The organism is Kitasatospora sp. NPDC048365 (assembly GCF_043200835.1).
Lineage (GTDB): Bacteria > Actinomycetota > Actinomycetes > Streptomycetales > Streptomycetaceae > Kitasatospora > Kitasatospora terrestris.
In genome coordinates this window covers 168,547-223,617 of record NZ_JBICYJ010000005.1, presented here as the reverse complement: position 1 = coordinate 223,617, position 55,071 = coordinate 168,547, and the positions used below count along the sequence as shown (strand labels likewise).

54 protein-coding genes, 4 pseudogenes and 1 riboswitch (2 of these 59 cut by a window edge) are annotated in these 55,071 nt (G+C 74.5%); of the genes and pseudogenes, 35 read left to right on the top strand and 23 right to left on the bottom strand.

Annotated features, from left to right (window positions below; genetic code table 11):
* Positions 1–1,027: the 5' portion of a sensor histidine kinase gene (locus tag ACGFX4_RS07305; RefSeq protein ID WP_393071075.1), read on the bottom strand. The gene continues 98 nt to the left of window position 1, outside the view; the window shows 1,027 of its 1,125 coding nt (coding positions 1–1,027); it begins with the start codon at positions 1,025–1,027; the stop codon falls past the left edge of the window.
* A gap of 455 nt (positions 1,028–1,482) precedes the next feature.
* Between ACGFX4_RS07305 and ACGFX4_RS07300 the strand changes: the two genes are divergently transcribed.
* Complete coding sequence (locus tag ACGFX4_RS07300) at positions 1,483–2,976, top strand: alpha/beta hydrolase family protein (RefSeq protein WP_393070994.1); 1,494 nt, start codon at positions 1,483–1,485, stop codon at positions 2,974–2,976.
* Positions 2,977–2,997: 21 nt separating this feature from the next.
* Here ACGFX4_RS07300 and ACGFX4_RS07295 read toward each other — a convergent pair whose 3' ends face one another.
* Positions 2,998–3,651, bottom strand: coding sequence for a hypothetical protein (locus ACGFX4_RS07295; RefSeq protein ID WP_393070993.1), 654 nt, complete (start codon positions 3,649–3,651; stop codon positions 2,998–3,000).
* Positions 3,652–3,727: 76 nt separating this feature from the next.
* Complete coding sequence (locus tag ACGFX4_RS07290) at positions 3,728–4,453, bottom strand: SDR family oxidoreductase (RefSeq protein ID WP_393070992.1); 726 nt, start codon at positions 4,451–4,453, stop codon at positions 3,728–3,730.
* Between the two features lie 132 nt (positions 4,454–4,585).
* Between ACGFX4_RS07290 and ACGFX4_RS07285 the strand changes: the two genes are divergently transcribed.
* A complete protein-coding gene (locus ACGFX4_RS07285; RefSeq protein ID WP_393070991.1) occupies positions 4,586–5,476 on the top strand; it encodes a LysR substrate-binding domain-containing protein in 891 nt (296 codons plus the stop codon).
* Between the two features lie 13 nt (positions 5,477–5,489).
* Here the strand turns inward: ACGFX4_RS07285 and ACGFX4_RS07280 are convergent, their stop codons facing one another.
* On the bottom strand, positions 5,490–6,068 hold the full coding sequence (locus ACGFX4_RS07280) for a YrhB domain-containing protein (protein WP_393070990.1): 579 nt from the start codon (positions 6,066–6,068) through the stop codon (positions 5,490–5,492).
* Positions 6,069–6,246: 178 nt separating this feature from the next.
* On the opposite strand from ACGFX4_RS07280, the pseudogene ACGFX4_RS07275 reads away from it, so the two are divergent.
* A pseudogene (locus tag ACGFX4_RS07275) lies at positions 6,247–6,561 on the top strand (transposase); the annotation flags it as partial.
* A 40-nt stretch (positions 6,562–6,601) separates the two neighbouring features.
* Here the strand turns inward: ACGFX4_RS07275 and ACGFX4_RS07270 are convergent.
* The 4 genes from ACGFX4_RS07270 to ACGFX4_RS07255 all read right to left on the bottom strand — a co-directional run bounded on the left by ACGFX4_RS07270 (position 6,602) and on the right by ACGFX4_RS07255 (position 8,723).
* Positions 6,602–7,171 (bottom strand): hypothetical protein, encoded by a 570-nt coding sequence (locus ACGFX4_RS07270; RefSeq protein ID WP_393070989.1) that lies wholly within the window; start codon positions 7,169–7,171, stop codon positions 6,602–6,604.
* Between the two features lie 208 nt (positions 7,172–7,379).
* On the bottom strand, positions 7,380–7,760 hold the full coding sequence (locus tag ACGFX4_RS07265) for a hypothetical protein (RefSeq protein WP_393070988.1): 381 nt from the start codon (positions 7,758–7,760) through the stop codon (positions 7,380–7,382).
* 145 nt (positions 7,761–7,905) lie between these two features.
* Positions 7,906–8,241, bottom strand: coding sequence for a hypothetical protein (locus ACGFX4_RS07260; protein ID WP_393070987.1), 336 nt, complete (start codon positions 8,239–8,241; stop codon positions 7,906–7,908).
* Positions 8,241–8,723 carry a hypothetical protein gene (locus ACGFX4_RS07255; protein WP_393070986.1) on the bottom strand — a complete coding sequence of 161 codons (483 nt, stop codon included), beginning with the start codon at positions 8,721–8,723 and terminating at the stop codon, positions 8,241–8,243. Before ACGFX4_RS07255 ends, ACGFX4_RS07260 begins: the two co-directional genes overlap by 1 nt.
* A 289-nt stretch (positions 8,724–9,012) precedes the next feature.
* Between ACGFX4_RS07255 and ACGFX4_RS07250 the strand changes: the two genes are divergently transcribed.
* From ACGFX4_RS07250 to ACGFX4_RS07225, 6 genes are all read left to right on the top strand, one after another.
* A complete protein-coding gene (locus ACGFX4_RS07250; RefSeq protein ID WP_393070985.1) occupies positions 9,013–10,383 on the top strand; it encodes a HEAT repeat domain-containing protein in 1,371 nt (456 codons plus the stop codon).
* Between the two features lie 98 nt (positions 10,384–10,481).
* Positions 10,482–12,227 (top strand): RNA ligase family protein, encoded by a 1,746-nt coding sequence (locus ACGFX4_RS07245; RefSeq protein ID WP_393070984.1) that lies wholly within the window; start codon positions 10,482–10,484, stop codon positions 12,225–12,227.
* Positions 12,227–15,103 (top strand): poly(A) polymerase, encoded by a 2,877-nt coding sequence (locus ACGFX4_RS07240; RefSeq protein WP_393070983.1) that lies wholly within the window; start codon positions 12,227–12,229, stop codon positions 15,101–15,103. The genes ACGFX4_RS07245 and ACGFX4_RS07240 overlap by 1 nt, the downstream gene beginning before the upstream one ends.
* A gap of 13 nt (positions 15,104–15,116) precedes the next feature.
* A complete protein-coding gene (locus tag ACGFX4_RS07235) occupies positions 15,117–15,284 on the top strand; it encodes a hypothetical protein (RefSeq protein ID WP_393070982.1) in 168 nt (55 codons plus the stop codon).
* Positions 15,285–15,437: 153 nt separating this feature from the next.
* A complete protein-coding gene (locus tag ACGFX4_RS07230; RefSeq protein ID WP_393070981.1) occupies positions 15,438–17,360 on the top strand; it encodes a lamin tail domain-containing protein in 1,923 nt (640 codons plus the stop codon).
* 121 nt (positions 17,361–17,481) lie between these two features.
* Entirely contained in the window at positions 17,482–18,318 is an 837-nt protein-coding gene (locus tag ACGFX4_RS07225; protein ID WP_393070980.1) for an NPP1 family protein, read from the top strand.
* Between the two features lie 44 nt (positions 18,319–18,362).
* Here ACGFX4_RS07225 and ACGFX4_RS07220 read toward each other — a convergent pair whose 3' ends face one another.
* A complete protein-coding gene (locus ACGFX4_RS07220) occupies positions 18,363–19,052 on the bottom strand; it encodes an alpha/beta fold hydrolase (protein ID WP_393070979.1) in 690 nt (229 codons plus the stop codon).
* 101 nt (positions 19,053–19,153) lie between these two features.
* Between ACGFX4_RS07220 and ACGFX4_RS07215 the strand changes: the two genes are divergently transcribed.
* Complete coding sequence (locus tag ACGFX4_RS07215) at positions 19,154–20,182, top strand: helix-turn-helix transcriptional regulator (protein ID WP_393070978.1); 1,029 nt, start codon at positions 19,154–19,156, stop codon at positions 20,180–20,182.
* Between the two features lie 5 nt (positions 20,183–20,187).
* Here the strand turns inward: ACGFX4_RS07215 and ACGFX4_RS07210 are convergent, their stop codons facing one another.
* The 4 genes and pseudogenes from ACGFX4_RS07210 to ACGFX4_RS07195 form a co-directional block, all read right to left on the bottom strand.
* Entirely contained in the window at positions 20,188–21,171 is a 984-nt protein-coding gene (locus ACGFX4_RS07210; RefSeq protein WP_393070977.1) for an aldo/keto reductase, read from the bottom strand.
* Between the two features lie 71 nt (positions 21,172–21,242).
* A complete protein-coding gene (locus tag ACGFX4_RS07205) occupies positions 21,243–22,850 on the bottom strand; it encodes a phospholipase (protein ID WP_393070976.1) in 1,608 nt (535 codons plus the stop codon).
* 166 nt (positions 22,851–23,016) lie between these two features.
* Positions 23,017–23,310: pseudogene (locus ACGFX4_RS07200) on the bottom strand (M23 family metallopeptidase); the annotation flags it as partial.
* A 105-nt stretch (positions 23,311–23,415) separates the two neighbouring features.
* Positions 23,416–23,649: pseudogene (locus tag ACGFX4_RS07195) on the bottom strand (peptidoglycan-binding protein); the annotation flags it as partial.
* Between the two features lie 212 nt (positions 23,650–23,861).
* Here ACGFX4_RS07195 and ACGFX4_RS07190 point away from each other — a divergent pair.
* Positions 23,862–24,308 carry a hypothetical protein gene (locus ACGFX4_RS07190; protein WP_393070975.1) on the top strand — a complete coding sequence of 149 codons (447 nt, stop codon included), beginning with the start codon at positions 23,862–23,864 and terminating at the stop codon, positions 24,306–24,308.
* A gap of 22 nt (positions 24,309–24,330) precedes the next feature.
* On the opposite strand, the gene ACGFX4_RS07185 is transcribed toward ACGFX4_RS07190, so the two are convergent.
* Positions 24,331–26,022, bottom strand: coding sequence for a discoidin domain-containing protein (locus ACGFX4_RS07185; protein WP_393070974.1), 1,692 nt, complete (start codon positions 26,020–26,022; stop codon positions 24,331–24,333).
* Positions 26,023–26,135: 113 nt separating this feature from the next.
* Between ACGFX4_RS07185 and ACGFX4_RS07180 the strand changes: the two are divergent.
* A pseudogene (locus ACGFX4_RS07180) lies at positions 26,136–27,128 on the top strand (GNAT family N-acetyltransferase); the annotation flags it as partial.
* A gap of 42 nt (positions 27,129–27,170) precedes the next feature.
* Complete coding sequence (locus ACGFX4_RS07175; RefSeq protein WP_393071074.1) at positions 27,171–27,620, top strand: VOC family protein; 450 nt, start codon at positions 27,171–27,173, stop codon at positions 27,618–27,620.
* A 9-nt stretch (positions 27,621–27,629) separates the two neighbouring features.
* On the opposite strand, the gene ACGFX4_RS07170 is transcribed toward ACGFX4_RS07175, so the two are convergent.
* Positions 27,630–28,472, bottom strand: coding sequence for a hypothetical protein (locus ACGFX4_RS07170; protein ID WP_393070973.1), 843 nt, complete (start codon positions 28,470–28,472; stop codon positions 27,630–27,632).
* Positions 28,473–28,594: 122 nt separating this feature from the next.
* Positions 28,595–28,897 carry a putative quinol monooxygenase gene (locus tag ACGFX4_RS07165; RefSeq protein ID WP_393070972.1) on the bottom strand — a complete coding sequence of 101 codons (303 nt, stop codon included), beginning with the start codon at positions 28,895–28,897 and terminating at the stop codon, positions 28,595–28,597.
* A 119-nt stretch (positions 28,898–29,016) separates the two neighbouring features.
* Between ACGFX4_RS07165 and ACGFX4_RS07160 the strand changes: the two genes are divergently transcribed.
* A complete protein-coding gene (locus ACGFX4_RS07160; RefSeq protein ID WP_393070971.1) occupies positions 29,017–30,375 on the top strand; it encodes a hypothetical protein in 1,359 nt (452 codons plus the stop codon).
* A gap of 31 nt (positions 30,376–30,406) precedes the next feature.
* Positions 30,407–30,847 carry a hypothetical protein gene (locus tag ACGFX4_RS07155; protein ID WP_393070970.1) on the top strand — a complete coding sequence of 147 codons (441 nt, stop codon included), beginning with the start codon at positions 30,407–30,409 and terminating at the stop codon, positions 30,845–30,847.
* Between the two features lie 9 nt (positions 30,848–30,856).
* On the opposite strand, the gene ACGFX4_RS07150 is transcribed toward ACGFX4_RS07155, so the two are convergent.
* Entirely contained in the window at positions 30,857–31,276 is a 420-nt protein-coding gene (locus ACGFX4_RS07150; protein WP_393070969.1) for a VOC family protein, read from the bottom strand.
* A 448-nt stretch (positions 31,277–31,724) separates the two neighbouring features.
* Between ACGFX4_RS07150 and ACGFX4_RS07145 the strand changes: the two genes are divergently transcribed.
* From ACGFX4_RS07145 to ACGFX4_RS07135, 3 genes are all read left to right on the top strand, one after another.
* Positions 31,725–32,882 (top strand): hypothetical protein, encoded by a 1,158-nt coding sequence (locus ACGFX4_RS07145; RefSeq protein ID WP_393070968.1) that lies wholly within the window; start codon positions 31,725–31,727, stop codon positions 32,880–32,882.
* Positions 32,879–33,898 carry a hypothetical protein gene (locus ACGFX4_RS07140; RefSeq protein WP_393070967.1) on the top strand — a complete coding sequence of 340 codons (1,020 nt, stop codon included), beginning with the start codon at positions 32,879–32,881 and terminating at the stop codon, positions 33,896–33,898. The genes ACGFX4_RS07145 and ACGFX4_RS07140 overlap by 4 nt, the downstream gene beginning before the upstream one ends.
* 167 nt (positions 33,899–34,065) lie before the next feature.
* Positions 34,066–34,509, top strand: a complete 444-nt coding sequence (locus ACGFX4_RS07135) for an NUDIX domain-containing protein (protein WP_393070966.1) — start codon at positions 34,066–34,068, stop codon at positions 34,507–34,509.
* 22 nt (positions 34,510–34,531) lie between these two features.
* Here ACGFX4_RS07135 and ACGFX4_RS07130 read toward each other — a convergent pair whose 3' ends face one another.
* The gene (locus ACGFX4_RS07130; RefSeq protein ID WP_393070965.1) at positions 34,532–35,284 is read right to left on the bottom strand and encodes a hypothetical protein; all 753 of its coding nucleotides are present in this window, start codon (positions 35,282–35,284) and stop codon (positions 34,532–34,534) included.
* Between the two features lie 232 nt (positions 35,285–35,516).
* Between ACGFX4_RS07130 and ACGFX4_RS07125 the strand changes: the two genes are divergently transcribed.
* The 5 genes from ACGFX4_RS07125 to ACGFX4_RS07105 all read left to right on the top strand — a co-directional run bounded on the left by ACGFX4_RS07125 (position 35,517) and on the right by ACGFX4_RS07105 (position 38,928).
* Positions 35,517–36,197: a hypothetical protein gene (locus ACGFX4_RS07125; protein WP_393070964.1), complete on the top strand. Its 681-nt coding sequence runs from the start codon at positions 35,517–35,519 to the stop codon at positions 36,195–36,197.
* Positions 36,187–36,864, top strand: a complete 678-nt coding sequence (locus tag ACGFX4_RS07120; protein ID WP_393070962.1) for a class F sortase — start codon at positions 36,187–36,189, stop codon at positions 36,862–36,864. Before ACGFX4_RS07125 ends, ACGFX4_RS07120 begins: the two co-directional genes overlap by 11 nt.
* A gap of 52 nt (positions 36,865–36,916) precedes the next feature.
* Positions 36,917–37,438, top strand: a complete 522-nt coding sequence (locus ACGFX4_RS07115) for a MarR family winged helix-turn-helix transcriptional regulator (protein WP_393070961.1) — start codon at positions 36,917–36,919, stop codon at positions 37,436–37,438.
* A gap of 93 nt (positions 37,439–37,531) precedes the next feature.
* Positions 37,532–38,065: a hypothetical protein gene (locus ACGFX4_RS07110; RefSeq protein WP_393070960.1), complete on the top strand. Its 534-nt coding sequence runs from the start codon at positions 37,532–37,534 to the stop codon at positions 38,063–38,065.
* Complete coding sequence (locus ACGFX4_RS07105; RefSeq protein ID WP_393070959.1) at positions 38,062–38,928, top strand: NmrA family NAD(P)-binding protein; 867 nt, start codon at positions 38,062–38,064, stop codon at positions 38,926–38,928. The genes ACGFX4_RS07110 and ACGFX4_RS07105 overlap by 4 nt, the downstream gene beginning before the upstream one ends.
* Before the next feature lie 69 nt (positions 38,929–38,997).
* On the opposite strand, the gene ACGFX4_RS07100 is transcribed toward ACGFX4_RS07105, so the two are convergent.
* Positions 38,998–39,651, bottom strand: a complete 654-nt coding sequence (locus ACGFX4_RS07100; RefSeq protein WP_393070958.1) for an HD domain-containing protein — start codon at positions 39,649–39,651, stop codon at positions 38,998–39,000.
* 70 nt (positions 39,652–39,721) lie between these two features.
* On the opposite strand from ACGFX4_RS07100, the gene ACGFX4_RS07095 reads away from it, so the two are divergent.
* From ACGFX4_RS07095 to ACGFX4_RS07060, 8 genes are all read left to right on the top strand, one after another.
* Complete coding sequence (locus ACGFX4_RS07095) at positions 39,722–40,705, top strand: GlxA family transcriptional regulator (protein ID WP_393070957.1); 984 nt, start codon at positions 39,722–39,724, stop codon at positions 40,703–40,705.
* A gap of 135 nt (positions 40,706–40,840) precedes the next feature.
* Positions 40,841–42,442, top strand: coding sequence for a PQQ-binding-like beta-propeller repeat protein (locus ACGFX4_RS07090; protein ID WP_393070956.1), 1,602 nt, complete (start codon positions 40,841–40,843; stop codon positions 42,440–42,442).
* Between the two features lie 176 nt (positions 42,443–42,618).
* Positions 42,619–42,792: a hypothetical protein gene (locus ACGFX4_RS07085; protein WP_393070955.1), complete on the top strand. Its 174-nt coding sequence runs from the start codon at positions 42,619–42,621 to the stop codon at positions 42,790–42,792.
* Positions 42,789–43,490, top strand: a complete 702-nt coding sequence (pqqC, locus tag ACGFX4_RS07080) for a pyrroloquinoline-quinone synthase PqqC (protein WP_393070954.1) — start codon at positions 42,789–42,791, stop codon at positions 43,488–43,490. Before ACGFX4_RS07085 ends, pqqC begins: the two co-directional genes overlap by 4 nt.
* Positions 43,487–44,893 carry a pyrroloquinoline quinone biosynthesis protein PqqE gene (pqqE, locus tag ACGFX4_RS07075; protein ID WP_393070953.1) on the top strand — a complete coding sequence of 469 codons (1,407 nt, stop codon included), beginning with the start codon at positions 43,487–43,489 and terminating at the stop codon, positions 44,891–44,893. Before pqqC ends, pqqE begins: the two co-directional genes overlap by 4 nt.
* Positions 44,890–45,789, top strand: a complete 900-nt coding sequence (pqqB, locus tag ACGFX4_RS07070) for a pyrroloquinoline quinone biosynthesis protein PqqB (protein WP_393070952.1) — start codon at positions 44,890–44,892, stop codon at positions 45,787–45,789. The genes pqqE and pqqB overlap by 4 nt, the downstream gene beginning before the upstream one ends.
* A gap of 76 nt (positions 45,790–45,865) precedes the next feature.
* The gene (locus ACGFX4_RS07065) at positions 45,866–47,470 is read left to right on the top strand and encodes a serine/threonine-protein kinase (RefSeq protein ID WP_393070951.1); all 1,605 of its coding nucleotides are present in this window, start codon (positions 45,866–45,868) and stop codon (positions 47,468–47,470) included.
* A 147-nt stretch (positions 47,471–47,617) separates the two neighbouring features.
* A complete protein-coding gene (locus ACGFX4_RS07060) occupies positions 47,618–47,965 on the top strand; it encodes a hypothetical protein (protein ID WP_393070950.1) in 348 nt (115 codons plus the stop codon).
* A 55-nt stretch (positions 47,966–48,020) separates the two neighbouring features.
* Here ACGFX4_RS07060 and ribB read toward each other — a convergent pair whose 3' ends face one another.
* The 3 genes from ribB to ACGFX4_RS07045 all read right to left on the bottom strand — a co-directional run bounded on the left by ribB (position 48,021) and on the right by ACGFX4_RS07045 (position 51,224).
* Positions 48,021–48,674 carry a 3,4-dihydroxy-2-butanone-4-phosphate synthase gene (gene ribB, locus ACGFX4_RS07055; protein WP_393070949.1) on the bottom strand — a complete coding sequence of 218 codons (654 nt, stop codon included), beginning with the start codon at positions 48,672–48,674 and terminating at the stop codon, positions 48,021–48,023.
* Between the two features lie 228 nt (positions 48,675–48,902).
* Positions 48,903–49,033, bottom strand: a riboswitch (FMN riboswitch).
* A gap of 46 nt (positions 49,034–49,079) precedes the next feature.
* Positions 49,080–49,634, bottom strand: coding sequence for a GNAT family N-acetyltransferase (locus ACGFX4_RS07050; RefSeq protein ID WP_393070948.1), 555 nt, complete (start codon positions 49,632–49,634; stop codon positions 49,080–49,082).
* A 69-nt stretch (positions 49,635–49,703) separates the two neighbouring features.
* Positions 49,704–51,224, bottom strand: a complete 1,521-nt coding sequence (locus ACGFX4_RS07045; RefSeq protein ID WP_393070947.1) for a PucR family transcriptional regulator — start codon at positions 51,222–51,224, stop codon at positions 49,704–49,706.
* A gap of 427 nt (positions 51,225–51,651) precedes the next feature.
* Between ACGFX4_RS07045 and ACGFX4_RS07040 the strand changes: the two genes are divergently transcribed.
* Positions 51,652–52,269 (top strand): hypothetical protein, encoded by a 618-nt coding sequence (locus ACGFX4_RS07040; RefSeq protein WP_393070946.1) that lies wholly within the window; start codon positions 51,652–51,654, stop codon positions 52,267–52,269.
* A gap of 37 nt (positions 52,270–52,306) precedes the next feature.
* On the opposite strand, the gene ACGFX4_RS07035 is transcribed toward ACGFX4_RS07040, so the two are convergent.
* A complete protein-coding gene (locus ACGFX4_RS07035) occupies positions 52,307–52,807 on the bottom strand; it encodes a hypothetical protein (RefSeq protein WP_393070945.1) in 501 nt (166 codons plus the stop codon).
* Between the two features lie 134 nt (positions 52,808–52,941).
* Between ACGFX4_RS07035 and pip the strand changes: the two genes are divergently transcribed.
* The 3 genes from pip to ACGFX4_RS07020 all read left to right on the top strand — a co-directional run.
* Positions 52,942–53,898, top strand: a complete 957-nt coding sequence (gene pip / locus ACGFX4_RS07030) for a prolyl aminopeptidase (RefSeq protein ID WP_393070944.1) — start codon at positions 52,942–52,944, stop codon at positions 53,896–53,898.
* Between the two features lie 65 nt (positions 53,899–53,963).
* Positions 53,964–54,455: a MarR family winged helix-turn-helix transcriptional regulator gene (locus tag ACGFX4_RS07025; RefSeq protein ID WP_393070943.1), complete on the top strand. Its 492-nt coding sequence runs from the start codon at positions 53,964–53,966 to the stop codon at positions 54,453–54,455.
* A gap of 91 nt (positions 54,456–54,546) precedes the next feature.
* On the top strand, positions 54,547–55,071 hold the start of the coding sequence (locus ACGFX4_RS07020; protein ID WP_393070942.1) for a DHA2 family efflux MFS transporter permease subunit. 930 nt of this gene lie beyond the right edge of the window; the window shows 525 of its 1,455 coding nt (coding positions 1–525); the start codon lies at positions 54,547–54,549; the stop codon falls past the right edge of the window.

Genomic DNA, 55,071 nt, shown 5'->3' with positions numbered 1-55,071 from the left:
CGGTGGCTCGCTCCCGCATGCCGGTGATGCCGTGCCCGGACGGCCGGCCGGCGGGGGTCCGCGGCGGGCGGGGGCCGGTGTCGGTGACGTCCACGGTGACGGTTCCGGTGGTGCACCGGATCCGGGCTGTGGCGCGGGTGCCGGCGGGTGTGTGCTTGAGGGCGTTGGTCAAGGCTTCCTGGACCAGGCGGTAGACGGTGAGTTGGGCGGTGGCGGGCAGCTGGGTGTGGTCGCCGTGGACGTCGAGGCTGGTCGGGAGCCCGGCGGCGGCCATCTGGTCGGCGAGGGCGGCGAGTTGGGCGATGCCGGGCAGCGGGTGGCGTTCGGCGTCCGGTTCGTCGCTGCGCAGGACTCCCAGGGTGCGCCGCATGTCGGTGAGGGCCTGCCGGCCGGTCTCGGCGACCTGGACCATCGCGGCGGTGGTCCGGTCGGGCGCGCGGTGCTGGGTGGCGAGGGCGGCGTCGGTGAGCGCGACCATGACGGACAGGTTGTGGGTGACGATGTCGTGCATCTCCCGGGTGATCCGGGTCCGCTCCTCGGTGACGGCCAGTCGGGCCAGGTGTTCCTGTTCCAGCTCCAGGCGTCGGGCCCGTTCCTGTTCGGCGGCGAGGTAGGCGCGGGTGGTGCGCACGTTCATGCCGAGGACGGCGGCGGCGACGACCGTGGCGGTGACCGCGACGAAGGGCGCCAGGAAGACCCCGTCCGTCGCCCAGCGCAGGCAGGCCAGCAGGACCCCTGCCTCGACGACGGCGCCGGCGGCGAGCGTGACGCGCCGGCCCGAGTGCGCGGCCACCGTGTAGAGGGCCACCAGCAGGGCGATGTCCGCGGGCAGTTGGACACCGGCAAGCCATTGGATGAGGGCCGCGGCCGCGACGGCGCCGAGCACCGCGAGCGGAGCCCGGCGCCGCCACAGCAGGGGCAGCGCCAGGGCGGCGGTGAGGGCGAGGGGCACCGGCAGTCCGTGCGGCGGGTAGGTGGCCGCGATGTGGAGGAGGAGCAGCGCCGACAGCACCGACTCCGCCACCAGGGGCGGCAGCCGCCGGGCCCGGCGCCAAGCGGCCGTGACCGCCGGCAGCGCGCGTCGCGACCGTGCCGGGTTCGCCGCTCGGGCCGTTCGGGCCGTTCGGGCCGCTGGTCCGGAGGCCGCCTCGGTCATCGCCCGCCCCCTGTCGGTTCGGTCTCCCGCCGGCCCCGGTCGGGGTCGGCGGCGCGTTGTACCCGGTGCGCGCCGGGCGCGGCGCGTGGACGCCTCGCGAGGCCCGGCGCGCACCGCCGCCCTGCCACGGTAGGCGGCGGGCCGCGCGGCGCGCATGAGTCCACCGGGTGATCACACCGCGCCGGGGTACGACCGCAGGAGGAGTCCCACCACCTCCCGCAGTCGCAACGCTGCGGCCTGCGCGGTGCCCCCGGCTGCGGCTCCGGTGGCACGGGAGCCGTCCGCGGGTTGCGACCCCGGGTGCGCACGAGGGCGACCCGGGAGCGATGTGGCGGCGCGTCCCCGGCGCCGACGATGGCCGAGTGACCGAAATACACCTGGGACTGCCGATGTCCCCCTTGGAAATCCTCGCCCTGGTGGCCGCCGTCTCCCTGGTGGTGGCGCGCTGGCTTCCCCCCGCCGCCCGCCCGCGCACCGTGCTCGCGGCGGGGGCGGTCCTCCTGCTGTCCTCGCTCGTCCTGGGCCTGACGGCCGGGATCCGCTGGCAGCTGCTGCCCGTCCTGGCGGGTGCCGCCCTCGCGTTGCCGTTCGCGTTCGCCCCGCTGCTGCGGCGGCGTACCGGCCGGGCCCCGTGGCGGGCCCGCTGGTGGCTGGCGCTGCCCGGATCGCTGGCCTGCGTCGGCCTGATCGCCGCCGGCCCGGTGGCGGCCTGGTCGTTCCCGGTGCCGGTGTTCCCCGAGCCGTCGGGGGAGTTCGCGGTCGGTACCCGGGTGGTGCAGTGGACCGACCCCGGCCGCCCCGAGACCTTCACCGCCGATCCGGACGACCGGCGCACCGTCGTGGTCCAGCTCTGGTACCCCGCGCAGCCGAGCTCCGCGGGCGTCGAGCGGGCGCAGTACCTCGGGCGCACCGAGCAGGAGGCGCGCACCGTCTCCGCCGCGCTCGCCCGCGGGGTCGGCCTGCCGGGCTTCCTGGTCGACGGTGTGCCGCGGGCCCGCTCTCGCGCGGTGTTCGACGCCCCGGTGGTGGGCGGGGGTGGACGGTTCCCCGTCGTCCTGTTCTCCCCGGGGTCGGGCGGCGTGCGCACCCAGAACACCGCCTGGGCCGAGGAACTGGCCAGCCACGGCTACCTGGTGGCCGCCCTCGACCACCCGTACGACTCCGCCGCCGTCGTCCTCGCCGACGGCCGGACGGTCACCACCGCGACCGCCTCCAGCGGCGACCGGGCCGAGGACGAGAAGCTCGCGGCCGGCTGGACGGCGATCCGGGCCGCCGACCTCTCCTTCGTCCTCACCCGGCTCGACGGCCTGGACCGGGGCGGGAGCGCCGACCCGCTGACCGGGCGTCTGGACACCGGCCGGGCGGCGGTGACCGGCCACTCCCTGGGCGGTGCCGCCGCCCTGCAGGCGGCCCGGCAGGACCACCGCTTCCGCGCCGTCGTGGACCTGGACGGCTACCCCCACGGCCCCGCCTCGCCCGCCCTCGACCGACCGGCCCTCGCCCTCACCCAGGCCGTCACGTCCGCGACCGACTCGCGCTACCTGCCCCGCCTCACCGAGGCGCTCGGCTCCACCACCGCGACGAGCTACCGCCTCACCGTCCCCGGCGCCGCGCACCTCACGTTCATGGACGGCCCGCTGTACCTGCCGCCCGTGCCACCGATCGTCGGCACCCTGGGCCGCACCGGGAGCCCGCGTGTGGTCGCCGGCGCGACCCTCGCCTTCCTGGACGCCGTCCTGCGCGACGCCCCCGGCGACCCGGCCGGCGCACTGTCGACCTACGGCGAGCTCACCGTCCACCGCCCGACCGGCAGCCCCTGAGGCACCCTCGGACGGCCCTGGTCACCGGGTCCAGACCGCCACGAAGCAGCTGGTCCCGTCCACGGCCGCGGTGTGGAGCAGCCGGTGGGTCGTCAGGTCCTCGTCGGCGCCGTCCAGCAGCTGCCAGGGCGAGCGGCCCGACACCCCGAGCTCGCGGGCCAGGTCGGCGTCCAGGTCGGGGAACCAGCCGTCCACGTCGCCGCAGGCCAGCGCGGCGGCGATGCCGGCGTCGAGCCCGGCGATCCTCGGGTCGGGGCCGGTCGTCCGGCCGGCGTCGGGCCGGGTCGGGCCGTTCCCCAGGGCCAGGAGCGCGACCCGGTCCGCCCATCCGGCCAGGTGGACCCCGTCCTCGCCGTTGGCGGGCCAGGACCGGTCGTCGTCCACCTCGTAGGCGCGGACCGGACCGGTCCAGCCCGCCCGGCGCAGCAGCGCCGCGCCGACGCCGACACCGCTGCCCGGCGACGCCGGCAGGTCGCCGTCCGCCCGGCCGGTCGGGTGCAGCAGGGTCCGCGGCCCCGGTGCCACGACGGCCACCAGGTCGGGTGCCGCGGCGAGGACGGCGGCCACCGCCTCCGCGCAGGCCGCGCGCAGCCGCTCCGGCGCCGCCGGCGCGTCCCCGTCCGATGCACCGGCGAGTGACGGCAGGTCGGGACAGACGGCGGCGGCAACGAGCATGCCGCCCAGCGTAGTCGGCGCGGCCGGACCTCGGCGGCCGGCGCCCTGCTGCGCGGCGGCTGCGTGACGGCCGCGGTCAGGCGAGGCGGCCGCCGCCGTCGACGTGCAGGACGGTGCCGGTGACGTACGGGTTGTCGATCGCGTACAGCACGGCCTTCACCAGGTCCTCGGTGGCTCCGACGCGCCGGGCCGGGTTGCGTTCGGCGACGCCGCGCAGGAACGCCGCCTTGTCGGCGCCGAGACCGTCCCAGGAGCCGGTGTCGACGATGCCCGGGGAGACGGCGTTCACCCGGATCGGGGCGAGCTCCACGGCGAGCGCCCGGACGAGGAACGCCAGCGCCCCGTTGGTGGTGGCCATCACGGTACGGGCGGGCGCCGGTCGCCAGGCCGCCACGCCGGAGAAGAAGGTGAACGTGCCGGCGCCGTCGACCCGGCCCGCCAGGTGCTTGGCGAGCAGCAGCGGGCCGATCACCTTCGCGTCGAAGGCACGGCGCACCGCGTCCGCGTCGAGCTCCGCCACCGGCCCGTTCGCGGGCATCGCGGCGGTCGACACCAGATGGTCGAAGCCGCCGACCTTGGCGGCGAGTTCGGCGATCGACCGCTCGTCCGTCAGGTCGAGCGGCAGGACCTCGGCCTCGCCGGCGAGTTCGCCCGCCGTCCACTCCAGCTTCCGAGGGTCCGGTCCGGCGAGGACGAGCCGGGCTCCGGCGGCGGACGCGGCGAGCGCGACGGCCCGGCCCGTGCGCGAGCCCGCGCCGACGACGATCAGACGGCTGCCGGCCAGCGGGGAGGATGCAGACATGGGTGACTCCTGTCCGTGGGAAGGGGGTTCCGGTCGGCGGATCCTGCTCCGCGTCGACCGCTCCTCCACCCTCGCCCGCCACCCGGCCATGAGTCCAAGGCATGGTTTCTATCAGGCCGATAAACTCTGCTCATGACGACCCTGCGGCAGTTCGAGTACCTGGTCACCGTCGTCGACACCGGGTCCTTCACCCGCGCCGCCGAGCAGCTGTACGTCACCCAGCCCGCGCTCTCCCACCAGATCCGGGCGCTGGAGACCGCGCTCGGCGGCCCCCTGCTGGAGCGGCTGCCGCGCACCGTCCGCCCCACCCCGCTCGGACGGGCCGTCCTCCCCCACGCCCGCGCCGCCCTCGCCGAGACCGAACGCCTGCACGCCGCGGCCCGCCGGGCGAGCGGCCTGGAGGACGGCGAACTCGAGATCGGCACCGTGTACTCGATCAGCCTCGGCATCCTGCCGCCCGTCCTGCGCGCGTGGCGCCGCGAGCACCCCGGGGTCCGGATCCGGCTGCGCGAGTACCCGCACGGCGAGCGGCTGCGCGAGGCCATGGCGGCCGGCGCCGCCGACCTCGCCGTCGGACCGGCACCGGACGGCTGGGACGGGCCGATCCGCGAGCTCGGCGTCGAGGAGTTCACGCTCGTCCTGCCCGCCGACGACCCGCTGGCGGCCACCCCCGGCGGGGCCGTCCCCCTCACCGCGCTCGCCGACCGCGCCTGGGTCCACTACGCGCCGGGCAACGGCCTCGCCGACGTCCTCGACCGGGCCTGCGCCGCCGCCGGCTTCCATCCCGTCGCCGCGATCCGCGCCGAACAGACCTCCGCCGCGCCCCTGTTGGCCGCCGCCGGGCTCGGTCCCGCGCTCGTCCCCGCCACCATCGTCCCGCCCCACACCGACGGCGTCCTGCTCCGCCCCGACCCCCCGGTCCGCCGCACCCTCACCGCCTACACCCGCACCCGCCCCGACCGCCTCACCACCGCCTTCACCGACCTCCTCGCCACCCACGCACGCACCGATCGGCGCGCCTGACCCGCCGCCAACGTCACATGAGGACCCGGCCCGACTGCTCACAGACGCCGGGAACCGGTCCCGGGCGGATCGTCCTCACGGCCATGAACGGATCGGGAGGCGGCAGAACGACCCCGGCGACCACGGGGAGGAGACGCTCGGGCGCGGCGCCGCCCTGCAAGGCGGTCACGTACGCGACGGCATCCGCGGGCGACAGCACGGGAACGCGTTCGCGCAGCATCCGCAGGGCAGTCATCCGGCCCTGCTCCACCACCGCCCGCCGGAGCTCGTCGTGCAGATCGTCCACCGCGGTGCGGACCCGCATCTTCCTGACGCGGACCCGGTAGTCGGCCTCCCACTCGCCGCTCGTGTAGGCGAACGAGTGGACATCGTGGAGGCTGCCGTCGACGCGGTCGACCAGGTACGGATGGTTCCCGGCGAGGAGATGCCACGAGTTGCGGGTACGGACGTACTCCTCGTGTTGGTAGTGGACGACCCAGACGAGCTGGTTCGCCTCCGCCTCGACCACCACCAGACGTCCGGAATACTTGCGGTCCAGGTCCTCCTGGACGATGCGAACGGCGTACGCACGATCGAACATGCCCGGTAGCATCCCGTGCCGCTCCCGCCCCGGCCACCGGTTTTCGCCGGTCCCCGCCGCGAGGCACCGTGCCCTGCCAAGACATCGTTTCTTTTGGTGCTTCGGAGTCGTTCGGCTGGTCGTGGAGAGTCTTGTTGAGCGCCTGTCCCGGACGAGCTGTGGGAGTTGTTTCGGCGGGTGGTGCGCCGCCGACCGTATCCCGCCCATCCGTTCTCGGCGCGGACCGCGCCGACGCAGGCCCGCCAAGCTCCATGGCGACAAGGGCTACGACTACGACCACCTGCGGCGATGGCTGCGCGGACGTGGCATCGTCCCTCGCATCGCCCGCCGAGGCATCGAGTCCTCCCAACGCCTGGGCCGCCACCGCCGGGTTGTCGAGCGCACGATGTCCTGGCTCGCCGGCTGCCGCAGGCTGCACCGCCGCTACGAGCGGAAGGCCGAGCACTTCCTCGTCTTCGCCGGCATCGCAGCGGTGTTCATCTGTTTCCGCCGGCTGGCCACATGAACCGGATCCTGCCGCAGGCGACAGTAGTTCCCCGGGCCGGTCAGAGACCGCCCGGGTGGCTGGAAAGCCAGCCGGCATGCCGGTGGCGCATCCGGTCCCGCTCCTCGGGAGTGTTGAGGAAAACGTCGGCGCCACCGTCGTAGGGAAGGTGGATGCGCTGCAACTGGATGTCGGTGATCAGGACATCCGTCACCTCGTCGTCGGCGATGCTCCGCAGCAGGTCATCGATGCAGCCGCGCTGCCAGGGACGCCTGGTCACGAAGAGGTGGTAATAGGTGCGGAAATCCGACTCGGGGTCGTCCTCCACCAGCAGACTCTTCCAGTAGCCGGCGTTCGGCCGGTGCGGCGGGACATCGGGTTCCCTGGTCCACACCGGAGTGATCACGTAAACGTCCGTACCGGCGAAGAGCTCGTCGAGAACGGTGTTGTAGCGGTCCAGGACGACGGCGTACTCGCTCTCGTCCTGCGCGTACCGCTTCGACTCCGGAAGACTGTGAAAGCGTACCCAGACATCCCGGTACGGACCGCGGAGTCGGTGCCCCACCGGAGGACAACCGGGCCATCGCTGCTGCCACAGCTCCGTCAACGCTGCCTGCTCGATCCCAGACACCTGCAGCGCACGTCCTCTCACCTTGCCGGCGAATGGCGACCATGATGCCCGATGCATCGCCGACCAAAAGAAACGACGCCCGAGCAGCCCTCCCGGTACACGTCGGCCCGCCTCACAGGCTGCTTTTTCGCCGCTGCGAACGCCGGTCTCCGTGCCCGTCGGCCGGGGTGGCGTCAGCCGATCGTCCGTTCCCGCCGCTTCGCGGGCGTCACGCCTGCAGCGGGACGAGGATGTCCTGGTGTGCGCCGTCGAGGACGAAGCCGTTGTCCCACCGGACCCGGACGGTGACCCGCTTGCCGCGCTCCTGGTGGGCGGCCCAGTCGGGTTCCAGCGTGGCGATCTCCGCCTCCAGGCGTTCCCGGCTCGCCACCGGCATGGTGTGGCCGTAGTCCTCCAGCAGCGCGCTGAGCCGCTGGTACTCGCGGACCTCCTCGCTCTCCGGGAGCTCGCCGTCGACCTGCTGCACGGTGCCTTCGATCCCGGCGCCCAGCGACAGGAACCCCACCGATTCGCCGAACTCCCCGACCACCGCGGCCCCGATCCCCAGGTCCAGCGCCAGCCTGACGCGTCGTCCCGCTTCCAGGGTCATCCGTCCTCCACCTCTCCGCCGGTCCCTGCCCACACGCCGCCCACCTGCGGCACCGCCCATTATCCGCCGCCCCGCCACCACCCCGGGCCTCCCGCCCCGGGGAGTCGAACCGAGTCACTCCGGAGCACGACCACACGGGGCGGCCCTACCGCTCCTCCGCGGTCAACCACGCGCCCAGGGTCTCGTGGAGGTCCTCCACCTGCGCCCGGTCGAGGATCACCGTCGCCTGCCCGGGCAGGCCGCTCGAGGAGGGCTCCGCAGCCTGACCGACCGACAGGCGCAGGTACTCGACCGGCAGGCCGTCCGACGGTGCGACCTGCCATCGCACCGCCGGATGGCAGTGGTTGGGTATGGCCGCGACCTCGACCCAGCCGCCACGGGGGTCACCGTCCTCCGGATCCGCGTGCGAGCCCTTGTAGACCCGCGGGGCAGCCGCGTCCCCGTCCTCGGCGAGCAGCAGCCAGGTGGCGAAGATCGACATCAGCGCTCCCCCGGCAGGTCGACCGCGTGCACGGGCCCCGGCCGCCACCGGAACCAGCAGTCCGTCCCGTCCGGCCGGTACCACGCGCCGTCGTCGAACCGCAGCTCCCCCAGCAAACACCGCGCATCGGACGCCATCTGACGGTACGGCGCGAGGATGCGCCCCAGATCGTCGTACCGCCCGTCGACCCCGCCGCTCCCGGGGTGGCTGTCCCGGTCAGCCGCGCCCGCCTCGTACCGGGCGTTCCACCCGACGAAAATCGCCCACTGCTCGCGTTCCAGCGCCACGGCGGCCCCGCTCGCCGGCCAGACCCAGTACGCATCGACCTCGTCGCCCTCGTCGAAGTCGTCGCCCCGGAAGTAGTGCGGCTCACCGTCGACACCGGCGACCCCCGCCCGCGGCCCGCTGTACCACTCGTGCTCGACGTACACCCGCTCGAACCCGTCGGCGATCAGCCGGGCCTCGTCCCAGGTTCGTGCCATCCAGTCTCCTCCTACCGGTCCGGCGACAGCCCACTGTTCGGCGGTCACGTCCCTCATCCTCCGGCCCGGTGCAACCGGGTTTCGGTCCCGCGGGCGGGCGCCGTTGTCAGCGGCTGGGTCTACGGTGCGGGACATGCACGCCGGACGGAGGTCGTGAGGGACTCGCGGCGATGGGGGGTGGGCCGGCCAGGCCCCGGCGAGTGGTTCGGGCCCTGGCGGTTCCATGTCGTGACCCACCCCCCACTTCCACCGCCCGGACTGTCAGTGCGAATCGCTACGGTCCCGGGCCATGGACACCTCGCTGCTGACCGAACGACTCACCGGCTCCTGGGACGGGACCCGGCCGGCGCGTGATGCGCTCGTGGCGCAGGGGGGAGCGGCGGTCGCCGCGGTGCTCGACGTGCTGTGCGACGAGCGGTCGCCGGTGGAGTGGACCGTCTCGGCGGACGTGCTGTCGAGGATCGGGGAGCCCGCTCTGCTCCCGCTGGCGGAGGCGCTCGCGGCGGCGGGCTCGCCGGAGGTGTCGCGGCGTGCGGGGTGGGCGCTGGGGCGCCTCGCTGTTGACGACGTCTCGGTCTACGGGCCGCTGCTGCGCCATGCTCATCCCCGGGTGCGCGAGGGTGCGCTGTTCGCGTTCCAGAGCCGGGGCGAGGGCGCTCTCGCGTCCGTCGCCCTGCTGGTGCCGCTGCTGGGTGACGTGGAGTCCGAGGTCCGGCAGCGGGCGGTGTGGGCGTTCAGGGCGATCGGCGCCGGGGCCGTCCCGGAGTTGCGGCGGCTGCGCCGTCGGCCCGCGTCGGGGCGCCGGGTCCGGGCGGGGGCGTTGGAGGCGCTCGCGGCGATCGGCGGGCCGGCCGCGCTCGACGAGCGGGACCGGCAGGCGTGGCTGCGTCTGACGCGGATCGCGCAGTTGTCGGAGGTGCCGGAGGGCTTACATCTGTGCGGTTCCTGGTACGCGGTGCCGACGGGTGACCAGGCCGCGGTGTTGGCGGCGTTCGATCTGGGCCGGCCGGAGCCGGTGACGATGCGGACGGGCGCGGCGGCGTGGAACCACGATCACCACGCCTGGGACCGGGTCCGCCCGCACAGCGACTGTGCGCGCGTGTTCGTCAGCCCGGTGCTCAACGGCTGGACGCTGGTCTTCGGCCACCCTTCGGAGGACACCCACCGTCTGGAGGACGCGGACGACCACGACGAGGCGTTGACGGAGGTGGTGCGGCGGCGCTGCGCCGACCTGGGCCGCCGTTTCGGGGCCGCGCACTGGTACGGCATGAGTTGTGGCGACGGTTGGACGGCCTGGTGCATCGCCGAGGGCGGTGAGGTGGTGCGGTTCTACGACGTGTTCGACGCGGAGGAGGACGGCGACGAGGGGCCGTCGCACCCGGCCGAGTCGGGTTTTCTCCTGCCGCATCAGGACGGTTTCCCCGACGGGGCCTTCGACGGTGTGCCGCTCGCGGACTCCGAGGCGTTCTCGGACCGCTACCTGCGGGTCAAGGCGGAGCTCGGGATCCCGGACACCTGCTATGCCACCGACATCGCGGCGCGCCTGTCCGTCGACCCCGGCGCGTTGTCGCCCGGCACGGTCGTCGAGGGGCAGGGGGTGCTCGCCCTGACGGCCTGCGGCCGGGTGCACGGCCATCCGGCGGGCGCGTTGCCGGTCTGACCGCGACCGGCAGCGCGGTGGACGGAAATTGGCTGGAGGAGGTCGGGCCCGCCTCCTAGAGTGTCGGGGTCCCCGTCACCCCTGGTCAGGAGCGAATCATGCGTGTGTCCTATCCGCGGACGCCGCACCTGCCCTGGTCCCCGGGTGCGTCGGCGGACGATGTCCGCTCGGGCGGGCTGGAGGGGTTGCGCGGCCGGGAGGTCGTGGTCACCGAGAAGCTCGACGGCGAGAACACCACGCTCTACCGGGACGGCCTGCACGCCCGTTCGCTGGATTCGGGTCACCATCCGTCCCGGGCCTGGGTGAAGGGTCTGCAGGGCCGGATCGGCCCGGCGGTGCCGGCCGGGTGGCGGGTGTGCGGGGAGAACCTGTTCGCCCGTCACTCGCTCGCCTACCACCGCCTGGACAGCTGGTTCTACGGTTTCTCGGTCTGGGACGACGCGGACCGCTGTCTCGGCTGGGACGAGACGGTGCGCTTCCTGCGCCGCCTCGGCGTCCCCGCGCCGCGGGTGCTGTGGCGCGGTGTCTTCGACGAGAAGGCCCTGCGCGCGTTGCGCTTCGACACCTCGCAGGTCGAGGGGTACGTCGTCCGTACGGCCGAGGGTTTCCCCCGCGAGGACTTCGGGCTGCGGGTCGCGAAGTGGGTGCGGCCGCAGCACGTGCAGACCGACACCCACTGGATGCACGCCGCCGTCGTGCCGAACGGGCTCGGCCCGGCGGCCGCTCTGTGGGCGGTGCGTTCGGGCGCGCCCGTCGAGCTGCCGGCCGTGCTGGCCGCGGCCGGGCTGGATCCGGAGCGGGCGCCGGCCGCCGAGGCGGCCGTGGCCGATCTGACGGCCCGTCTCGACGTGCTGGGCCGGCGCGGTGACGCCCGGTTGGCCGGGGTGCTGGCGGCGGCCCTGCCGGGCAGCAACCGGGCCGCGCTGGCGGCGCGGCTCGCCGGGCCGCTCGGGATGCCGCTCGCCCGCCGGGTCGTCGACCTGGTCGGCCTGCACCCGGTGCTGCAGCGCCCGTACCCGGACGAGGACCGCCGGGCGGGCCTGGTGCGGTTGGCGCCGGCGGCGGATCTCGGGGTGCTGCACGCGGTGGCCGCCGCCGTGACCGCCGACCGGACCGACGGGGAGGCGGCGGACGCCCGCGAGCAGGTCGAGTGGTCGGCGGCGCACGCCGAGGACGCCGGTCTGCTCGGTGAGGAGCCGCTGGCCGAGCTGCGGACCGGCCTCCGTTCGGCGCTCGCCGGCCTCGCCCCGGACGCCGCCGACCGCTGCTGGGCCGAGGCCCGGGAGGCGTTCGCGCTCGGCCGGGTGAGCGGGGTGGACGACGCGGTGGCGGCGACCTGGCGGTGGCGTTCGGGCGGTTTCCCGCAGCTGGTGCAGCTGGTCGGCCCGTCCGGCAGCGGCAAGAGCGTGTTCTGCGCCGACCTGCCCGGGGTGGCGGCGCGGGTCTCGCTGGACGGGCTGCGCGAGGAGCGCGGTGACCGCGGCGACCAGCGGGCCAACGCGGACGTGCTGCGCGAGGGCCTGGACCGGCTGGACGCCGCGCTCGCCCGCGGCGGGACGGTGGTGTGGGACGCCACCTCGCTCAACCGGCAGCAGCGCTCGCTCGCCCTGGGCATCGCGCAGCGCCGCGACGCGCTGGTCACCCAGGTGGTGTTCCTGGTCGGCGAGGAGGAGCTGGCGCGGCGCAACGGGGTGCGGCCGCACCCGGTGCCGGCCGGGGTGCTCGCGACGCAGCTGCGCCGCTTCGGGCCGCCGTACGCGGGCGAGGCGCACCGCACCCGGTACGTGGGCGGGTCGGGCACGGTCGAGGACACGGCGGGCACGATCGGCGGGGAGGACTCCTGATGCGCACCAGCGAGCAGATCTACCACCGGGTGCGGTGGGACGCCCGGTTCGACCCGTCGCGGTTCGTCCTCATCGTTCAGCAGCGCGGGGCCGAGCCCAAGCGCGTCCCGCTGGACGGGTTCGCGCCGGGCGGGGACATTCCGTGGCACCGGGTGATGTCGGTGGAGGCGGACGGCGAGACCGTGTGGGACCGGGCCGCCGGGGTGGACCGGCTGGACACCTCCGCGGCCGGCCGGGCCGGCGACGGGCGGCGGCTGCACGCCCCGTTCTTCACCGCCCGCACCCCGCACGCCTGGGACGGCACCGCCTGGACGCCCAGCACCCCGGCCGGGCACCCGACCGGGTCGCCTGGCCGGGACGCCGTCCGCGTGGTCACCTGGAACACCCTGTGGGACCGCTACGACGGCGAGCGGATCGACACCGCGCGCCGCCGTCCGCTGCTGCTCGCCGCGCTGCGGCGCACGGACGCGGACGTGATCGCCCTGCAGGAGGTCGAGCCGGCCCTGGTCGACCTGCTGCTGCGCGAGCCGTGGCTGCGGGACGGCTGGACGGTCGGTACCGATCCGCGCGGGCGGGACGTGCCCGAGTGCGGGCTGCTGCTGCTCAGCCGGCTGCCCGTGCTGGAGGCGGGTCGGCACCGGCTGGGCCCGCACAAGGCGCTCGCCGCGGTCGTCGTCGACACCGCCGGCGGTCCGCTCACCGTCGCCGCCACCCACCTGACCAGCGACCACACGGAGGACGGACCGGCCCGCCGGCGGGCCGAACTGGCCCGGATCGCCGAGGGCCTGGCGGGCATCGAGGGCGACCTGGTGCTGGCCGGCGACTTCAACGACGGCCGCGGCGGCCCCGACGGCCCGGCCGCGCTGCTCGGACTGCTGGACGCCTGGAGCGCCGTGCACGGCGCCGGCGACGACACCCCCACCTTCGACCCGGCCGCCAATCCGCTGGCGGCCGTCTCCTCGCTCTCCGGCCGGGCCTCCCGGCTGGACCGCGTCCTGCTGCGGCCCGGCGGCCCGCAGGCCCGCACCGCCGTCCTGCTCGGCGACCGCCCGGACGCGGACGGCCTCCACCCGTCGGACCATTACGGTGTGCAGGTCGATCTGGGCCCCGGCGGGGCCGCACCGGGCGGCGTCTTCGACGTCGCGCCGTCGGTGCGCACCGCGCTCGCCTGGCTGCCGCCGGACGCGCTGTGGCCCGCGATCCAGGCGGTCCGCGCCGAGCACGACCCGCAGATCCACCGCTGGCCGCCGCACGTCAACGTGCTGTACGGCTTCGTGCCGGAGTCCGAGTTCGAGGCGGCCGCGCCGCTGCTCGCGGAGGCTGCCGCCGAGGTGGCCCCGTTCACCGCCCGGCTCGCCGGGGTGCGCAGCTTCCGGCACCGCGGCGACTCCACCGTGTGGCTCGACCCGGCCGCGGACGGCGCCGACCCGTGGCAGGCCCTGCACCGGGCGCTGCTGGACCGCTTCCCGCGCTGCCGGGGACGCTCCGAGGGTTTCACCCCGCACCTGAGCCTGGGCCGCACCGGCGACCCGCACCGGCTCGCCGCCGAGTGCGCAGCGCGGCTGCCCGCCGCCGAGGTGCCGGTCGGCGAACTGGTGCTGCTCTCGCGGCGCGGCGAGGAGCCGATGCGGCCGCGCGCCGTCCTCGCCCTCGGCACCGGCGAGCTCCGCCGGCTGCCCGAGACCGCCGCGTCCGTGCCCGTGCCCGGAGCGCTTGACGCAGCACCCGCGTCCCTACCCGGCGCACCGAACGCCGCACCCGGTGCATCGGACGCGCTCGCCGGCCGTGTCACGCGGCGCCTGGCCGAGGCACTCGCCGAGGGCGTGCTGCACCTCGTCGGCTCGCGGCGGACGGGCTGCGCGCTGCCCGGCGCCGACCTGGACCTGGTGGCCGTGCTGCCGGGCGGACCCGACCCGGCGGCGCTCGCGGCGCGGGTGGCGGCGGCGCTGCCGCGGGCCGTCCGGCTGCGGCAGGTGGTCGGCGCCCGGGTGCCGGGGCTGCGCTTCGACGTCGACGGTCTCGCCGTCGACCTGGCGGTCGTGGCCACGGGGACGCTCGACCCCGCCGAGGCGGTCGCCCGCCGGGCCGAGCTCGGCGAGGCGGCGGCGGTGGCGCTGAGCGCCGTGTCCGACGCGGACGCGCTGCTGGCCGCGGTCGGGCCGCGCCACGCGGCGTTCGCCGCGCTGGCGCGCGAGGTCAAGGCGTGGGCGAAGGCCCGCGGGCTGGACTCGGCGCCGTTCGGCGGCCTGCCCGGCCTCGCCTGGTCGGTCCTGGCCGCCCGGACGGTCGTCGACGCGCCGGACCTCGACGGCGCCGACCTGCTGCGCCACTTCTTCGGCAGCTGGGCGGCGTGGGACTGGCGCGAGCCGGTCGGCCCGCCCGCCACCTCCCCGGCGGGGCCGGTGACCGTCGCCACCCCGACCGCCCCCGTCCGCTCCTGCACCGCCCAGGTCACCGCCGGCGGGCGGGACCTGCTCGGCCACGAGCTCTACCGCGCCTGGGAGATCCTCGAATCCGGCGACGACGCCACCGACGCACTGCTCACCCCGCCGCCCCTGCACCGTCGGCACGCCGCCTGGGCGGTGCTCACGCTCCGCGCCGACGGCCCGGACGCGCTCGACGCCCTGCTCGGCCAGGTCCGCGGCCGGATCCGCGCGCTGGTCGCCGCCCTCGACGACGCCGGCGTCACCGACGCCCACGCCTGGCCGCACCCGTACGCCACCGGCCCCACCACCACCCACCTGGCCATCGGCCTCGGCCGCACCCCGCCCGACACCGACACCCTCGCTGGCCTCACCGCACCCTGGACCCGCGGCCTCCCCACCGGCGTCACCATCACCCTCCGCCCCGGCGGCGACGTCCCGACCCTCACCTGACCTGGACCACGCGATGATCGAGATCCTCGACAACCGGGAGCACGAGAACACGGCGTACGGCGACCTCATGGGATACGACGCCTACTACTGGGGCGCGCGGAAGCATGTGAGTTGGAGCGCCTGGAGCAACGAGGTGAGCCTGATCAATCTCGGTGACTTCGAGGGGAACGCAGCACCCTGACCGCGCCGCTCTGCCGCCCGCGTCTGTCGTTCCTGCGGGCAGCAGCCCGGATTCAGCCGGAGTACACGCGGTTTCCACGTTGCGTCGCCAGAGTTCCGCCTCGTGCCTACCTCACACTCGCGTGCCGGCGTCGCCTCCGTGTGCGCCGCAGCTTTGACGTTCTCTGGTCTGGTCGTCACCGGGATCATCGCCGCGCAGCCTGCTGCCGCCGCGGACCCGGCGGGGTTCCAGAACGTCCGGATCAACGAGCTCACTTCGAACGGCTCGGACACGGTGGAGCTGTTCAACGCCGGGTCGACGGCGGTGAGCATCAGCGGCTGGAAGATGTCCGACGACGGCTTCGCGCCGCAGTCGTTCAGCCCGTCGTCCACCACGATCGCGGCGGGCGGCTTCGTCACCTTCAACTCGCCCAAGGGGCTGGGTGACTCGGACAAGCTGGTGATCTACACGGCGGACGGGACGGTGGTCGACCGGGTCGACTGGGCCACCAACAACGCGAAGCCGGCGATGGCGCGCTGCGGCGGCGACGGTACGGGGGCGTGGGTGACCACGGTCTCGACGACGACGTTCGGCTCCGCGAACGCCTCGGGCTGCCCGGCGTCGGTCCCGGCGGCGAGCAAGGTGCGGATCAACGAGGTCACCTCCAACGGCTCGGACACGGTGGAGCTGTACAACGGCGGGACGAGCGCGGTCAGCATCGGCTCGTGGAAGTACGTCGACGGCGACACCGCGCACGCCGCGGTGACGGTCTCCTCCTCCTCGCCGAGCGCGACCAGCATCCCGGCGGGCGGCTACGTGACGTTCAACTCCACGCTGGGGCTGGGCGACAACGACTCGGTGTTCCTGCTGGACGGCAGCGGCAACACGGTCGACTCGGTGAGCTGGGCGACGGACGGCGCCAAGCCGTCGGACGAGCGGTGCGCCAACGGTACGGGCTGGTTCCGCACGGCGGTGACGGCGACGCTCGGCAGTGCCAACGACTGCACGGGCAGCGGTGGCGGTGGCGGCGGTCAGACCGGCCAACTGCTGGGCGGCGGCGGGTCGCTGACCAGCGGCTGCGCCCCGGAGGCACCGTCGGGTACGGGTTCGGCGCCGGTCGGCACGTCGGCGTGGCCGGGCGGGCTGGACGTGACGATCGCCGACAACGTCTGCGCGTTCACCACCTCGACCGGTCCGGAGGGCCGTGACCTGAGCGGTCTGGCGTTCGACCCGGCGAACCCGTCGGTGCTGTGGGCGGCGAAGAACAAGAACTGGCTGTACAAGCTGGTGAAGAGCGGCGGCAAGTGGGTGCCGGACGCGTCGTGGAGCGCGACGGGCAAGCAGATCCGCTTCGCGAGCGGCTCCGGCGAGCCGGACGCCGAGGGTCTGACGGTCGGCGCCAACGGCCACGTCTACGTGACGTCCGAGCGTGACAACACCAACAACACCGTCCCGAAGGACACGGTGATGGAGTTCGACCCGGCCGCCACGGGCACGACCCTGACGCCGGTCCACCAGTGGGACATGACCTCGCAGTTCCCGCAGCTGAACACCGGCAGCAAGGACGACGCCAACCTGGGCTTCGAGGGCGTCGGCTTCGTGCCGGACAGCTGGCTGACCGCGAACGGCTGGGTCGACCCGCTGACCGGCGCCGCGTACAACCCGGCGAACTACCCGCTGCACGGCTCGGGCCTGTTCTTCGCCGGCCTGGAGTGGGACGGCTCGCTGCACGTCTACGGCCTGAACTCCGACGGCACGTTCACCACCTTCGGCACCGTCGCGACGGGCAAGGCCTCGGTGATGGACGTGATGTACGACGCCGGGACCCAGCGCATCATCGCGACCTGCGACAACACCTGCGGTGAGACGCACACCCTGATGAAGGTCAACGCGAGCGGCGCGATCGTGCCGGACGTGACCTACACCAACCCGGCCGTCATGCCGGTCGACAACCTGGAGGGCTTCGCCCTCGCGCCGGCCTCGACCTGCGTCAACGGCTTCCGCGAGGCGGTCTGGAGCGACGACGGCATCTACGGCTTCGGCTCGGGCAGCTCCTCCTACGGCCACTCGGTGTACAGCGGCACCTTCCCCTGCTGATCGGGCTCCTGCCCGCGCCTGTTCCGCGGCCCGTCCGGTGGATTTCATCCCCCGGGCGGGCCGTTCGCCCTATGCTCCTTCGACAGTGTCCACGACAAGTGGTGTAGACCGAGGAGCGCAGATGACGAACTCCTTCCCGCAGCACCGCACTTCCCCCGACCGGCGACCCCGCGCCGCCCGCAGCCGTTCCACCCGCCGCCGGATCGGTACGGTGATCGGCGCGGCCGTCCTGCTGCTCGCCGTGCCCGGGGCGTCCGCCGAGGCCGAGTCGCTGCCCAACCTGCCGCAGAACGCGGGTGGTTACGAGGCCTCGTTCTCGCCGGCGTACGACTACGACACGGACGGCTGCTACGCGGTGTCGGCGATCGCGCCGGACGGCACGCTCAACCCGGGGCTGAACACCAGCGGTGCGATCAACGGGAGTTGCCACGACCAGTCGGACCTGGACCGGTCGCAGACCTATGCCCGCTCGAAGTGCAACAACGGCTGGTGCGCAATCGTGTACGCCAGCTACTTCGAGAAGGACCAGACGGTCGCCGGGTGCTGCGGCCACCGGCACGACTGGGAGCACGTCGTCTCCTGGGTGAACCAGGCGTCGAACCGGGTCGAGTACCTGACGGTGACCCAGCACAGCGGCCAGTCGACCTACCCGCGCTCCTCGGTGCGCTTCGACGGCACCCACCCCAAGGTGGTCTACCACAAGGACGGGCTGCCGGCCCTGACCCACCTGTTCCGGCTGGCCAACGCCAACGACGAGCCGCCGGAGAACCACTACCACACCTGGCGCCAGCCCCCGATCGTGGACTGGAACGGCTGGCCGAGCACCTGGCTGCGCGACCGGCTGAACAACGCCGACTTCGGCTCGGCCACCATCAAGACCACCGACAAGGACGACCGCTTCCGCAACCTGCTGAACGCCTCGAAGCCCGCCGGCATCCCGTTCGACCCCTGGGCCTGAACCGTCGGGGAGACAGGCCGTCGGGGCGACAGTCCGTCGGACCGTCAGGCCCGGGACGCCACCTCGCCGAGCAGCTTCGCGAGTTCGGTCGGCCTGCTGAACATCGGCCAGTGGCCGGAGTCGATGTCGACGAACTCGACCTGCTCGGCGGGGGCCAGCTCCGGGACGTCGCCCGCGGCGACCCAGGTGCGGGCCTGCTCGGCGGTGAACTCCGGGCAGATCACGGTCACCGGCACCCGGTGGCGGGCGGGGTCGTTCAGCCGGACGGTGCCCCGGGCGACCTTCTCGGGAACGGGGACGGCGTCGGCCGCGAGGCGCTCGCGCAGCTCCTCGTCGAGGTCGGCGCTGTCCGGGCCCGCGAACGGCTCCCATCCGGGGAAGGCCATCGCGCCGTCGCGCACCTCGAAGAGGTCGGCGTACGGGTGGCCGTCGCCGTACGGGAAGCCGCCGATCATGACGAGGTCGGCGATCCCCTCGGGGCGGGCGTCGGCCGCCATCCAGCCAAGGCTGCAGGCCGCCGAGTGGACGACCAGCAGGGGCTTGCCGGCCGAGGCGTCGACCGCGGCGACCACGGCCGCCACCTGGTCCTCCAGGGTGGCGGACGCGTTCCCGTCGCCCTGCCCGGGGAGGGTGAGCGGTCGCGGTCGGTGTCCGAGCTCCCGCAGGGCCGATACCACCGCGTCCCAGGCGGTCGAGCCGTCCAGCCACAGTCCGCCGATCAGCAGGATGTCCACAGCGCTACTCCGTTCCACGTGACTTGGTGTTCTTCCATGCTAGGAGCGATTCAGGACGATCGGCTTCCTGATTGCCGGGCCGTCCGCCTACGCTTGCCACTGTGGAGACCGGAACCAGCCCCACCGCCCGCGCGCTGCGCACGCTGGAGATCCTGCGGACCCGCCCGGGCACGACGGCGGAGCAGTTGGCCGAGCGGCTCGGGGTGACCGACCGGGCGGCCCGGCGGTACGTCGCGATCCTCCGGGAGGCGGGGATCCCGGTGGAGTCGGAGCGCGGCCCGCACGGCGGGTACCGGCTGCGGCGCGGGACGCGGCTGGCGCCGGTGAGCTTCACCCAGAGCGAGGCGCTCGGCCTGGTGATGGCGGTGCTGGACGCGCGGCCCGGTGCCACCGGTCCGGACGATCCGGTCGGCGCGGCGCTGGGCAAGGTGGTCCAGGTGCTGCCGGAGGAGGTCGGGCGGCAGGCGGCGGCGCTGCGCGAGCACGCCGCGGCGGCACCCGATCCGTACCCGGCGCACGCCGATCCGGCCGTCACCAGTGCGCTGGTGGATGCGATCGCGTCCCGCCGCCGGGTGGTGGTGACGTACCGCAGCGAGGCGGGCAACGAGTGGCGGGCGGAGGTGGATCCGTGGGCGGTGGTGGTCCGGCGGGCCCGCTGGTACCTGCTCTGCCACTCGCACCGCTCGGACGCGGTGCGCACCTACCGGATCGACCGGGTGCTGGCCGTCGAGGAGACCTCGGCCGGGTTCCGGATGCCGGAGGACCTCGATCCGGTGGCGGTGCTGGAGGAGAACCTGGGCTCGGGGTGGGCCTTCCCGACCCGGGTGGTCTTCGACGCGCCGCTGGAGCGGGTCGCGCCGTGGGTCGGGCCGTCGATGGGCCGGCTCACGGCAGCAGAGGGCGGGCGCTGCCTGCTCGTCGGCAGCACCCGCAATCCGGCGATGTACGCGCAGGAGTGGCTGGCGTCGGTCCCGTTCGGGTACCGGGTGGAGGGCGGCCCGGAGCTGCGCGAGGCGGTCGCCGTGCTGGCGGCCCGCCTCCGCGCGGCCCTGACCGAGACCCCGGCCGACCCCCTGACCGAGGCTTCGGCCGGGACCCCGGCCGGGACCCCGCCCGAGGAGGCGCCGTAGCGGCGTCAGCCCCGGAGCAGGGATTCCACCTCGGCGAACTCGCTCGGGGTGAGCGGGGACCGGACGGCGAGGTTCTCCTCGACCTGGGCGACGGTGCGGCAGCCGGGGATCGGGACGACGGCGTCCGTGCGGGCGAGGAGCCAGGCGAGGGCTCCCTGGGCGAGGGTGCGGCCGCCGGAGGTCAGGACCTCGCGGACGGCGTCGATCCGGGAGAGGTGCTCGGCGCTGCCGGTGCCGTCCTTGCCGAAGTAGGGGATCCACTGGTGGCCCTGGGAGCGGACGTCGTCGGCGGCCACCCGGCGGCCGTCGTGGTACTTGCCGGAGAGCAGGCCCATCGCGAGGGGGCCGCGGGCGATGGAGGCGAGGCCGAGGGACTCGACCACGGCGACCATCCCGGCCGCCGGGTTGAGCACGGAGAAGTCGTGCTGGACGGCGGCGCAGTGCGGGGCCTTCGCGGCGAAGCCCTCGGCGCTCGCGGGGTTGTCGGTGGACCAGGCGTAGGCGCGGATCTTGCCCGCGGCGACCAGGCCTTCGAGGGTGTCGACCAGGTCGAGGGCGGCGGACAGCGGGGCGTCGGAGATGTGGAACTGGTAGAGGTCGACGTAGTCGGTGCCGAGGCGGCGGAGGCTGTCGTCGATCGCGGTGCGCAGGTAGCCGGGGGTGGCGTCCTGGCCGGTGGCCTCGCCGGTGGCTTCGTCGAAGGTGTTGCCCCACTTGGTGGCGATCACCACCTGGTCGCGGCGGCCGGCGAAGGCCCGGCCGAGGACGGTCTCGCTGTGGCCCGCGCCGTAGTTGCTCGCGGTGTCGAAGAAGGTCGCGCCGAGGTCGAAGGCGCGGTGCAGGGCGGCGGTCGACTCGGTGTCGTCCACCGCCCCCCACCCGAACTGCTCGCCTCCGGCGTGCAGTGGGCCGCCGATGGCCCAGCAGCCCACGCCGATCGGGCTGACCTCGATACCGCTGTTGCCGAGTGTGCGTGTCGCTCCGGTCATGCGGACCAATCTGGCACCTGGAGCGCGCTCCAGGTCAAGGGGCGAAAGGCGGACGGCGTCGAGCGGCCGACTCAGGCGTTGCAGACGCCCGTCGCCCAGTCGACGGTCGCGGTGGGCTGCGACCAGCGCCACTCGGGTGCGAGCAGCTCGCCGTCCAGCTGCGCCGCGGCCGCGCGGTCCTCGACGACGTACCCGAAGTCCTGCAGCCACGCCGGGTACAGGTTCTTGGAGCCGATGTAGAACGCGGAGCCGTCGACCGCGACGAGCTTGTGGTGCAGCGCGTACGGGTGCCCGTCGGCCCAGGTGGCGGCCGGCGCGGCGCGGAAGGTGGCGATCTGGAGGTTGCCGCACAGCGCGGCGCGCGCCTTGGCGGGGTCGCCGGTGGCGGCGAGCAGTTCGGCCTTGAGCAGGTCGCTGATCTCGGCGAGCGACTTGATCTGCGAGTAGCCGCCGCTGCCGACGGCGCCGCGGTTGGCGGGGTCGCTGACCACGATCCGCACCTTGACGCCGGCGGCGAGCTTGGCGGCGAGCAGCCCGTACAGCCGGGTGTCGTGGCGGGGCAGCGGCGGGCAGGTGCCGTTCATGTCCTGCTGGGAGATCTCGATGTGGCCGGTGGCGGAGGCGACCAGGGCACGGAGGGCGTTCTCCTCGGGGTTGACCGTCTCGTAGTCGCGGTCGGCGTTGGTGTTGTCGTGCAGGGCGACCGGTCCGCACTTGGCGGTGGTGGCGCCGGTGGCGGGCGCCGCGCGGTACGGGGAGCGCGGGTCCTTGGCCTTGATGCCGACGCCGAGTCCGCCGACGGCGATCACCGGGATGCCGCCGACGGGGGGTGCGGCGGGGTTGAGGTCGCGTTCGAGGGCGGGCCGGCAGCCGGCGCCGTCGCTCGCGGCGAACCAGGCGTTGTCGAGGATGCCGGTGTGGCCGCAGGTCCACTCCCAGAGGGTGTCCAGGTAGTGGGCGGCGGAGCCGGCGGCCGGTCCGCTGAGGGCGAGGTCGACGTCGCTGACGGGGTGGGCGGTGTCGAGGTAGTCGTCCTTCCACCCGTTGATGCCGCCGGCGATCACGTGCTGTCCGTCGACGACGAGCAGCTTGGAGTGGTTCCAGGAGAAGGCGGTGCGGGAGGTGGTCATCGAGGCGACGGTGAGGCCGACCGAGCCGGCGGCGGTGCCGAGCCGGGAGAGCAGTTCGTCGCGGTAGCGGGAGGGCAGGACGTTGGCGTTGTAGAGCGGCGCGGCGCCGACCAGGATCCGGACCTGCGGGCGGTGCCCGGCGGCGACGGCGGCCTTGAGGCCGTCGATCAGGGCGTCCTCGAACCCGCCGTTGGGGAAGGGCGCGAGGGTGGAGACGTCCACGGTGCGGGTGGCGGCCGCGACGGTGGTGCGCATCCAGTCGAGCAGGGCGCGGGTTCCGGGGCGGTCGGTGCAGGCGGCGTCGCCCCAGCAGCCGGGTGTCTGCAGCAGCCAGCCGGCCGGGTCGAGCGCGTTTCCGTCGGTGCGTTCCCAGACGGTGCCTTCCAGTCCCGGTGACACCTCGCGCAGTGCGCGTTCGACGGCGTCGAGGTGGGCCGTGCCGCTGTCCGCCGCGTGGGCGGGCAGGGGGGTGGCGAGGGTGAGCAGGGAGGCGACGGCGGCGGCGGCGAGGACGGACCTCGACGCACGGCGGGGCCGGGAGAAGCGCACGGGTGGTTCCTTCGGGACATGACGGGTGATCGCCCCTTGCGGGGCCGATCAGAGCATTACCCGAAAGTAACTTGATGTCCATTCAGAGCATGACAACCAGTCACCCGGCCGAATCTCCCCCTGCCGACCGGCCCCCGCCGACCGGCGGGGGCCGGAGCCGTACCGGCTACCAGACCGGTGGGACGTCGCTGCCGTAGCCGCCGCCCGCCGGCCGCTTCTCGAAGTGGAGGTGCGGGCCGGTGGTGTTCCCGGTGTGGCCGACCAGGGCGAGGGCCTGGCCCGCGCCGACGCCGGCACCGGTGCCGACGCCGCGGGAGGACAGGTGGCAGTACCAGAAGTCCGAGCCGTTGGAGCGCAGCACCAGGTAGTTGCCGTACCCGTCCGCGTCGAAGCCCGTCTCGCTGACCACGCCGTCCAGCACCGCGACGCAGGTGGTGCCCTCGTCGGCGGCGTAGTCGGCGCCGGTGTGGTGGCCGGCCTTCCACGAGCCCGGGATGCCGTAACTCGTGGTGACGCCGTGCCCGGGCACCGGGGATCCGACCCCGTTCGGAACCGGCCCGCTCGCCGGAACCCTCAACCGGTCCCAGGAGGTCTGCCCCGGGATGCCGTCCGCATCCTGGCCCTGGAAGCCGAGCTTCTGCTGCCAGGCGGAGTACGAGTTGCGGTCCGCGTCGCTCCACTCCGGTCCAGGTCCGACCTGGTAGCGGCTGCATCCCTCCTCGACCAGCCGCCGGCCCATCGCGGTGATGATCGGACTCGTCTGCCCGTTGTGGAAGAACCCCGCTCCGGGGAATGGCTGCAGTGCCATGACCGTCTCCCTCTTTCGTGGCCCGGGGCCGCCCCGACCCTTCCACCGTGGGCCCGCACCGCCGCCGCGTCAACGCGGGGCGGCCGGTACGTCTCGGTGGGCCCCGGGTGACACAAAGTTGCCCGTCGGAAGGGGTGTTGCCCGCCGCCTCGGGCGCGGAGACTGGTGACTGTGGGGCATCCCGGCACCAGGAGGCGATCCCCATGAACACAGCATCCGCCCGGTCCTCGCCCACGCTCCGTCACGTCTGGCGGGCGACCGTGGTCGCGGCGGCCGCCCTCGCGACGGCCACCGCGATCGGCACCGCCGCCCCCGTCAGCGCGCAGGCCGCGACCACGAGCAGTGTCGTGTCGGCCTGGACCAGCGACGGCTGGGGCGGCGGCACCGTGGTCAGCAGCCCCGCGGGCATCAACTGCCACCAGACCGCGTGGGACCCGTACGACGGCTCCGACACCTGGCAGTCGGCCCCGACCGGGCCCTGCGAGGCGTCCTTCCCGGTCGGCACGGTGGTCACCTTCACGGCGACGCCGGACCCCGGGTCGTACGTCAACTACGGGCCCGACCCGACCAGCCTGACCGTCCGGGTCGGGTACAACGCGACCTACGTGATGTTCTGTCCGACGGACAACCTCTGCTCCGCCTGGTACTGAGCGGTCACCGACCGGGCGACCGTCAGTTCTCCCACACCTGGAGGTCCGCGACCTGCCCGGCCGGCCAGCCGGTGTTCGCGGTGAACACCAGGCGCAGGTACCGGACGCTCGGCGCCGCGGGCAGCGCGATCGTCGCGCTGTTGCCGCTCGCCGGGTCGAAGCGGTACCCGGCGGGCGCGAGCAGCCGGGTGAAGGCGGTGCCGTCGGTGCTGCCCTGGACCTCCACGGTCTGGGTGCGGGCGCCCCACGCGGCCGGCGGCGGCACCGAGAGCACGATCCGGCGCACCGCGTACGCCGAGCCGAGGTCGGTCTGCAGCCACTGCGGGAAGGCGTTGTTGACGCTCTCCCAGTAGCTGTTGGGGTCGCCGTCGACCGCGTTGCCGGACCCGTAGACCTGGGTGTGGCTGCTCTCCGAGGTCGGCCGGCGCAGCGCGAGGTTGACCGGGACGGGCGGCGGGGTGGTGCCGCCGGGCATCGGCACGGTGGGGCGGGCGGAGGTGACCGGGGCCTGACCCTTGAGCATCCGGCCGCCGTCGCCGGTCAGGCGCAGGTAGTAGTCGGACGAGCACGCGGTGCCGTCCTCGTCGAGGCCGAGCAGGCCGGATCCGGCGGGGATCCAGGCCTGGGACTCGGCGGTCTTGGCGATCTGGTTGCCCTCGTTGTACTCGTCGAACATCGAGATGTACACACTGGGCACGCCGGCCCGCGCCATGTTCCAGAACTGCCGCCACATGAAGTCGCCGTGGGCGCGCTGCCGGTCGCCGACGCCGCCGGGCAGCACGCACGGCTGGTAGTCGATGCCGCGCGCGGTGCACTCGGCAAGGTCGGGCACGGTGGCGACGTTGTAGAAGTTGTCGGCGTCCCCGGCGTTGCCGATCCGGCCGACCATCCAGGGCGAGAGCATGTCGAAGGCGTGGTAGACGTCGGCGAAGCCGGGCCGGGAGTCCCGGTCGCCGGTGCGCCACCAGGTGGGCACCCCGCCGATCACGTAACAGCCCTGCGCCTTGAACCAGTTGACCACGTCCAGGCAGGCCGCCGGGGTGAACGGGCGCTGGTTGTCGTTGAAGCCGAAGCCCCAGATGCACACCACCGGCTTGCCGTTCTGCCGGGCGTAGGCGGGCGAGGCGGAGTGCGCCCGCATCTTCGTGGTCCAGTCGGTCTTGATGTCCGACTGCATGGTGAGCCAGTCGGAGACGTCGTACATGACGTAGAACTTGACGCCCTGCGACTCGGCGGCGCTGCGCACCTTGCCGGCCATCGCGTCGCGGGTCGGGCCCTCGCCGCCGGTCGGGTTGAAGCGCTGCAGGGCGGCGGCGTCGATGCCGTACTGCTTCATCCAGCGGAAGTGCAGGTCGACGGTGGCCTGGTCGTAGGAGGAGAACAGCGCGGCCGGCTGCCCGTTGCCGAGCGCGGGGAAGGCGGTGCGGTAGGTCGCCGGGTACTCGCGCACGTCCGGCCAGGCGACGATCGAGCTGTTGGACGGCGACGGGGACTGGCCCCAGTTGCGCGCCCAGTGCCACCAGCCGTTGATCGGCGCGCCGTCGCCGGGGCAGGCGAACCAGCCCTGGTACCCGACCGTCACCTTGCCCACCACGTCGCCCGGCGCGCTCGCCGCCGCCGCGGACGTGGCCGTGGCCGCCTCGCCGAGGCCCACCACCCCGGCCACTCCCGCCGCCGTGGCCGCCTGCAGGAACACCCGCCGTGTCACACCCATACCGAAATCCCTCCGTGCGCTCGACCGTTCAGGGGCACAGCGGACCTGAGGGCACGTCAGTGACGCGGTCCGACCAGCGGGAGCGTAACGATCCGGATCCATGACAGCAATACATGCGACACATTCCGCAAATTGCTGACACCTTGACAGCAAAAACCAGCCGCCCAGCCAGGCCGGCGGTCCGCCAGGGGGACAAACCGGTAGCAGCGCCCGGTGCGCTCGTGTTGAATCGCCGGGTGAGCCACGTCGCCAACCTCATGCTGTCCGTCGACTCCTCGGACCGTCGCACCGCCGAAGCGCTCAGCCGCTGGCTGCAGTCCGACGCCCCCAAGCGCGGCTTCGGGCCGGGCGCCACCGGGTACGTCGGCGCGCTCGGCGAGACCACCGACCGCGACACCCGCTGGGGCGGCAGCAAGTACCCCGAGTGCGACGTGTACGCCGGTGCGCTCAACCACGCCGACCTGCCCGGCCTGCTCGCGTACGTCGAGCACCTGCCCTGGCGGCGCCCGGAGTTCGTGCAGCTCTTCCTGAAGGACCAGGAGGAGGAGTACTTCCGGGTGTGGATGTTCCACGGGCCGGCACTGCGCCAACTCGCCCCCGAGCGGCTGGAGGACGAAACCTGGCCGGACGGCGGCCCCTCCGACGTCGACACCCGCTTCGCGCTCGCCGCCGACGCCGAGGTGCTCGGCGACATGGTCGTGGAAGCAGTCAACTGGGAACCCGGCCGCGACGCCTCCCGCGAGGACGTGCTCGCCGACCCGCGCAACGCCCGCTACGTCACCGGCTGGCCGCGCCGCGGCGACCTCGGCCTGGTCGCCGAGACCACCTGGGGACGCGAGGGCACCGAGCCGTTCCCGGTCGGCGCCGCCTGGCTGCGCCGCTTCACCGCGGACGAACCCGGCTACGGCTTCGTCGCCCCCGACGTCCCGGAGCTGAGCATCGCCGTCGCCGCGCCGGAACGCGGCAAGGGCCTCGGCGGCGTCCTGCTCGGCCGGCTCCTGCGCCTGGCCGCGGAGTCCGGCGTCGAACGGGTCTCGCTGAGCGTGGAACGCGACAACCCGGCCCGGCGGCTCTACGAGCGCCACGGCTTCCGGCTGCACGCGGACCCCGAGGGCGAAGCGGCCGTCACCGGCGAGGCGTCCGTCACCATGGTCGCCGACCTCCGCACCCGCCCCGCGGCGGCGTCCCCGGCCCGCCCGGTCCACGGCTCGCCGCACCACGTCGAGCTCTGGGTCCCCGACCTCGACCGGGCCGCCGCCGGCTTCGGCTGGCTCCTGGAGACCCTCGGCTGGACCCCGTTCCAGCACTGGGACGCGGGCCGCAGCTGGCGCCTCGGCACCACCTACCTGGTCGTCGAGCAGTCCCCCGCCCTCACCGCGACCCGCCACGACCGCTGCCGCCCGGGCCTCAACCACCTCGCCCTGCACGTCCGGGACCGCCCCGCGCTCGACGCCCTGGTCGCCGAGGCGCCCCGGCACGGCTGGACCCTGCTCTTCCCCGACCGTCACCCGCACGCCGGCGGCCCGGACACCTACGCCGCCTACCTGGAGAACCCGGACGGCTTCGAGGTGGAACTCGTCGCGGACGACCCCGCATGACCCGCACCCTCAGGGCCGTTCGAAGTGCTGGAGCACACCCCCGACGGAGAAGCACAGGGCGCCGGCGAGGGTGCCCCAGTTGGCGACGTCGGCGCTGACCAGGCTGTCGGTCGCGGGCCGGGTGTAGGCGGCGACGGCCGAGACCATGAAGAGGACCGAGCCGAGCTGGTTGACGGCGACGATCCACCAGCCGAGGCTGCGCGGCAGGACGCGGAACCGGCCGTGGCAGACCTCGACGAAGCCCAGGTGCCCGGAGATCAGGAACAGCACGCAGCCGATCACGTCGGGGGTCCAGATCAGCCGGTTGACCTGCTGGACGCTCAGCCCCTGCAGGAAGGAGTCCAGCAGGTTGATGCCGAACACCAGCGTGCCGGTGAACAGGACGAACGCGCTCAGCCAGTCGATCCGGGTCGGCTCGTAGCTCCACCAGCGCCACCGCGGGGTGTGCAGCCGCCCCTCGCCGCCGGGCTCGTGACGGGGCGCGTTGACGACCTGGAGCAGTGAGACGTAGCCGCCGGTGTTGAAGAACAGCCCGCCGACGAAGTAGATCGTGGCGGCCGTGGTGGCGTCGCCGGAGCCGAACTGGGCGACGGCGGCGCCGGCCGCGAACAGGGCGCCGCCGATGACGAAGGCGGTGGCGGCGATGGCGTTCAGCCTGCGCAGCCGCGCGATCGCCACCTCGTCCGCGCTCGCGTGCCGCCCGGCGGGCGCGCCGGGCCGGTGGACGGCCATGACGCCCCGCCGCCGGGCGAGCCGTGACTCCCAGACGGCGGTGCCGCCGCCGGGCGGGTGCCAGGTGAGCCGGGTGGTGAACGGTCCCGCGCCTTCTGCGTGCTGCTCTGGCTCTCCCACGCGGCGACCCTAGACCGCCCGCCCGGCCATCGGCCGGACGAAACGCCGCAAACCGGTCGAACACGGCAAGCCGACACGCCGACCGGAACGCCACGCCACCCGACAGGCCGGCCGGGACGGCGTCAGGCCACCGGCGCGGCCTCGAGCTCCAGCACCTGCGCCGGGCCCGCGCGGAACGCCGGGGCGGCCGCGTCCGCCGCCACCATGTGCGGCGTGACGTCGTGCGCGGCCAGCGCCTCCCGCGACGCCCAGAGCTCCGCGAGCACGAACCGGTCCGGGTCGCCCACCACCCGGTGCAGGTCGTACTGCAGGCACCCGTCCTCGGCGCGCACGATCGGCGCGAGCCGCTCGAACGCGTCGACCTGCTCCTGGCCGCGGCCCGGCTGAGTGGTGATCAGGATCTGAAGTCGTATCGGCTGAGACATGCCCGCGAGCGTAGATCACCTCGCCCGCGCGGGGCACCGGGGTCTCACCACGCAAACACCTTGATCGGGCGGACCGGGCCCGGTGATGATCGAGCCGCTGGACGACCGAGGGAGGGGTCTTGACGACGGAGCGGCCGCCGAGTTCCTGGAGCGACACCGAGAAGCGCCTGTGGCGGGCGTACCGCCGCGGCGAACGGCTCGATCTGCGAGCGGGCGACGCGCGGCTCGACGACCCGTCACGGACGGCCGACTGGCCGGCCGATCGGACGGTCCGGGCCGACGCGCTCGCCCTGCTGCTGCTCCACGGGCCGCAGCCCGAACCGGGTCGCTCCTGCCGGCTGGACCTCCTCGGCGCCCGGGTCACCGGCCGCCTGGACCTCACCGGTGCGACCGTCGCCGTGCCCGTGAAGCTGATGGCCTGCGGCTTCGCCGAGCGCGTCGTGCTCGACTACGCCGAGGTCACCTGGTGGAACCTGGACGGCTCGCACCTGCCGGGCCTCGACGGCGAGGGCCTGCGGGTCGGCCTGTGGCTCGGCCTGCGCAACGGCACCGTCGCGGACGAACTGTGGCTGCACGACGCCCGGATCTCCGGCGGCCTGGACCTCAGCGGAACCACCCTGCGCGGGTCGGGCGGCTTCGCGCTGATGGGCAAGCAGATGACCGTCGACGGCGGCCTGCGGGCCCGGGGCCTGCGGGCAGCGGGCGAGCTCCGGCTCTCCCGCAGCCGGATCGGCGGCACCCTCGACCTGACCGGCGCCCGCCTCTCCCCCGCCACCGGCGCGGACGGCGCGGCCGACCTGGAGGACCTGCGCGCCCAACGGCTCCTCCTGGACCTCGACCCGTCCTCCCGCGGCACGGTCTCCCTGGCCGCGGCCGAGATCGGCACCCTCGTGGCCACCCCCGGGAGCTGGCCCGGGCGCTGCACCCTGGACCTCGCCGGGACGACGTTCACCGCCCTCGAACCCGTGGCGGACTGCCCGCCGCGCACCCGGCTCGACTGGCTGACCCGCCACGTGGCCGCCCCCTCCCCCGCCGTCCACGCCCGGGTCGCCGCCGCCTACCGGCAGGCCGGGCAGGAGCAGGCGGCCCGCACCGTCCTGATCCGTCAGGAACGTCTGCGCCACCGGTCGTTCGGGCCGGCCGGCCGGATCTGGGGGCTCCTGCTGGAGGCGGTCGTCGGCTTCGGCTACCGCCCGGCGCGGGCGCTGCTGTGGCTCGCCCTCCTGGTCGCCGCCGGGACGGCCTACTTCGGCCTGACCGGCCCGCCCCGCCCGGTCAACCCCGCCGGCGGGCCGACCTGGGATCCCCTCCTGTACGTGCTGGACCTGGTCGTCCCGTTCCTCGGCCTCGGCCAGCGAACGGCGTGGGATCCGGCCCACGCCGCGAAGGCCGTCGCCCTCTCCCTGACCGTCGCCGGCTGGGTCCTCGCCACCGCCGTGGCCGGCGGCGCGGCCCGCGTCCTGAACCGCAGCACCTGAGCCACCGGGCGGGTTGGGTAGGCTCGGGCGGGTGATCGATCACGGTGTCGCCCTGCCCCGCTACCGCCTGCACGTGGTGCCCGCCGTGGTGGCGCTGGCCAGTCCGGCGTGGCAGCGGGAGGTGTGGCTCGATCCGGCGGAGTTCGAGGACCTCGACCACATCGTGCACGTGCTCTTCGACGACTTCTGCGACGCGAGCGCTCCGCTGCCGTGGCTGGGGCAGTGCCTGCGCACCGAGCAGGAGGTCGAGCTGATGGCCCGGCTCGGCACCGCGTACACCATCGTCCAGGAGGAGGTCGGCGCGGACGCCCCCGACGTGGCGTACCTGGATTCGCCGCACTGGCCGGCCGTGGTCGCCGCCGCGGCCCGGCTGGCCCAGGTGCTGGTGGCCAACGACCACGCGGCGCTGAGCGGCCTGCACGACGCCGGCCACAGCTGGCCGTCCGGGCCCGCGGTGGCCTCCGGTTCCTGATCCGAGGGCTCAGAGCACCAGGTCGTCGTGCTCGTCGAAGATCCAGCCGTCCTCGTGGACCACCTCGAACAGGTGGCCGTCCGCGTCGGTGAAGTACCCGCTGTGCCCCCAGGCGTTCGGTCCTGCCGGGCGGGTGACGGTGGCGCCCAGCTCGGCGGCCCTGGCCATGACCTCGTACACCTCCTCGGCGCTGCGGGCCACGTACGCCAGGGCGAACCCGGCGAACCCGCCCGGCCCCCGGTCGGGCAGGCCCGCGTCGGCCGCGAATGCCTCCCGGGACTGGAACGCGACCGCGACCCCGCCCAGTTCGAACAGCGCGAACCCGTCCGAACCCGCCTTGGACCGCCGCCAGCCCAGCGCCTGGTAGAACGCGACGGAGGCGGCGACGTCGCGCACACCGAGCAGGATCAGGTTGAGCCGCTGCCGCATGAAGTCCTCCTGGTGACCGGCACTCGGCCCGTCATTCTGCCACCCCACCGACACTGGTCTACACCACTGCGGGCCGACGCGGGAACTCTCCGGCACCGACACCGGGTTCCCCATGCGTGGGTACTGGGCCACGCGCCGCGCGGGTAACTCGGTTGCGACGGTGCGCCGGCTTGGGCACGATCCACGTCATGACGACACGAAAGGGCTGTCAGCCCTCCGGCCGGTGACCGGCTCGCCGGGTGACCGGCCCACTGTTCTCGACCACGCGCTGGCCCTCCGCGACCGCCACGGACCCGGTCCGTGGCCGGGGTTCGGCGATCCGCTTCCGGATGTCGGCCCGGGCGGTCACCGTCCCGTCTTCGTCGGTGGCGGTGAGGATGCGCTGGTCCGGTGCGACCAGGACGCCGACGCTCCTACGGGAGTCGAACTCGCCCGCCTTCTCGAAGACTTGCTCCGATCTCCGGAGTCCGCCCGCGTCGGCAGGCACCGGGACTTCCACGACCGGGTCGCCGCCTGCTCGCCGATCGACGTCGCGGACGGGCTCGGCGCCGAGGTCCGTCGCCTCCGGTTGCCCTCCGGCGGCCTTCGCCGGGTGGGCCGGGAGTTGGTGGAACACGGCACCCAGCGGGCCGTGGTGAAGATCGGCCTGGTGCTGCTGGGCCTCGGCGGCGACACCCGAGACCGCGAACTGCTGCTCCTGCTGGGCACCTTGGACGAGCTCACCCTGTACGCGGCCGTCGCACTCCACCGTTCCCAACCGGACGGCGACCGGGCCGTCCACGCCCTGGCGCAGCGCGTCGCCGGCTGGGGACGCATCCAGGCCGTCCGGACGTTGCGCGACACCACCGACCCTGCCGTCAAGGCCTGGCTGCTCCGCGAGGGCTTCCGCAACACGGTCATGGACGAGTACCTCGCCCACATCGCCGCGACCACCGGCGATCTGCATCGCGCCTTGAGCGGTCCGGAGATCGATGCCGCCCTCATGGACGGCGCGGGCGGCATCCTCGCCGCGCTCGCCGCGAGCCACGGCGGCCCCGCACCCGGCCTGGCCGACTACCCGGACGCCGTCCCGGTGCTGCGCCGCTACGCCGACCTGGTCCACGTGCGGACGCCCAGCCTCGGCCTGCTGCGCGACCTGATCACCGTCACCGTCTTCTTCCGCCATCCACCCCAGGACCTGCCCTGGACGCCCGCCGACGTCCGGCACCTGACCGCACGCTTCGAGGCCCTGCTCCGCGAACCCCGCTGGCCGGCGCTCGTCCTGGACCACCTCGCCGACCCCCACCGGCCCGACTTCCACCTCGCCCTCGGACCCGCCCAGGTCCTGGGCCTGCACCCGACAGCGCAGGTCATGGCCCGCGTCGAGACCGCCCCGTCCCTGCTCGACCCGACGTGGATGTACGCCCTGCGCATCGGCGAGGCCGGGCAGGCCGGTCACGTCCTCGCCCTGGCCGAGCAACGCCTGGCCTCCACGCCCCACCCCGAACGCGACCACGCCCTCCTGCTCCTCGCACACCACCTCCGGGCCCACCCGGCGAAGGCCGCCGAACACCTCCGCAGCACCCGAACCCTGCAGCAGGACAACCCCCAGGAGACACAGCCGTGACCACGACTCCCCACCGCCTGGCGCCCTACGCCTCCCTGCCCGACCGCTACGACGGGCAGCAGGTCGCGGCGTCGACCGTCGACGCCCACGGACGCGTCGTCACCCTGCTGGTCCCGCCGGATGCGATGTGCAACCGCCGGGTGCCCCCGGCGCAGCGTCCGCCCTACGACGCGCTGATCGTGGTGGCGGACGGCAGCGGCACCCAGGAGGTGCGCCTGCCGGGCCTCGACCTGCACTTCCCCAGGATCGACTCGCTGGGCAGCGGCTTCGTCCTCGTCTCCGCACGCTGCCGCCTGCCCTCCGGACCGCCGGCCGCCACCTTCGAGGACCTCGAGCGCGAGATCCCGCACAACGCGCTCGTGGTGAGCGACGACGGCACGCCGCTGACCACCTTCCACGCGGGCGACGACGTCCAGCACCTGCTCACGGACCGCCACGGCAACATCTGGACCGGCTACGGCGACGAGGCCGTCCTCTGCGCGCAACTGCCCGCGGACCGGCTCCGCGTTCCCGGCCCCGCGAGCACGCCACGGCCCGTGCCACGGATGACCATGCCGCTGCCCGGTCTGGTCCGCTGGACCGGCGACGGCTCTCCCGCCTGGTACGCGACGCTCGACCGGATCGGCCCGGGCAGCTGGACCGACTGCTACGCCCTCAACGTCGGGGCGGACCTGACCTGGGCCTACCCGTACACCGGTTTCCCCCTCGTGGAGGTCGACGCAGCCGGCATCCGCTGGACCCGGCGGTCGCCGGTCCGGTCCGCGTCCGCCGTCCTGGTCGACGGCGACAGCGCCGCCTTCCTCACCTCCGACACCGGGCCGGGGAAGGCCCCGGGCCACTACACCGTCACGCTCACCCGGGGCCGGAACGGCCCGCTCGAGGCGGTGGCATCGGCCCCGCTCCGCCTCCCGGACGGAACGCGGCCGACCGGCTGGGCCCGCCGCAAGATCTGCCGCGACGGTCGGGCCTGGCTGCAGTTCGACGACCACCGCACCTGGTACCGCCTCGAGCTCTGACCCCGCCGCCGCCGTGCTGAAGGCTCCCGTCCGACCCGGGCCGTCCGGAAAACCCACTTGAGCGCCGAATTCGAACAGCACCATCATCGGTCGCCGAAGCGCCAATTCGGCTGCTGTGCAGTCGCATTGCACGCCCCGCCGCCCCGTCCGCTCCCCCGGAGGTCTCCTTGGCGAACCCGCCCACCCTGGTCATCGGCGTCCACCTCGTCCTGCTGGAGGAGGACCGGGTCCTGCTCGGGCTGCGCCGCAACACCGACTACGCGGACGGCCTGTGGCACCTGCCGGCCGGCCACATGGAAGCCGGCGAGGCGGTCACCCGCAGCATGACCCGCGAGGCCGAGGAGGAACTCGGCATCTCCGTCGCCGAGTCGGACCTGACCCTCGCCCACACGCTCCACCACTTCGACCCGGACGACGGCCACAGCCGTCTGCAGCTGTTCTTCCGCACCGCCCGCTACGGCGGCCGGATCTCCAACCGCGAGCCCCACAAGTGCGATCGTCTCCGGTGGTGGCCCCTGGACGGCCTCCCGGCGGACACCGTCCCGTACACCGCCCACGCCCTCGCCGAGATCGGCCGCGGCAGCTCGCTCTCCGTCCTGCACCGCCCCTGACCGGCCCCGGACGTCCGCCGGGTCAGCGGGGGCGGCGGCCGGTGAGGTGGTGCCAGCGGTCGCGGGCGGCGTCGAGTTCGCGGCGGGCCTCGGGGATCCGCGGGTCGGCCTCGTGGCGCGCCTCGACGTCCGCCAGTTGCCGTTTGGCGTGCTGCTGTCCGGCAGTGTCGGCGACGGCCTCGGCGAGGTCGGCCTCGGCTTCCGGTATCAGGGCCTCGCGTTCGGCCTTGGCGCGTTTGGCGGCGGCGACCGCGTCGTGGACGTCGGCGACGAAGGCCCGGACGGCGGCCTCCGGGTACTCCTCTCGGGGGAAGGGCAGCATCTGCTGACGGCCTTTCGGCAGGATCAGGTGGACGTGGGTCTCGGCGCCGGCCGGGTCGGGCCGGATCGAGAGCTCGTCGAGCGGGTACTCGCCGGTCCGGCCGCCGGTGGTGACCTGGAGCGTGTACTGGTGGAGGCGGAGCGCGCCGAGCTCTCCGCGGGGGTTCCCGCGGCCGGGGTCGCGGAGGGCGGCGAGCCGGGCCTCGGCGTCGCGGACGCGGCGGCGGTAGGCGGTGGCGGCCGCGTCGACGCCGGAGGCCGCGGTCCGGTGCTCACGCTTGGCGTCGCGTTGCAGCGAGGTCAGCCGGTCGCGCGCGCTGTCGAGGTCGCGCCGGTGCTCGTCGTACTCGCCGCCGAAGGCGTGCCGCCACTGCCCGGGGTAGCGGAGCAGCCGCCAGCCGATCGCGGCGGCGGCGACCAGGGCGATCAGGACTATGAGACCCGCATAGCGCACGGTGTCCTCCCTGCGGTCGTGTTGGCACCTGGTCGTCTTTCTCGGCAGTTCCCGGGGTGGTCAAACCCCCTGGCCGGATCCGGGGCGCGCGCCGGCTGATCTCACGCGGGCCGAACCGGTGAAAAATCACATTCGCCCGCGCGTCGGTGTCCGACACGCCGTCAGCCTGGCCGAGGCTCGTCGCGTCCTTGTCCACGTTCTCAGCCGCCCCGGCTGCTCCTGGAGCCTGTTGATGACCATCCGTACTTTCGCCGGCGCCGCCGCGCTCGCCGCCGCTCCGCTCTTCCTGCTGCCCACCACGGCTCACGCCGCTCCGGGTGACAACGGCGACGTCAAGATCCACGACTCGACCACGCCCGAGGACGACGAGCGCAACGACCCGAAGGTCTGTTCGTTCTACCTGGACGGGTTCAATTTCGACACCGTCCAGCAGGTGTCCTGGACCATCTCCCAGCAGCCGCCGACCGGCAACGCCCAGGTACTGGCGGGCAACATCACGCTGGTCACGGGACACGGCCGGACCGCCGACTACTCACTGCCGGACGGCCACTACAAGCTGGACTGGACGTTCGCGGGCGAGAACGGCAGCGCGAAGCACAAGGTCTTCATGGTCTCCTGTGCCAGCCCCAGCGCGAGCCCGTCCACCAGCAGCTCGCCGAGCGCGTCGGCGTCCACCTCGACCTCGGCCACCCCGACCAAGCGCCCGCCCACGTCCCCGTCCCCGTCGTCCACGACTCCGGGGGGCGGTAACGGCCCGAGCGCCACGCCGCGCGGCGGTGTTGGTGCGGGCGGCGGCGGCTCGGTCGAGGAGCTGAGCGTGCCGGAGGTGGTCGGCGGTGCCGCGCTGATCGCCGGTGCGGCCGGGGCCGGCTTCTGGGCGCTGCGCCGCAACCGCCGCCGCGATGCGCACTGACGGACGGCATGCCCGTCGCCACCGCGCCGGCCGGCTGGTCGCCGGCGCGGTGGCGTCCGCCGTGCTGGGCGGGGCCTGGCTGGTCCACGACGGCATGACGACCTCTCATCCGCCGCAGCCGGGCGAGGCCGGGCCCGCCGCCCCGGGGTCCTCGGATCCGGGGCAGCCGGCCCCGTCCCCCTCCATGTCCCGGGCGGCGGTGGCGGCGCTGCCGGCCTCGCGGCCGACCCGGATACGCATCCCCTCGCTCAAGGTCGACGCGCCCGTCTCCGGCGTCGGTCTGGACGCGCATGGACAGCTCGACAGCCCTCCGGTCACCAACCGGAACCTGGTCGGCTGGTACCGCGGCGCCCCGGCGCCGGGCGCCGACGGGACGGCGGTCGCGGTCGGCCATGTGGACACCGCCAAGGGCCCGGCGGTCTTCTACCGCCTGGGGCTGCTGCGGCCGGGTCTGACCGTCGAGATCACCCGCGAGGACCGGCGTACGGCGGTGTTCACGGTGGACAGCGTGCGGGTGTTCGCCAAGAACGCCTTTCCGACCGACACGGTCTACCGCGCGACGGGCCAGGCCGAGTTGCGGCTGATCACCTGTGGCGGCGCGTTCGACGCGCGCACCGGCTACCAGGGCAACACGGTCGTCTTCGCGCACCTGACCGGCGTGCGGTGACCGGGTTCCGGCCCACTTGACCGGCGAGTGATTAGGCACCATATTAGTTCTCGTGACCCAGCACCCCGAGGACGGCCTCGGCGCCCCCACCCTCGACCAGGCCCGCCGCCAGATCGCCCGCTACGGCCTCACGGCCGACCCGCAGGCGGTCCTGGTCGCGGCCCGGCTGATGACGGCCGGCGCCCGGATCGGACAGGCCGGCGAGGTGCACTTCGGCCGCTTCGGTCTCTCCACCGGCCGCTACCGACTGTTGGCCGACCTGGAGGACCACGGCGGCGAGAAGTCGCCGTCCCAGCTCGCGGCGAGCCTCGGCGTCTCCCGGGCGACCGTGACGGGCCTGGTTGACGGCCTGGAACGGGAGGGCCTGGTGGCCCGCCGGCCGTCCACCGAGGACGGGCGCGGCAACGTGGTGATCCTCACCGCGCGCGGCGCGGACAAGCTGCGCGACCTGGCGCCCGAGCACTACGCCCGGATGCAGGCCATGGTCGGCGGACTCACCCCCGAGGAGCGCACCACCTTCCTCGACCTGCTGGCCCGGGTGGTCGCGGGCATCGACGCGCTCACCGCGGACTGAGACCTCCCCGTCCAGGCGGGCCGCCCGGCGGCCCGCCTTCCTTCAGCCCCAATAGTTAGGCACCTAATCAGTTACTCCACGAAAGGACAGCTCATGAGCAGGAGGACCCCGGGCGCTCCGCCGCCCTTCGCCCTGTGGCGCGAGGTCCTGGTCGCGTACGCGATGCCCGCCGTCATGGCCGGTACCGCCGGCGCGATCACCCACCAGCCGGAGCTGGTGGCCGCGGCCCTCACCACCATCGGCGGCACCTCCGCGCTGGTCGCCGCCGCTCTCGGCGCCGGCCTGCGGCGCCGGCCGCTCCGCACCCGCCCTGCCCGGACCCCGCGCGCGGTCGCGGCCGCCGCGCTGGGCCTGGCGGCCGCGGCGCTCGGCCTGGCCGTCGGACTCACCGGCGCGCACTGGCTGCCGCACCTCCCGGCCCTCGCCGGCAGCCCGTGGCCGGGCCGCCTGCCGATCGACCTCCCGGTCTCCTCGGCGATCGCGGCCACCATCACCACCTGGCACTGGCGCGGCAGCCGCCGCCCACCCCGACCGCCCCGCGCGCACGGCGCACCCCAGGACCACCACCGCCCGTCCGCCGCACTCCACCACGTCACCGAACCCCGACCCGAAAGGCAGTCCTCGTGATCGTCGTCATGGGCGCCGCCGGCGCCACCGGAGGCGCCACCCTGCGCAGCCTCACCGCCCTCGGCGTGCCCGTCCGCGCGCTCAGCCGCGAACCCGCCCGCCTTGCCGCCGCCCTGGACGCGCCCACGCTCGCCCGGGTCGAACTCGTCCGGGCCGACGCCGCCGACCCGCACTCCCTGCGGGCGGCCTTCACCGGCGCGCAGCAGCTCTTCCTCACCATGGCCAACGGCCCGCAGCAGGTCCGGTACGAGCTCAACGCCGTGGAGGCCGCGGTCGACCGCGGCGTGCGGCACGTCGTCAAGGTCTCCGCGCCCGCCGCCGAGCCGGACTCCCCGGTCGCCGTCTCGCGCGGCCACCACCTGGTCGAGGAGCGGCTGCGCGCATCGGGCCCGACCGCCACCGTCCTGCGGCCGTACGCGTTCCTGCAGAAGCTGCTGCTGCTCGCGCCCGGTGTCGCGGCGGCCGGGGTGGTGCACGGCGCGATGGGCGGGGCCCGCTGCAACTACGTGGACGCCCGCGACATCGGGGACTTCGCGGCCGCGGTGCTCACCCGCCCGGAGCTCGCCGGCGGCACGTACCCGCTGACCGGCCCCCGCGCCTACAGCTACCCCGAACTGACCGACCTGCTGGGCGGGTTGCTCGGTCGGCCGGTCCGCTACCTCGACCTCGCCCCGGCCGAGCTGCGCGCCCACCTGGTCCACCGGGCCGGCCTGCCGGACTGGCTGGCCGCCCACGTGGTGGAGATCCAGCAGCTCGCGGTGGCCCGCACGGAGATACCGGACGACACCTTCCAGCGTCTCACCGGCCGCGCCCCCCGCACCCTGGAGGCCTTCCTCACCGAGAACCTCCCCCTCTTCCGCTGACCCGGGCCCGACCCGGCAGGCCCCGCGCCCCGCCCGGCGCGGGGCCGTGCCACGTCAGGCGACGCCGCCTCAGCCGACGCCGGGCCAGGCGCTGCGGGCGGCGAGGGCGAAGTCGGCGACGGGGCGGCCCGGTTCGGCCTGGCGGAGCATCTCGTGGCCGAAGCTGAACAGCGGTGCCCCGGCCGGGTCGCGGCGGGCGTGGTCGGCGATCGCGGCGGGCAGTCCGCCGTCCGGCTCGATGCGCGGGAACGCGGCGTGCACCCGGTCGGCGTAGCCGGCGGGCAGGGCGGCGGTGCCGCGGGCGACGACGTCGGCGCCGGCCCCGAGGTGGGTGAGCGCGATCTCCGGGCGCAGCCGGTGGGAGATGCCGACGGCGGTGTGCAGGGCGATGGCCTCCCAGACGGTTTGCACCCGCTCCTCGCCGACGCCGTGCTCGCGCAGGAATTCGGCCGCCAGGTCGGCGCCCTCGACCTCGAAGCGGTCGCCGCGCCCGCCCGCGTCGGACAGGCTCGCATCGTGCAGGACGCAGGCGAGGAACAGCAGTTCGTCGTCGTAGTCGTGGCCCGGCCGCAGGCCCCGGGTCGCTCCCAGCTCCCGTCCGAAGAGGTAGCTGCGCACGCTGTGGTGGGCGATGGCGGGGGCCAGCAGCCGTTCGGCCAGGGCGTGGGCCTGCCGGGTCAGCTCGGTGTCGGGAATCGTGAACTCGCGGTAGTGATCGGTCATGCGTCGATCCTCCGATCATGCCTGCGGCCCCGACAGTGGCCGGGGTGACGCGGTGCGCTAGGTTCTGGCCATGCATGTGGTCGCGGTGCTGGCGCTGGACGGGGTGGTCGCTTTCGATCTGGCGGTGCCGGGGCAGGTGTTCGGCTCCAGTACGGGCGAGCGCGGGGCGCCGCTGTACGAGGTGCGGGTCTGCACCGCGCCCGGCGGGGTGCGCGCGGCGCCGGCGTTCGGCGCGATGCGGCTGGAGACGCCGTGGGGGCCGGAGGCGCTGCTCGACGCGGACACCGTCGTCGTCCCCGGGCACGAGTCGTTCCGCGAGCCGCCGCCCGAGGAGGTGCTGGAGCTGCTGCGGGCGGCGGCCGGTCGGGGTGCCCGGGTCGCCTCGATCTGCGTGGGCGCGTTCGCGCTGGCCGCGGCCGGCCTGCTGGACGGGATGCGGGCCACCACCCACTGGCGGCACGCGGACGAACTCGCCCTGCGCCACCCCGCGGTGGAGGTCGATCCGGCCGTCCTCTTCGTCGACAACGGCTCGGTGGCGACCTCCGCCGGGGTGGCGGCGGGCATCGACCTGTGCCTGCACCTGGTGCGCGGGGACCACGGCGCGACGGTGGCCGCCCGGACCGCCCGTCGGATCGTGATGCCGCCCCAACGCGACGGCGGGCAGGCCCAGTTCATCCGGCACGAGGCCCCCGGCGACACCGGGACGGCGCTGCAGCCCACGCTCGCCTGGATGGAGGCGCAGCTGCACCGGCCGCTGACCCTGGACGAGATCGCCCGGCACGGCGCGACCAGTGTGCGCACCCTGACCCGGCGCTTCCGCGCGCAGCTCGGCACGACGCCGCTGCAGTGGCTGCTGCGGGCCCGGATCCACCGGGCCCAGCAGTTGCTGGAGAGCACCGATCTGCCGGTCGAACAGGTCGCCGCGGCAACCGGGTTCGGCTCGCCGGTGACGCTGCGCGCGCACTTCACCCGCGCGGTCGGGACGTCGCCCCGGGCGTACCGCAGCAGTTTCCGGGCCCGCCCGCCGGTGCCGCGCGACGCCGCGCGGGCCTGAGCGGCGCAGCCGGTTCCCTCGTGGGCGTGAACGGCCCACCCGGCGGGGGTATCCGCGGATGCCGGTCCGGCGGGGGCGTTCGCACAATGGCGCCACGGTGCCGTACCCGTGTCCCTGCGACCTCCGAGGCGATCCATGGCTCTGTCCCACCCTCCCCCGTCCCGGGTGTCCGGGCGCGGCGCGCTCGCGCTGCTGTCCGGCCTCGCCCTGCTCGCCCCGGCCGCGTCGGGGGTGCTCGGCCCGGCCGCCCCGGCGTGGGCCGACAGTACGACGGTGTCGGTCAACTCCTTCCGTACGGCGTGGGACGCGGCCGAGCCGGGTCTCGGGCCGGCCCGGGTCTCGGCCTCGGACTTCGGCCGGCGCTGGTCGACCGCCGTCGACGGCGCGGTGTACGCGCAGCCGCTGGTGGCCGGCGGCACGGTGGTGGTGGCGACCCAGACCAACCACGTGTACGGGGTGGCCGCGGCGGACGGCCGGGTGCTGTGGCAGCGTGCGCTCGGCACCCCGGTGGCGTCCTCCTCGGCCTGTCTGTCGCCCGGGACGGGGATCGTCTCGTCGCCGGTGTACGACCCGGCGACGGCCACCGTCTACCTGGTGGCGAAGTCCTCGGAGGGCGGCGCGCACTTCGCGGTGCACGCGCTGGACGCCGGCTCGGGCGCCGAGCGCGCGGGCTGGCCGGTGACGATCCAGGGCGACCCGGTGAACAGCCCGGGCGTCCCGCTCGACGCGGGTACCTCCGCCCAGCGCTCGGGTCTGCTGCTGCTCGACGGCGCGGTGTACTTCGGCTTCGCCTCGGACTGCGGCATCGGCACATACGTCGGCCATGTCGCGGGGGTGAACACCACGACCCGCAAGCCGACCCTGTGGTCGACGGAGTCCGGTTCGCGGTCGCAGAACGGCGGCGTCTGGATGAGCGGCGGCGGCCTGGTCTCGGACGGCGCCGGGCGGATCTTCATCGCGACCGGCAACGGCGCGGGCGACGGTTCGTCACCCGCCAAGGGGCCGGGCAGCAAGCCGCTGGGGCACTTCGCCGACTCGGTGGTCCGGCTGGGCGTGAACGCGGACGGCAGTCTCGGCGCGCGGGACTTCTTCAGCCCGAGCAACAACCGGCAGCTGGACCACGACGACCTGGACCTGGGCTCGGGCGGCCCGGCGGCGCTCCCGTCCGGCTTCGGGACGGCCGCCCACCCGCACCTGCTGGTGCAGGTCGGCAAGGACGGCCGGGTCTTCCTGCTGGACCGGGACGACCTCGGCGGGATGGGCCAGGGCCCGAACGGCACCGACGCCGTGGTCGGCACCACCGGCCCGTTCAAGGGCGTCTGGGGCCACCCGGGCGTCTGGGGCGGCGACGGCGGCTACGTCTACCTGATCGAGAACAACGGTGCGCTGCGGGCCCTGAAGTACGGGGTCGACGCCTCCGGCAGGCCGAAGCTGACCAGTGCGGGGACCAGTGCGGAGGGCTTCGGCTACGCCTCCGGCTCGCCCGTGGTGACCTCCGACGGGACGGCGAGCGGCTCGGCCCTGGTCTGGATCATCTACTCCGGTACCGGCCCGGGCGGGCAGAACGGCGAGCTGCGCGTCTACGACCCGGTGCCGGTCGGCGGCACGCTGAAGATGCGGCGCAGCTTCCCGCTCGGCACGGTGACCCGGTTCTCGGTGCCCGCGACCGACGGCGGCAAGGTGTTCGTCGGCACCAAGGACGGCCACCTGGTCGCCTTCGGCCGGGCGGGCTCCTGAGCGGCCGCGGCCATCACTCGTTCGAGCGCGATCGTGCCCGCAACGGCGCGACCGGAGCGGCGCCCGACCGCGGCGGCTCGTACGGTCCTGAGCCACGGAGCCCGCCGCCGCGGGCATCCCGCACGAAGAGCACGAACCCACGGAGAGCACGAACCCCCGACGTCCAGGAGGTCTCGATGAACACCGAACCCGTCCCCGGCCCTGCCCCCATCGCCCCGGTCGCCCCGGTCGCCCCGGCCGCGCCCGTCGCGGGCCCGCAGGCCGTCCGGCCCGCGTGGTCGGCGCCCGTGGTGGAGTGCCACCGCACCGGCGCCGAGGTCACCGCGTACGCGGCCCGGACCACCCGGTGACCGGACCGGTCGCCCGGCCGCTGACCCGCGAACGGTTCGCGGCCGCCCTGCACGACCTGCGCGGACGGTACTGGGACACCCACCCGTTCCACCTGCGCCTGCACTCCGGCGGCTGCACGCCGCCGGAGCTGCGGCGCTGGGTCGCCAACCGCTGGTACTACCAGCTCTGCCTGACCCGCAAGAACGCCGCGATCATCGCCAACTGCCCGCTGCCGGAGGTCCGGCGGGAGTGGTCGCGGCGGCTCGCCCAGCAGGACGGCACCGCCGACGACCGGGGCGGCCTGGCGGACTGGCTGGTGCTCGCCGAGGCGGTCGGGCTGACCCGCGAGGAGGTCACCGACCAGCGGCACGTCACCCGCGGGGTGCGCTTCGCCGTCGACGGCTACCTGCACTTCTGCCAGACCCGGCCCTGGATCGAGGGGGTGGCGGCCGCGCTGACCGAGATGTTCTCCCCCGACCACATGGCCCAGCGGGTCACCGCCTGGCGCGAGCACTACGACTGGATCGACCCGGCCGGGTACGCGTACTTCGAGCACCGCATCCCCGACGCCCGGCGGGACAGTGCCCGGACCCTGGAGCTGGTCCTGGACCACTCCACCGGGGCCGCCCGGCAGCAGGCCGCCCTCGACGCGCTGGCCTTCAAGTGCGACGTGCTGCGCGCCATGCTGGACGCCGTCGACTACGGCGCCGACCGGTGACCGCTCCGGCGGCCGGTCCGGTGGCCGCTCCCGTCGCCGCTCCCGGGCTGCGGCGCGGCGTCCGGCTGGTGGAGGACCCGGTGCGCGGGCAGGCCGCGCTGCTCCACCCCGAGGGCGTGCTGCTGCTCAACGACACCGCCGCCGCCGTGCTCCGCCTGTGCGACGGGCAGCGGGACGCCGCCGCGATCACCGACCGGCTGGCCGCCGCGTACGACGGCGTGGATGCCGGGCAGGTGCGCGCGCTCCTCGCCGACCTCGCCGCCCGCCGCCTGCTCGCGCAGGACGGTACCGGCGCACCCGTCGACCCGCGCCCCGCCGCCGGCCGGGCGGTCGCCGGGCTGCGGGCGCCCGTCCCGCTCGGGCTGGTCGCCGAGCTGACCCACCGCTGCCCGCTGCAGTGCGGCTACTGCGCCAACCCGGTCGAACTGACTTCCCGAAGCGCCGAGTTGGACACCGACCGGTGGCTGGGGGTGCTCGACCAGACACGCGACCTGGGCGTCCTGCAGGTCCACTTCACCGGCGGCGAGCCGCTGCTCCGCAGCGACCTCGTCCGACTCGTCGGCCACGCCCGCCGGTCGGGGCTCTACACCAACCTCATCACCAGCGGCCTGCCGCTGGACGCCGCACGCACCGCCGCCCTGGCCGAGGCGGGCCTGGACCACGTCCAGCTGTCCCTCCAGGACGCGGATCCGCTCGGCGCGGACGCCGTCGCCGGCCGGCCCGCGCACCGGCGCAAGCGCGCGGCGGCCGCCCTGCTCACCGGCGCGGGCCTGCCGCTGACCGTCAACGCCGTCCTGCACCGCGGCAACCTGGCCCGGCTGGGCGCGATCGCCGACCTCGCGGTGGCCCTCGGCGCCGACCGGGTCGAGCTGGCGCACACCCAGTACTACGGCTGGGCCTGGCGCAACCGCGCCCACCTCGCGCCCGGCGCCGAGCAGGTCCGGCAGGCCGAGGCCGACCTGGCCGCCGCCCGCGCGCGCCACGGCGACCGGGTCGAGATCGCCTACGTCCCCGCCGACCAGCACGGCGGCACCGTCAAGCCCTGCATGGACGGCTGGGGCCGGCGCCAGCTCGTCGTCGCACCCGACGGCACCGTCCTGCCCTGCCTCGCCGCGGGCGGCCTCCCGGGGCCGCCGCTGCCGAACGTGCTGACCGCCGGGCTGGTCGGCATCTGGTACGACTCGCCGGCGTTCAACCGCTACCGCGGCACCGACTGGATGCCCGAACCGTGCCGCGACTGCGACCTGCGCACCCAGGACCACGGCGGCTGCCGCTGCCAGGCGTACCAGTTCACCGGCGACCCCGGCGCCACCGACCCGGCCTGCCGGCTCTCCCCCGACCACCACCTGATCACCGCGCCCGCCGCACCCGGCGGGCCGCTCGCACCCCGGAGGCCGCATTGAAGATCCGAATCCTCGGCACCGCCGCCGGCGGCGGCCTCCCGCAGTGGAACTGCGACTGCCCGGGCTGCGCCACCGCCCGCCGCACCGGTGCCCACCGCACCCAGGACTGCCTCGCCGTCAGCGCGGACGGCGAGGCCTGGTACCTGGTCAACGCCTCGCCCGACCTGCGCGGCCAGCTGCTGGCCGCCCCCGAGCTCGCCCCGGCACCCGGCACCCGCGACACCCCGCTGCGCGGCGTCCTGCTCACCAGCGCCGAACTCGACCACACCCTGGGCCTGCCGCTGCTGCGCGAGGCCGCCGAACTCACCGTCCACGCCGCCCTGCCGGTCCGCCACACCTTGCACACCGCCTTCCCGGCCGGACCGCTGCTCGCGCCCTACACCAAGGTGCACTGGCACACCGTCGCCGAGGGCCGGGCCGTCGAGCTCGACGGCGGTCTGCGCGCCGAACCGATCGCCCTCGGCGGCAAGCGGCCCCGGTACGCCACCGACCTGCCCGGCGAGCAGTGGCAGGACCGCACCGACTGGGTCACCGGCTACCGCTTCACCGACGCCGCCGGGAGCGCCTGCGCGGTGTACGCCCCCGGCGTGGCCGCGTGGACGCCCGCCCTCGACCGCGCCCTCGACGGCGCGGACCTGGTGATCCTGGACGGCACCTTCGCCACCGACGACGAACTCACCGACCGGACCGGCGGCGCCCGCACCTCCCGCGGCACGGGACACCTCGCCATCCACGACTCCCTCCCCCACCTCGCCCGGCACCACGGCCCGCGCCACCTCTACACCCACCTCAACAACACCAACCCGCTGAACCACCCGCCCGGCCCCGCCACCGCCCGGGCCCTCGCCGAGGCCGGCGCCGCCGTCGCGACGGACGGCATGCTCATCGAGCTCTGACCGTCACGGTGCGCCGACGCGATCTATACTCCGTGTGGCCGAGCAGGCACGGTGTGCAGACGGATACGGGGGGCGCATGTCGGTGGACGCGGGAACGACGGTGGTCCCCGGACTGGTGGTCGTGCTCGGGCTGGCGCTGGTCCTGCGGCTGCTGTCGCTGCCGCTGCTGACGGCCGCTCAGCGCGGGGCGCGGCGCCGGGTGGAGGCGGTCCGCGACGGCCGGCCCTCGGTCCTGGCCTCCCCGGCGGCCCTCGGCGAGCTGCTCCTGGAGCTGGCGGGGGCCGTCGGCCTCGTCGTACTGATCCGCACCCAGGGCGTGGCCGGCTTCGGGGTGCTGACCGACTCGGTGGCGTTCGAGGAGACCGCCGAGTTCGCGATCGTCACCGACCTCGACTGGTCGACCGCGCGGAACCTGTTCGTCGTCCTGACGCTCGTCCTGCTGGCCGCCGGGCTGCTGCTCTGGTTCCTGACCCAGCGGAACCTGCTGGGCGCGGGCCCCGGCCGCCGCCTGGATCCCGCCACCCGCACCCGGCTGGTCCTCGTCCTCCTGCTGCGCGCGGCGGTCGGCGTGTTCGTCCCGTCCGGACTCGTGCTGGCCGCCCTGCTGGTCCAGGCCGTCGCGCTGCTCACCAGCCGGAGCGCCCTGCGGCCGCGGGCCGCCGCCACTCCCCCGCCGGCCCACCTGCCGCCCGTGACGCCCGACCGCGTGTCGCCCGTCCGGCCGGCCGGGTACGTGCCGACGCAGGCCGATGCGGGCCCGGTCGCCGCGGCGCACCCGGCCCACCAGGCGCTCCGCCCCGGCGAGCCGCGGACCATCGGCGGCTACCGGCTGCTCGGCCGGATCGGCGCCGGCGGCATGGGGACGGTGTACCTCGCCCAGCGGCAGGGCGCCGCCACCCAGGTCGCCCTGAAGACCCTCAACCCCGAACTGCTGGACGACACCGAGCTGCTGCGCCGCTTCGAACGGGAGGCGCGGGTGCTGGCGATGGTCCCCGGCGACTACACCGCGCGGGTGCTGGACACCGGGGTGGACGCCGGACGTCCATACCTGGCGATGGAGTTGCTGGACGGCCGGCCGCTCGACGTCCACCTGCGCGAGCACGGGCCGATCCGCGAGCCGCAGGCGTTGCGGGCGCTCGCGCTCGCGCTGGCCGTGGCGCTGTCGGAAGTCCACCGGCTGGGCCTGGTCCACCGCGACCTCAAGCCGGGCAACATCATGCTGACCACGGCCGGACCGCGCCTGCTGGACTTCGGCATCGCCTCCATCGTCGACGGCACTCGGCTGACCCGGACCGGCGGCGGCCCCGGCACCCTCACCTACATGGCGCCCGAGCAGTTGGACGACGGCGCGGTCGGGCCGTCCGCCGACATCTGGGCGTGGGCCTGCTGCGTGGTGTGCGCCGCCCACGGCGCCAGCCCGTTCGCCGCGACCAGCACCGGCGCGGTGATCCGCCGCATCGTGGACACCGGGCCGGAGCCGCTCGCCCTCGGCGCCGTGCAGGCCCTCGACCCGGCCCTCGCGGCGGTCGTCACCCGGGCCCTGACCTCCGACCCGGCGGCCCGCCCGGCGGACGGCGCGGCGCTCGCCGACCTCCTGACGGCCCGTCCGGGCCCGTCGGCGCCGCTCGCCGACGCCGTGCGCGACCAGATCACCCAGGGCTGGCGCACCCTCGCCCTCTGAGCGCGCCCGAGTCGCCACCGCCTACGATGGCCGGGCCGCTCCGCCCGTGACGACTCCCGAGGTGACTGCCCGATCGCCGCCGACCTTGCGACCCTCCTCCGGGACGCCCTCCACCTGCTCGACCGCCCGGAGCTGCTGCCCCGGGAGTTGGACAGCCACGCCACCAGCACCGTCGACGTCGTAGGCCGCCCGAGCATCTGCCTGGTCGCCACGGCGGACGGGCCGGTCGTCGTCTGGTCCTCCTTCGGCAGCTACGAGGAGCGGATGACGGCTTCGCTCGCCGTGCCGTACCTCGCGCTGCACCTGGAGTCCTCGTCCGCCCACTTCCACGTCGGCCAGCCGGCGCTGGTCCGGGTCCGCAGCCACCTGCAGCTCGTCGCGGAACTCCGTCCGGAAACGCTGGAATCTGCCGCACAGTTGGCGGCGGCTCTGCTGGCCTACCTGGACCATCAGCAGCGAGTGCACGACCTCGTCACGGCCGCGCTCCGGCCCTGACCGCCGCCACCGCTCCACCTCGTCGACACGGCGGAGCGGTGGCGGAGCCGCCGGGTCAGGAGGCCGGCTCGGTGTCCCTGCGGTAGGCGGCCAGGTCACCGACCGAGATCAGGGCGAGCCCGTCGCGTTCGGCGAGCGCCCGCAGGTCGTCCGGGCGGGCCATCGACCAGTCCGGGCGGACCACCTCGCACATCGTGGTCACACCGGACAGCCCGGCCAGCCGGGACAGGTCGACCGCCGCCTCGGTGTGCCCGTCGCGCTCCAGCACCCCGCCGCGGGCGGCGCGCACCGGGAAGACGTGCCCGGGCCGGGCGAAGTCCGCCAGCCGGGCCGCCGGGTCGGCCAGCGCCTGCACAGTGCGGGCCCGCTCGTCGACCGGGATGCCGGTGGTGCCGCCGGCGACCAGGTCGACGGAGACGGTGAACGCGGTGCCGTGCAGCCCGGAGTTGTCCTCCGCCATCTGCGGCAGGTCCAGCTCCTCGCACCGCTCGTACGGCACCGCCGCGCAGACCACGCCGGAGGTGTGGTCCAGCATGTACCGCATCGCGGTCTCGTCGGTGTACTCGGCGGCCACCATCAGGTCGCCCTCGTTCTCGCGGGACTCGTCGTCGAAGACGAGGACGAACTCCCCGCGCCGGAAGGCCTCGACCGCCCGGGCGACCTGCTGGAGGCGGTCGGTGGGGGTGGTGGTGGTCATCGTGGTTGCCATCTGCTCTCTCCTGAGGTCGGGAATCCCGGTGGGGATTCACTGATCTGCGAGAGAACGCGGCCATGCGGGAGGGCGCGTGCGGGCGCACGACGGCCCCCCAGCCATGGACGGCGCCGCACCGGATGTCTGCCCGGATGCGCGGACGCCGTTCCGGGGGAATTGAGCGAGCAGCACGTCCGCACGGCCGGTGCGCCCGCAGGGGAGCCGGCCGGGTCGGACGACAACTCGCCGCGCACTGCCTTCCATCCGGACTTTCACCGTCGGTCCTGGAGTTCCACCAGGTCAACCGGCCGATGGCTTCGGCCGGGTCGCGGACTTTCACCGCCGGTTCGGAATTGCACCGACCCCGGAGCGCGCGAACACTCAGCGACGATCATGGCACACCGGAGGCCGCCTGAGGATGTGTCAGTCGGCACACGCCCGGGCGCGGGTCAGCCGCCAGACCTGGTCCTCGCCGGTCTCCGCCGGGGCGTGCCGTTCGGCGGGGCGGCGCAGGTGGACGGTGAAGCCGAGGCGGGCCGGGACGGCCCCGCTGGCCAGGTTCGCCGGGTCGTGGACGATCTCGACCCAGTCGACCTCGGGGAGGCGGAAGGCCTGCGCGGCCACCGCTCGGGCGGCCCGGGTGACCAGGCCCCGGCCGGTGGCGGCGGGGTGCAGCCAGTAGCCGATCTCCCGGCTGTTGTCCGGGGCGCCCTCGCCGCGGAACAGCTCGATCGCGCCGACGATCGCACCGTCCAGCACGATCGCGTAGCTGTACGCCTGCCCGCTCTCCCACTTCTCGCCGCGGCGCGCGAGGAACTCGGCGGTCCGCTCCGGGGTGTGCTCGGTGGTCCAGGCCATCCAGGGCGCCAGATGCTCCAGCGACTCGTCGATGACCCTGAGGAACTCGGGCAGGTCCGCCTCCTCGAAGCGGCGGAGGGTCAGGTCGTCGAGGTCGATCACCGGCTGAGGAAGGTCCATCCCGAGAGGATCGTGGGCGACCCGCGCGCCCTGCAAAGGAATTTCCGCCCTGGTGCCGGCCGTCCCCCGTCAGGGGTGCGGTGCCGGGGCGATCCGCAGGGCCGCCCAGAGGTCGAGGCGGTCCTGGAGGTGCAGCAGGTTGCGGCCGGTCAGCTCCTCGATCCGCTTGACCCGGTAGTGGACGGTGTTGACGTGGATGCTCAACGCCTCGGCGGTGCGGGCCCAGGAGGCGCTGTGTCGGAGGAACGCGTCCAGGGTGTCCACGAGCGAGACCCCGTTGGCGCGGTCGTGCTCGACCAGCGGGGCGAGCAGCCGCCGGCGGTAGGCGGTGGCGACCTCGGCGGGCAGGCCGCGCAGCAGGGTGTCGACGGAGGTCAGGTCGCAGCTGCGGCCGACGGCGCCGGGCGGGCGGGTGCGCAGCGCGTAGTCGGCCTGGACGAGGGCCGCGCGGAGTTCGGCGGCGCGCGGCTCGACGGTGGGGCCGATGCCGAGGCTGACCCGGCGGCGGCTGGTGAGCCGGGCCTCCAGGCGCGGGAGAACCCGGGCGAGGGTGGCGGCGACGGCGGCCTCGGGTGCCGCACACAGGGCGATCGCGCCGCCGCGCCCGTCGGGGGCGGCGAGGAACGGGGCGTCCGTCAGCTCGTGCAGCGCCTCGGCGAGGGCGGCGGCCGTCCAGGTCTCGGCGGTGCTGTCGATCCGGGCGGCGACCGGGGTGAGCGGGTGGTTCAGCGGGAGGCCGGAGTGGGCGAGGGCCCGTTCGGCCTCGGGGTCGGTGGATCCGCCGAGCAGTTCCAGGAGCCGGCCGCCGGTCTGCCGGGCGGCGCCGGCGGCCGCGCGGGCGCGGGTGGCGAGCGGGGCGAGCAGCTCGGCCAGACCGTGCAGCATGGTGGTGGCGGTCGGACCGGGCGCGGTGTGGGGGTGCAGCAGCCAGCCGTCGAACGGGGTGTCGCCGGGCGGGCCGACCGGCACGGGCTCGGTGGCGACGCCCGGGCCGGTGGTGCCGGCCGGGCCGCTCGCGGGCTCGCTCGTCGGGTCGGAGGTGCCGAGGACGCGTCCGGCGCCGGTGCGCAGCGAGCAGGCGGGCAGTCCGAGGTCGGCGACGGCGCGGCGCAGCAGCTCGTCGAGCGGGGCCCGGGTGCGGATCAGTTCGCCGATCGACCGCCGGGCGGCGGCCGGCAGGGCCGCGCTGCCTTCGGCGCGGGTCTGCAGGCCTCCCCACAGGCGCAGGTAGATCCGGTCGGTGACGGCACGGAAGCTGGTGCCGGCGGGGATGGCGAGTAGCGGTATGCCGTGCCGGCGGCAGGCGTCGACGAGTTCGGGCGGGACGGCGCCGTGCGTGCCCTCGCCGGCGAGCAGGCCGGCGACCTCGGCGATCCGCAGCGAGTTGGCGAAGCGCAGGGCGGCCTGGGCGTCCTCGGGGCGCCACCAGACCAGCCCGGTGAGGACGAGCTCGCCGGGTTGCAGGTAGCGCGCCGGGTCCTGCAGGTCGGTGGAGGTCACGCCGGTGACCTCCCGTCCGAGCAGGTGGGGTGCTGCCCAGGCGACCTCCAGGTGGAGGTCGTCCAGCTCCAGCAGGTCTCCGACGATCACGCTGTGCTCCGTTGGTTCCGGGACGGGTCTCGCTCTCGCCAATGCCATGGCGAAGGTGCATTCGGCATCGTAAATGCAAGGCCAGTAGGTCTGCACGCCTCTTGTTCGATCACCCGACGAACCCCCCGCCGACGGGCCTCCCCACCCGTCGGGACCCACAGTCGCCCACAGTCGCCCACGCCGCCCCGCCCGCTGCGGGGCCGTCCTGTCCGATCACCCGATGCCGACGGGCCCGCGTCGTGTCGAACTCCAGTAGGAGGCCGGGCCGGGCTCCGGTTGAATCGTTCCCGGCAGCGCCCCGATGCGCGGGAGCCGCGAACACCCGACCTCAAGCGGGCCGTTCGCCGCTCCCGCGCTCTCGGACCACCCACGCGGCCGCCGCGAAAATCGGCGGCGTGGCGGGTGGGCGTGCGGAACACTTCGGCGGGTGATCGTGATGCAGCCCGTCCTGGAGATCCTCACCCCCGACGGCTTCGACCTGTGGCCGGTGGCCGAGGTGCAGCCGTTCGCGTTCTTCGCGCTGCACGGGCGGCTCTCGTCCGCCGAGGTGGGGACGGCGGTGATGCGGATCGCGGGCTGCAACGACGTGGACCCCGACGGCGACCGTCCGCCGCGGCCCGCCGATCCGCTCGGCTCGTTCCTGCACGGGCTGCTGACGTTCGAGCACCTGTTCGCGGCCGGCGGCCTGCGGGTCGCCGACACCGCGAGCGGCACCGAGTTCCTGCCCGGCTGCTGCGACGGGCTGGAGGACTGGCGCGACTGGTACCGGCTCACCGACGGCGACGGAGTGCTCGGCTTCGGGCACGACCCGTCGCCGCTGGCGGAGCGCACCGGCGACACCCTCCGGCTCACGGTGGACAGCGAGCGCAGCGACAGCCCGGTGATCGAACTGCCCGCCGCCGAGCTCCCCTCGCTCCTGGCCGGAGTGGAGCGCGACCTGACGGACTTCCTCGCCCTCGCCACCGGCTGGGCGGCCCGGTACGTACCCGACCACCGGGCCGGCGTGAGCGCCGCGCTCGCCCGGGTCCTCGACCTGCCCGCGTAGGGCCGGACCGGGCCGGACCGGGCCGGGCCGGGCGGGCTCAGGCGAAGGCGGTCTCGGTGAAGGCGATCCCGCCGCGGGCGTCGGGGGTGAGGACGAGCCTCGGCGAGTGCTGCGGCACCTGCCGCAGGTACTGCCGGAATCCCGAGGCCCGGAACCTCAGGTCGAAGGACTGGCCCTCGATGTGCCAGTGCGGGGCGTCCTCGGCGTCCTGCGGGTCGGCGCGCCGCAGCTGGTCGATGTCCAGGCTCAGCGGCAGCCCCGTGAAGGAGAGGTCGCCCACGACGTCCCGGACGTCCTCGAACACCAGCGTGGCGGGCGAGATCCAGAAGGTGAAGTGCTTCTCCGGCTCGACGGGGTAGACCCAACGGATGATGTAGTCGATGTCCAGCATCAGGCGCGGCAGCGCGCCGTCGGTCGCCCCGGGTTGTACGCAGAGTCCGTGGATGGTGACCTGGTGCCACTCCATCTCGTCGAAGTCGGTGTCGCTCCAGACGGCCTTGCTGAGGCCGGATTCCGCGTGGGTGGTGCCTGCGATCATGGTGACATCCAATCAGAGACCGACGGGCCGACGCCCACCGCGGCACTCCCGGGACGCTGACTGGAGCTCAAATAGGCTGCTGCATGTGTGAGTTGTGGGATGAAAATCCGATCGTCCCCGTAGGATCGTCGGTTATGGCCGACTACTCTCCGATCCACCCCTACGACACCGGCTTCCTCGACACCGGCGACGGCAACCGCGTCTACTTCGAGCAGTACGGCAACCCCGACGGCAAGCCCGCCCTGGGGGTGCACGGCGGCCCGGGCTCGGGCTCGCCGCGGCGGCCGCTGCGGGCGTGGGATCCCGAGCGCTACCGGGTGATCCGCTTCGACCAGCGCAACTGCGGGCGCAGCACGCCGCACGCCTCCGACCCGGCGGCGGACATGCGGCTGAACACCACCCGGCACCTGATCGACGACATGGAGCGGCTGCGCGAGCACCTCGGCGTCGAGCGGTGGCTGCTGAACGGCGCGTCCTGGGGCGTCACGCTGACCCTCGCCTACGCGCAGCGGCATCCCGAGCGGGTGAGCGAGATCATCCTCCAGGCGGTGATGACGAGTCGGCGCTCCGAGATCGACTGGCTGTACCGGGGCGCAGGCCGGTTCCACCCCGAGGCGTGGGACCGGTTCCGCGCAGGCGTCCCCGAGCGGGAGCGGGACGGCGACCTGCTCGCGGCGTACGCGCGCTTGATGGAGAGCCCCGACCGGGAGGTCCGGCGCCGGGCCGCCGCCGACTGGCTGGCCTGGGAGGACGCGGTGGTGTCGGGCGAGCCCACCGCCGTCCCCGGGATGTACGGCGACCGCGAGGTCGACGAGCAGATCGCGTTCGTCCGGATCTGCTCGCACTTCTTCGCCAACGGCGCCTGGCTGGCGGAGGACCAGTTGCTGCGCGACGCGCACCGGCTGGCCGGGATCCCGGGGGTGGTGATCACCGGCCGGCACGACATGGGCTGTCCGCCGCGGAGCGCCTGGGAGCTGGTCAGGGCGTGGCCGGGCGCACGGCTCCACATCTCCGAGGATTCGGGCCATGTCGGCAGCGCGGGCATGGTGCAGGTGGCCCGGGACGCCATCGAGGAGTTCAAGCACCGCTGACAGCCCCCGCACGCCCCGGGATGGTTCCGCAGTGGACTATCCGCTGACTGCCGTACCCTGGGGGGATGAGCACACCTTTTCCAGGACGGACGGCACGCGACCTGACCGGCATGCTGGTCCAGGCGGCCCATGCGATGAACACCCGGCTCGCGGTGGCGCTGGCCGAGATCGACAGCACGCCGCGCGCGCACTGCGTCCTGCTGCACGCGATGGAGGCGCAGCGCACGCAGTCCGAGCTCGCCCAGATCGCCGGCCTGGACAAGACCACCATGGTCGTCACCACGGACGAACTGGAGCGCGCGGGCCTGGCCGAGCGGCACCCGTCCCCCACCGACCGGCGCGCCCGGATCATCGTGGTCACCCCTGCGGGCGAGGAGCTGGTGCGTCGCGGCGAGGTGATCGTCGACCGGGTGCACACCGAGGCACTGGACGGCATGTCGCCGGGCGAGCGACAGGTCTTCGTCGACGCGCTGACCCGCCTGGAGCAGATGCCCGCGGAGGCGACCCCGCCTGCCGCCGACAAGCCGGTGCGCCGCCCCCGCCGCCCCCGCCAGTAGTCCCGAAAGAAATCGTCTACTACAAAACTATCTGCTAACGTCTCTCTTGTTGCGTCCGCGTCCGCGTACCGTGGAACAGGAGAGACCTCTCATGCCCCGCACCCCCCGCTCGCGATGGCTGGCCCTGGCCGTCATCTGCACCGGAATGCTGATGATCATCCTGGACGGGTCGATCGTCACCGTCGCTCTCCCGGCCATCCAGCAGGACCTCGGTTTCTCGTCCTCCGGCCTGGCCTGGATCGTCGACGCCTACGTGATCGCGTTCGGCGGCCTGCTGCTCCTGGCGGGCCGGCTGGGCGACCTGATCGGACGTCGGCGGATCTTCGTCGCCGGGCTGGCGGTCTTCACCGCCGCCTCGGTGCTCTGCGGCTTCGCGACCGATCCCGGCGTCCTGATCGCCGCCCGGTTCCTCCAGGGCGCCGGCGGCGCGATGACCTCCGCGGTCAGCCTCGGCATGATCGTGGCGCTCTTCCCGGAGCCGGCCGAACGGACCAGGGCCTTCGGTGCGTTCGGCTTCGTCGGCGCCGCCGGAGCCTCGCTCGGCCAGGTGCTGGGCGGCGTGCTCACCCAGGGCCTGAGCTGGCCGTGGATCTTCTTCGTCAACCTGCCGATCGGC

What these genes read in the sequence shown, in the direction of transcription:
- ACGFX4_RS07265 (WP_393070988.1), bottom strand. Translation starts at nt 7,760, where the DNA reads ATGACCCTGGAAGCGGGACGACGCGTCAGGCTGGCGCTGGACCTGGGG.
- ACGFX4_RS07260 (WP_393070987.1), bottom strand. Translation starts at nt 8,241, where the DNA reads ATGTCGATCTTCGCCACCTGGCTGCTGCTCGCCGAGGACGGGGACGCG.
- ACGFX4_RS07210 (WP_393070977.1), bottom strand. Translation starts at nt 21,171, where the DNA reads ATGACCGGAGCGACACGCACACTCGGCAACAGCGGTATCGAGGTCAGC.
- ACGFX4_RS07100 (WP_393070958.1), bottom strand. Translation starts at nt 39,651, where the DNA reads ATGACCGATCACTACCGCGAGTTCACGATTCCCGACACCGAGCTGACC.
- ACGFX4_RS07255 (WP_393070986.1), bottom strand. Translation starts at nt 8,723, where the DNA reads ATGGCACGAACCTGGGACGAGGCCCGGCTGATCGCCGACGGGTTCGAG.
- ACGFX4_RS07165 (WP_393070972.1), bottom strand. Translation starts at nt 28,897, where the DNA reads ATGTCTCAGCCGATACGACTTCAGATCCTGATCACCACTCAGCCGGGC.
- pip (WP_393070944.1), top strand. Translation starts at nt 52,942, where the DNA reads ATGGCCGACTACTCTCCGATCCACCCCTACGACACCGGCTTCCTCGAC.
- ACGFX4_RS07090 (WP_393070956.1), top strand. Translation starts at nt 40,841, where the DNA reads ATGGCTCTGTCCCACCCTCCCCCGTCCCGGGTGTCCGGGCGCGGCGCG.
- ACGFX4_RS07065 (WP_393070951.1), top strand. Translation starts at nt 45,866, where the DNA reads ATGTCGGTGGACGCGGGAACGACGGTGGTCCCCGGACTGGTGGTCGTG.
- ribB (WP_393070949.1), bottom strand. Translation starts at nt 48,674, where the DNA reads ATGGCAACCACGATGACCACCACCACCCCCACCGACCGCCTCCAGCAG.
- ACGFX4_RS07285 (WP_393070991.1), top strand. Translation starts at nt 4,586, where the DNA reads ATGACGACCCTGCGGCAGTTCGAGTACCTGGTCACCGTCGTCGACACC.
- ACGFX4_RS07280 (WP_393070990.1), bottom strand. Translation starts at nt 6,068, where the DNA reads ATGCTACCGGGCATGTTCGATCGTGCGTACGCCGTTCGCATCGTCCAG.
- ACGFX4_RS07095 (WP_393070957.1), top strand. Translation starts at nt 39,722, where the DNA reads ATGCATGTGGTCGCGGTGCTGGCGCTGGACGGGGTGGTCGCTTTCGAT.
- ACGFX4_RS07300 (WP_393070994.1), top strand. Translation starts at nt 1,483, where the DNA reads ATGTGGCGGCGCGTCCCCGGCGCCGACGATGGCCGAGTGACCGAAATA.
- ACGFX4_RS07295 (WP_393070993.1), bottom strand. Translation starts at nt 3,651, where the DNA reads ATGCTCGTTGCCGCCGCCGTCTGTCCCGACCTGCCGTCACTCGCCGGT.
- ACGFX4_RS07250 (WP_393070985.1), top strand. Translation starts at nt 9,013, where the DNA reads ATGGACACCTCGCTGCTGACCGAACGACTCACCGGCTCCTGGGACGGG.
- ACGFX4_RS07085 (WP_393070955.1), top strand. Translation starts at nt 42,619, where the DNA reads ATGAACACCGAACCCGTCCCCGGCCCTGCCCCCATCGCCCCGGTCGCC.
- ACGFX4_RS07245 (WP_393070984.1), top strand. Translation starts at nt 10,482, where the DNA reads ATGCGTGTGTCCTATCCGCGGACGCCGCACCTGCCCTGGTCCCCGGGT.
- ACGFX4_RS07150 (WP_393070969.1), bottom strand. Translation starts at nt 31,276, where the DNA reads ATGCGGCAGCGGCTCAACCTGATCCTGCTCGGTGTGCGCGACGTCGCC.
- ACGFX4_RS07290 (WP_393070992.1), bottom strand. Translation starts at nt 4,453, where the DNA reads ATGTCTGCATCCTCCCCGCTGGCCGGCAGCCGTCTGATCGTCGTCGGC.
- ACGFX4_RS07240 (WP_393070983.1), top strand. Translation starts at nt 12,227, where the DNA reads ATGCGCACCAGCGAGCAGATCTACCACCGGGTGCGGTGGGACGCCCGG.
- ACGFX4_RS07050 (WP_393070948.1), bottom strand. Translation starts at nt 49,634, where the DNA reads ATGGACCTTCCTCAGCCGGTGATCGACCTCGACGACCTGACCCTCCGC.
- ACGFX4_RS07120 (WP_393070962.1), top strand. Translation starts at nt 36,187, where the DNA reads ATGCGCACTGACGGACGGCATGCCCGTCGCCACCGCGCCGGCCGGCTG.
- ACGFX4_RS07225 (WP_393070980.1), top strand. Translation starts at nt 17,482, where the DNA reads ATGACGAACTCCTTCCCGCAGCACCGCACTTCCCCCGACCGGCGACCC.
- ACGFX4_RS07185 (WP_393070974.1), bottom strand. Translation starts at nt 26,022, where the DNA reads ATGGGTGTGACACGGCGGGTGTTCCTGCAGGCGGCCACGGCGGCGGGA.
- ACGFX4_RS07110 (WP_393070960.1), top strand. Translation starts at nt 37,532, where the DNA reads ATGAGCAGGAGGACCCCGGGCGCTCCGCCGCCCTTCGCCCTGTGGCGC.
- ACGFX4_RS07035 (WP_393070945.1), bottom strand. Translation starts at nt 52,807, where the DNA reads ATGATCGCAGGCACCACCCACGCGGAATCCGGCCTCAGCAAGGCCGTC.
- ACGFX4_RS07235 (WP_393070982.1), top strand. Translation starts at nt 15,117, where the DNA reads ATGATCGAGATCCTCGACAACCGGGAGCACGAGAACACGGCGTACGGC.
- ACGFX4_RS07190 (WP_393070975.1), top strand. Translation starts at nt 23,862, where the DNA reads ATGAACACAGCATCCGCCCGGTCCTCGCCCACGCTCCGTCACGTCTGG.
- ACGFX4_RS07125 (WP_393070964.1), top strand. Translation starts at nt 35,517, where the DNA reads ATGACCATCCGTACTTTCGCCGGCGCCGCCGCGCTCGCCGCCGCTCCG.
- ACGFX4_RS07175 (WP_393071074.1), top strand. Translation starts at nt 27,171, where the DNA reads ATGGTCGCCGACCTCCGCACCCGCCCCGCGGCGGCGTCCCCGGCCCGC.
- ACGFX4_RS07025 (WP_393070943.1), top strand. Translation starts at nt 53,964, where the DNA reads ATGAGCACACCTTTTCCAGGACGGACGGCACGCGACCTGACCGGCATG.